Annotated in this window: 54 protein-coding genes (2 of these 54 running past the window's edge); 26 read left to right on the top strand and 28 right to left on the bottom strand. The window is 66.3% G+C overall.

The window, feature by feature from the left end:
• The 6 genes from traE to QZV97_RS01845 all read right to left on the bottom strand — a co-directional run.
• Window positions 1-188: the 5' end (the start) of a type IV conjugative transfer system protein TraE gene (traE, locus tag QZV97_RS01870; RefSeq protein WP_295637442.1), read on the bottom strand. It extends 379 nt beyond the left edge of the window; only the first 188 of its 567 coding nucleotides appear in the window; the start codon lies at window positions 186-188; the stop codon falls past the left edge of the window.
• Window positions 189-207: 19 nt separating this feature from the next.
• Window positions 208-507, bottom strand: a complete 300-nt coding sequence (gene traL, locus QZV97_RS01865) for a type IV conjugative transfer system protein TraL (RefSeq protein WP_112184186.1) — start codon at window positions 505-507, stop codon at window positions 208-210.
• A gap of 40 nt (window positions 508-547) precedes the next feature.
• Window positions 548-904, bottom strand: a complete 357-nt coding sequence (locus QZV97_RS01860) for a hypothetical protein (RefSeq protein ID WP_295637437.1) — start codon at window positions 902-904, stop codon at window positions 548-550.
• Between the two features lie 147 nt (window positions 905-1,051).
• The gene (locus QZV97_RS01855; RefSeq protein ID WP_295637435.1) at window positions 1,052-1,762 is read right to left on the bottom strand and encodes an OmpA family protein; all 711 of its coding nucleotides are present in this window, start codon (window positions 1,760-1,762) and stop codon (window positions 1,052-1,054) included.
• Entirely contained in the window at window positions 1,759-2,283 is a 525-nt protein-coding gene (locus QZV97_RS01850) for a lytic transglycosylase domain-containing protein (protein ID WP_295637432.1), read from the bottom strand. Before QZV97_RS01850 ends, QZV97_RS01855 begins: the two co-directional genes overlap by 4 nt.
• 148 nt (window positions 2,284-2,431) lie before the next feature.
• Complete coding sequence (locus tag QZV97_RS01845) at window positions 2,432-2,926, bottom strand: hypothetical protein (RefSeq protein WP_295637429.1); 495 nt, start codon at window positions 2,924-2,926, stop codon at window positions 2,432-2,434.
• A 326-nt stretch (window positions 2,927-3,252) separates the two neighbouring features.
• Here QZV97_RS01845 and QZV97_RS01840 point away from each other — a divergent pair, with 326 nt between their 5' ends.
• From QZV97_RS01840 to QZV97_RS01815, 6 genes are read left to right on the top strand one after another with little or no spacing between them, the layout of a single operon-like run.
• Entirely contained in the window at window positions 3,253-6,213 is a 2,961-nt protein-coding gene (locus QZV97_RS01840) for an SNF2-related protein (protein ID WP_366558875.1), read from the top strand.
• On the top strand, window positions 6,210-6,809 hold the full coding sequence (locus tag QZV97_RS01835) for a hypothetical protein (RefSeq protein WP_295637425.1): 600 nt from the start codon (window positions 6,210-6,212) through the stop codon (window positions 6,807-6,809). Before QZV97_RS01840 ends, QZV97_RS01835 begins: the two co-directional genes overlap by 4 nt.
• Window positions 6,799-7,752 carry a Kiwa anti-phage protein KwaB-like domain-containing protein gene (locus QZV97_RS01830; protein WP_295637422.1) on the top strand — a complete coding sequence of 318 codons (954 nt, stop codon included), beginning with the start codon at window positions 6,799-6,801 and terminating at the stop codon, window positions 7,750-7,752. Before QZV97_RS01835 ends, QZV97_RS01830 begins: the two co-directional genes overlap by 11 nt.
• Window positions 7,749-9,422 (top strand): site-specific DNA-methyltransferase, encoded by a 1,674-nt coding sequence (locus QZV97_RS01825; protein WP_295637419.1) that lies wholly within the window; start codon window positions 7,749-7,751, stop codon window positions 9,420-9,422. Before QZV97_RS01830 ends, QZV97_RS01825 begins: the two co-directional genes overlap by 4 nt.
• A 1-nt stretch (window position 9,423) precedes the next feature.
• Window positions 9,424-10,596 (top strand): PDDEXK nuclease domain-containing protein, encoded by a 1,173-nt coding sequence (locus QZV97_RS01820; RefSeq protein WP_295637416.1) that lies wholly within the window; start codon window positions 9,424-9,426, stop codon window positions 10,594-10,596.
• Window positions 10,593-13,382, top strand: coding sequence for a DEAD/DEAH box helicase family protein (locus QZV97_RS01815; RefSeq protein ID WP_295637413.1), 2,790 nt, complete (start codon window positions 10,593-10,595; stop codon window positions 13,380-13,382). Before QZV97_RS01820 ends, QZV97_RS01815 begins: the two co-directional genes overlap by 4 nt.
• Before the next feature lie 58 nt (window positions 13,383-13,440).
• On the opposite strand, the gene QZV97_RS01810 is transcribed toward QZV97_RS01815, so the two are convergent.
• From QZV97_RS01810 to mobH, 4 genes are all read right to left on the bottom strand, one after another.
• Entirely contained in the window at window positions 13,441-15,441 is a 2,001-nt protein-coding gene (locus tag QZV97_RS01810; protein ID WP_295637410.1) for an ATP-binding protein, read from the bottom strand.
• 160 nt (window positions 15,442-15,601) lie between these two features.
• Window positions 15,602-16,225 (bottom strand): DUF4400 domain-containing protein, encoded by a 624-nt coding sequence (locus QZV97_RS01805; RefSeq protein WP_295637407.1) that lies wholly within the window; start codon window positions 16,223-16,225, stop codon window positions 15,602-15,604.
• Entirely contained in the window at window positions 16,222-18,147 is a 1,926-nt protein-coding gene (traD, locus tag QZV97_RS01800; protein WP_295637404.1) for a conjugative transfer system coupling protein TraD, read from the bottom strand. Before traD ends, QZV97_RS01805 begins: the two co-directional genes overlap by 4 nt.
• Complete coding sequence (gene mobH / locus QZV97_RS01795; protein ID WP_295637401.1) at window positions 18,144-19,730, bottom strand: MobH family relaxase; 1,587 nt, start codon at window positions 19,728-19,730, stop codon at window positions 18,144-18,146. Before mobH ends, traD begins: the two co-directional genes overlap by 4 nt.
• Before the next feature lie 443 nt (window positions 19,731-20,173).
• Here mobH and umuD point away from each other — a divergent pair, with 443 nt between their 5' ends.
• Genes umuD through QZV97_RS01770 form a run of 5 tightly spaced genes read left to right on the top strand, consistent with a single transcriptional unit; the run spans window position 20,174 to window position 24,758 of the window.
• On the top strand, window positions 20,174-20,671 hold the full coding sequence (gene umuD / locus QZV97_RS01790; RefSeq protein WP_295637398.1) for a translesion error-prone DNA polymerase V autoproteolytic subunit: 498 nt from the start codon (window positions 20,174-20,176) through the stop codon (window positions 20,669-20,671).
• 36 nt (window positions 20,672-20,707) lie between these two features.
• Window positions 20,708-21,454 (top strand): DUF5131 family protein, encoded by a 747-nt coding sequence (locus QZV97_RS01785; protein ID WP_295637395.1) that lies wholly within the window; start codon window positions 20,708-20,710, stop codon window positions 21,452-21,454.
• Window positions 21,455-21,462: 8 nt separating this feature from the next.
• On the top strand, window positions 21,463-22,737 hold the full coding sequence (locus QZV97_RS01780) for a three-Cys-motif partner protein TcmP (protein ID WP_295637391.1): 1,275 nt from the start codon (window positions 21,463-21,465) through the stop codon (window positions 22,735-22,737).
• 38 nt (window positions 22,738-22,775) lie between these two features.
• Window positions 22,776-23,960, top strand: a complete 1,185-nt coding sequence (gene tcmP, locus QZV97_RS01775; protein ID WP_295637387.1) for a three-Cys-motif partner protein TcmP — start codon at window positions 22,776-22,778, stop codon at window positions 23,958-23,960.
• Window positions 23,961-23,981: 21 nt separating this feature from the next.
• Window positions 23,982-24,758, top strand: coding sequence for a hypothetical protein (locus QZV97_RS01770; protein ID WP_295637384.1), 777 nt, complete (start codon window positions 23,982-23,984; stop codon window positions 24,756-24,758).
• A gap of 6 nt (window positions 24,759-24,764) precedes the next feature.
• Here QZV97_RS01770 and QZV97_RS01765 read toward each other — a convergent pair whose 3' ends face one another.
• The 8 genes from QZV97_RS01765 to QZV97_RS01730 form a co-directional block, all read right to left on the bottom strand.
• The gene (locus QZV97_RS01765; RefSeq protein WP_295637381.1) at window positions 24,765-25,394 is read right to left on the bottom strand and encodes a FlhC family transcriptional regulator; all 630 of its coding nucleotides are present in this window, start codon (window positions 25,392-25,394) and stop codon (window positions 24,765-24,767) included.
• Between the two features lie 21 nt (window positions 25,395-25,415).
• The gene (locus tag QZV97_RS01760; RefSeq protein ID WP_295637378.1) at window positions 25,416-25,709 is read right to left on the bottom strand and encodes a hypothetical protein; all 294 of its coding nucleotides are present in this window, start codon (window positions 25,707-25,709) and stop codon (window positions 25,416-25,418) included.
• A 235-nt stretch (window positions 25,710-25,944) separates the two neighbouring features.
• Window positions 25,945-27,009, bottom strand: a complete 1,065-nt coding sequence (locus QZV97_RS01755; protein ID WP_295637376.1) for a DUF932 domain-containing protein — start codon at window positions 27,007-27,009, stop codon at window positions 25,945-25,947.
• Between the two features lie 206 nt (window positions 27,010-27,215).
• Window positions 27,216-28,232: a toprim domain-containing protein gene (locus QZV97_RS01750; protein WP_295637373.1), complete on the bottom strand. Its 1,017-nt coding sequence runs from the start codon at window positions 28,230-28,232 to the stop codon at window positions 27,216-27,218.
• A gap of 289 nt (window positions 28,233-28,521) precedes the next feature.
• The gene (locus QZV97_RS01745) at window positions 28,522-30,114 is read right to left on the bottom strand and encodes an ATP-binding protein (RefSeq protein WP_295637370.1); all 1,593 of its coding nucleotides are present in this window, start codon (window positions 30,112-30,114) and stop codon (window positions 28,522-28,524) included.
• A gap of 59 nt (window positions 30,115-30,173) precedes the next feature.
• Complete coding sequence (locus tag QZV97_RS01740; RefSeq protein ID WP_295637367.1) at window positions 30,174-30,500, bottom strand: hypothetical protein; 327 nt, start codon at window positions 30,498-30,500, stop codon at window positions 30,174-30,176.
• Window positions 30,501-30,509: 9 nt separating this feature from the next.
• Entirely contained in the window at window positions 30,510-30,653 is a 144-nt protein-coding gene (locus QZV97_RS01735; RefSeq protein WP_295637364.1) for a hypothetical protein, read from the bottom strand.
• A gap of 53 nt (window positions 30,654-30,706) precedes the next feature.
• Window positions 30,707-31,249, bottom strand: a complete 543-nt coding sequence (locus QZV97_RS01730; RefSeq protein WP_295637361.1) for a hypothetical protein — start codon at window positions 31,247-31,249, stop codon at window positions 30,707-30,709.
• 477 nt (window positions 31,250-31,726) lie between these two features.
• On the opposite strand from QZV97_RS01730, the gene QZV97_RS01725 reads away from it, so the two are divergent.
• Both QZV97_RS01725 and QZV97_RS01720 read left to right on the top strand, forming a co-directional pair.
• On the top strand, window positions 31,727-32,521 hold the full coding sequence (locus tag QZV97_RS01725) for a DUF1845 domain-containing protein (protein WP_295637358.1): 795 nt from the start codon (window positions 31,727-31,729) through the stop codon (window positions 32,519-32,521).
• 382 nt (window positions 32,522-32,903) lie between these two features.
• Window positions 32,904-33,179, top strand: a complete 276-nt coding sequence (locus QZV97_RS01720) for an AlpA family phage regulatory protein (RefSeq protein WP_295637355.1) — start codon at window positions 32,904-32,906, stop codon at window positions 33,177-33,179.
• Here the strand turns inward: QZV97_RS01720 and QZV97_RS01715 are convergent.
• The gene (locus QZV97_RS01715; protein ID WP_295637352.1) at window positions 33,176-33,598 is read right to left on the bottom strand and encodes an ACT domain-containing protein; all 423 of its coding nucleotides are present in this window, start codon (window positions 33,596-33,598) and stop codon (window positions 33,176-33,178) included. The two genes, QZV97_RS01720 and QZV97_RS01715, sit on opposite strands and share 4 nt — an antisense overlap.
• Before the next feature lie 246 nt (window positions 33,599-33,844).
• Here QZV97_RS01715 and QZV97_RS01710 point away from each other — a divergent pair, with 246 nt between their 5' ends.
• Both QZV97_RS01710 and QZV97_RS01705 read left to right on the top strand, forming a co-directional pair.
• Window positions 33,845-34,789, top strand: coding sequence for a fatty acid desaturase (locus QZV97_RS01710; RefSeq protein WP_295637349.1), 945 nt, complete (start codon window positions 33,845-33,847; stop codon window positions 34,787-34,789).
• The gene (locus QZV97_RS01705; protein WP_295637346.1) at window positions 34,786-36,054 is read left to right on the top strand and encodes a hypothetical protein; all 1,269 of its coding nucleotides are present in this window, start codon (window positions 34,786-34,788) and stop codon (window positions 36,052-36,054) included. The genes QZV97_RS01710 and QZV97_RS01705 overlap by 4 nt, the downstream gene beginning before the upstream one ends.
• Here QZV97_RS01705 and QZV97_RS01700 read toward each other — a convergent pair.
• Entirely contained in the window at window positions 36,025-36,978 is a 954-nt protein-coding gene (locus tag QZV97_RS01700; RefSeq protein ID WP_295637343.1) for an HTH-type transcriptional regulator ArgP, read from the bottom strand. The two genes, QZV97_RS01705 and QZV97_RS01700, sit on opposite strands and share 30 nt — an antisense overlap.
• A 326-nt stretch (window positions 36,979-37,304) precedes the next feature.
• Here QZV97_RS01700 and QZV97_RS01695 point away from each other — a divergent pair, with 326 nt between their 5' ends.
• Window positions 37,305-38,243: a site-specific integrase gene (locus QZV97_RS01695; protein ID WP_295637340.1), complete on the top strand. Its 939-nt coding sequence runs from the start codon at window positions 37,305-37,307 to the stop codon at window positions 38,241-38,243.
• 487 nt (window positions 38,244-38,730) lie between these two features.
• On the opposite strand, the gene QZV97_RS01690 is transcribed toward QZV97_RS01695, so the two are convergent.
• Both QZV97_RS01690 and cadR read right to left on the bottom strand, forming a co-directional pair.
• The gene (locus tag QZV97_RS01690; protein WP_295637335.1) at window positions 38,731-39,369 is read right to left on the bottom strand and encodes a thiol:disulfide interchange protein DsbA/DsbL; all 639 of its coding nucleotides are present in this window, start codon (window positions 39,367-39,369) and stop codon (window positions 38,731-38,733) included.
• Window positions 39,370-39,799: 430 nt separating this feature from the next.
• On the bottom strand, window positions 39,800-40,300 hold the full coding sequence (cadR, locus tag QZV97_RS01685) for a Cd(II)/Pb(II)-responsive transcriptional regulator (protein WP_295637331.1): 501 nt from the start codon (window positions 40,298-40,300) through the stop codon (window positions 39,800-39,802).
• 132 nt (window positions 40,301-40,432) lie between these two features.
• Between cadR and QZV97_RS01680 the strand changes: the two genes are divergently transcribed.
• From QZV97_RS01680 to QZV97_RS01655, 6 genes are all read left to right on the top strand, one after another.
• Window positions 40,433-40,663, top strand: a complete 231-nt coding sequence (locus tag QZV97_RS01680; RefSeq protein WP_295637328.1) for a hypothetical protein — start codon at window positions 40,433-40,435, stop codon at window positions 40,661-40,663.
• Window positions 40,664-40,983: 320 nt separating this feature from the next.
• On the top strand, window positions 40,984-41,550 hold the full coding sequence (locus tag QZV97_RS01675; RefSeq protein ID WP_295637304.1) for a TRAP transporter small permease subunit: 567 nt from the start codon (window positions 40,984-40,986) through the stop codon (window positions 41,548-41,550).
• A complete protein-coding gene (locus tag QZV97_RS01670; protein ID WP_295637299.1) occupies window positions 41,540-42,931 on the top strand; it encodes a TRAP transporter large permease subunit in 1,392 nt (463 codons plus the stop codon). Before QZV97_RS01675 ends, QZV97_RS01670 begins: the two co-directional genes overlap by 11 nt.
• 7 nt (window positions 42,932-42,938) lie before the next feature.
• A complete protein-coding gene (locus tag QZV97_RS01665; protein ID WP_295637296.1) occupies window positions 42,939-43,514 on the top strand; it encodes a TlpA disulfide reductase family protein in 576 nt (191 codons plus the stop codon).
• Window positions 43,511-45,661 (top strand): thioredoxin family protein, encoded by a 2,151-nt coding sequence (locus tag QZV97_RS01660; RefSeq protein WP_295637293.1) that lies wholly within the window; start codon window positions 43,511-43,513, stop codon window positions 45,659-45,661. The genes QZV97_RS01665 and QZV97_RS01660 overlap by 4 nt, the downstream gene beginning before the upstream one ends.
• Window positions 45,658-46,182 carry a DsbE family thiol:disulfide interchange protein gene (locus tag QZV97_RS01655; RefSeq protein ID WP_295637290.1) on the top strand — a complete coding sequence of 175 codons (525 nt, stop codon included), beginning with the start codon at window positions 45,658-45,660 and terminating at the stop codon, window positions 46,180-46,182. The genes QZV97_RS01660 and QZV97_RS01655 overlap by 4 nt, the downstream gene beginning before the upstream one ends.
• Before the next feature lie 129 nt (window positions 46,183-46,311).
• On the opposite strand, the gene QZV97_RS01650 is transcribed toward QZV97_RS01655, so the two are convergent.
• From QZV97_RS01650 to QZV97_RS01625, 6 genes are all read right to left on the bottom strand, one after another.
• Window positions 46,312-46,818, bottom strand: a complete 507-nt coding sequence (locus QZV97_RS01650) for a TlpA disulfide reductase family protein (protein WP_295637287.1) — start codon at window positions 46,816-46,818, stop codon at window positions 46,312-46,314.
• Window positions 46,819-46,956: 138 nt separating this feature from the next.
• Window positions 46,957-47,802 (bottom strand): undecaprenyl-diphosphate phosphatase, encoded by an 846-nt coding sequence (locus tag QZV97_RS01645; protein ID WP_295637285.1) that lies wholly within the window; start codon window positions 47,800-47,802, stop codon window positions 46,957-46,959.
• Window positions 47,803-47,820: 18 nt separating this feature from the next.
• Window positions 47,821-48,603, bottom strand: coding sequence for an AraC family transcriptional regulator (locus tag QZV97_RS01640; protein WP_295637281.1), 783 nt, complete (start codon window positions 48,601-48,603; stop codon window positions 47,821-47,823).
• Window positions 48,596-49,099, bottom strand: a complete 504-nt coding sequence (gene lspA / locus QZV97_RS01635) for a signal peptidase II (protein WP_295637277.1) — start codon at window positions 49,097-49,099, stop codon at window positions 48,596-48,598. Before lspA ends, QZV97_RS01640 begins: the two co-directional genes overlap by 8 nt.
• Entirely contained in the window at window positions 49,080-52,022 is a 2,943-nt protein-coding gene (locus tag QZV97_RS01630; RefSeq protein WP_295637274.1) for a heavy metal translocating P-type ATPase, read from the bottom strand. The genes lspA and QZV97_RS01630 overlap by 20 nt, the downstream gene beginning before the upstream one ends.
• Window positions 52,023-52,182: 160 nt before the next feature.
• Entirely contained in the window at window positions 52,183-52,803 is a 621-nt protein-coding gene (locus tag QZV97_RS01625; RefSeq protein WP_295637270.1) for a cation transporter, read from the bottom strand.
• A 211-nt stretch (window positions 52,804-53,014) separates the two neighbouring features.
• On the opposite strand from QZV97_RS01625, the gene QZV97_RS01620 reads away from it, so the two are divergent.
• From QZV97_RS01620 to QZV97_RS01615, 4 genes are all read left to right on the top strand, one after another.
• Window positions 53,015-53,830 (top strand): sterol desaturase family protein, encoded by an 816-nt coding sequence (locus QZV97_RS01620; protein ID WP_295637267.1) that lies wholly within the window; start codon window positions 53,015-53,017, stop codon window positions 53,828-53,830.
• A complete protein-coding gene (locus QZV97_RS20910; protein WP_366558874.1) occupies window positions 53,831-54,142 on the top strand; it encodes a DUF3703 domain-containing protein in 312 nt (103 codons plus the stop codon).
• On the top strand, window positions 54,109-54,225 hold the full coding sequence (locus QZV97_RS20905; RefSeq protein ID WP_366558873.1) for a DUF3703 domain-containing protein: 117 nt from the start codon (window positions 54,109-54,111) through the stop codon (window positions 54,223-54,225). Before QZV97_RS20910 ends, QZV97_RS20905 begins: the two co-directional genes overlap by 34 nt.
• A gap of 99 nt (window positions 54,226-54,324) precedes the next feature.
• Window positions 54,325-55,685, top strand: partial view of a heme lyase CcmF/NrfE family subunit gene (locus QZV97_RS01615; protein WP_295637264.1) — the 5' portion only. The gene runs 634 nt beyond the window's last position; 1,361 of the gene's 1,995 nt are visible here — the first part of the coding sequence; its start codon is at window positions 54,325-54,327; its stop codon lies off the right edge, out of view.

Below are 55,685 nucleotides of genomic sequence, written 5' to 3'. Positions count from 1 at the left end.
TCGCGCGTGACCCAGAACGACTTGTTGATCGACGGCGGCACGACCACCGTGCGCACGGCACCCAGCAGGTTCAGCACCACGGCCAGCGCCAGCAGATGGCCGGCCGCTAGCAGGCCGACGGCCGCGCCGAGCGTGCGGTTGCGGCACCGCAGTTCCTTCAGGTCGCCGCTGAGCCGTTCGAAGTCCATGGTGGGCGCGCTCCGGCTGTCAGCCGACCATGCGGCGGATGTGCGAGGGCGGGGTCGCGCGCATCGCGGTCAGCGGGCTGGTCGGCAGGTGCCAGTAGAGCCAGTGGATCGCGAAGGCCGGGTGCTTGTCGGCCTTGATGCGGGCGATCCAGCGCGAGGTGAACAGCCCGGCGGCGAAGCACAGCGCGAACGAGAGCTTCGAGCCCGACATGTAGCCCATGAACAGGCCCAGCAGCGCGGGCGCGGCGACGTCGACATCCCAGAAGCCGATCTTCCACTGGTCGTCGAGGCGCCGCGGGATGTAGGTGTCGGCGTGCATGGAGCCTCCGGGCGGTGCGTGCAGGGCGGGCCGCGGCGGCTCAAACAACCGCGCCCATGATCGCGCCGGCGATCACCAGGCCGACGGCGGCGAAGATCGCCAGGCCGACGTAGAACAGCACCGGCCCGAAGTTGCGCAGAGCCGCCAGCGAGATCAGCGCGACGACGAAGCCCACGAAGCCGACCAGCGCCTTGATGCCGGGGCCGAGGCTGGCGATGGCGGTGAGCGCGGAAGTCAGCGGGCCGGTGATGCCGGTGAAGGCGACCAGGTCCAGCGCATGGCCGGGGAAGGCGATGCCCAGGCCGAGTGCGATCAGGCACAGCAGGGCAGCGATGGTCCACGGCCGGCGTGCTGCGCGGCGGGTGAGCGGGGGAACGGCAAGGGTGGTGGTGGTCATGGAAACCTCATCGGTTGAGCGTGGAAAGAGGAACGCGGGTTGGCGGATGACGTGCTGGCTTGGGCGTGCGGGCGCCGGCCGGCGGTGCCCGGCAGCTGGACCAGCGCCACGCGGGCCGGACTGCGCCGCAGGAGCGCACCCTCGGGCTCACAACGCGCCTCCGTCACGTTCGAAGATGACCTCGACACGCCGGTTGGCTGCCCGGCCCGAAGCGCTGTCGTTGGCGGCGGCGTAGCAGCACGCACCTTGCGACTGCACGCGCACTTCGGCGGCAGCCAGCACGTGCGAGTGGCGCGCCGTCAGGTAGCGCTGCACCGCCTCGGCGCGGGCCTGCGCCAGAGCCTGATTCGATGCAGCGGGCCCGACGCTGTCGGTACGCCCTGCGATCAACACACGGCGAACTGGCAGCGGCTGTGCGGCCGCGAGGTCAAGTGCATCGCGGCCCGCGACATCGAGGTCCGAGCGACCGAAGCCGAAGTGCACGACAACGCGCAGCGGCGGCGGGTCTTCGATCACCTCGGACGGCGCAGCTTGAGGTGACGTGCGCGAAGCCGTCGGCGTCAGCGGCAACGCATCTTGCGCGATGGGCACGCGCGCAGGCGTCGGCACCACGGCGACGGGCGTTGACGCGGGCGCGGGGAGTGACTTGGCGCTTGGCCGGGGGCAGGCCGGCGGCTGGCACATCGCGAAGCGGGCGTCGCGACCGAAGCCGGACTGCGCGATGCGTGCTGCGCCCATGCCAGCCGCCGCAGTTGCCGGTGACATCGAGGGATTGGGTCCAGCCAGTTCCATCGAACCGCAGGCGGCCACGCCAAGCGCAATCCACGCCAGCAGCGAGCTAATGGCGGGGCGCTTCACGGCCTGACCCCCGCGGCCGCCGGCAGCTTGCGGAAGACCAGCCAGGCGTAGCGCGACCGGGCTTCGACGCACCGTGAGCCCTTCAGCTGCGAGCAGGCGGCGTTGTAGGCTCCAACCCCGTTCCACGTCGCGCCATGACGCGAGAACGTGTCCGCGAGCAGCCAGGCGCCGACCTGAATGTTGGTGCAGGGGTCGAACAGGTGCGCTTCTGCGATGCCGTGGCGGGCCAGCCGCGGCAGGTGCGAGCTGTTGATCTGCATGAGGCCGATGTCGTAGGAGCCGGTGCGCGCGACGTGGGACCGGTTGACTGCGCGCGGATTGAGGTTCGACTCGACGCGGGCGATCGCATAGAGCAGTTCGGCGGCGACGCCGTAGCGCTGCGCCGCCTGTTCCCAGCAGGCCCGCGCCGGCAGGGCTCCGAGCGCCACGAACCCGAGCGCAGCCCACTGCACGACACGCGCCAAAGCCGGCCGCGAGGCGGACGAGGCGCAAGGCAGCGGGGTGGGCAGAGTGGCGGACATCACAGCTCCGAAGACAGGTCGGCACGCTCGCTGGCCAGCAGGCCGCGAGGCAAGGCTGGCGATGCCAGCGAGGGTCGGGTTCGGGTGGGCCGGCTTCGGGGCCGGCACGGTGTTCAGCGAGTCGGCGCGTTCGCGCGCGAGGACCGCATCACCCGGGGCGTGGCAGTCGCCATCGGGACGAGCGATCGGCCATGTTCAGCCGGGCCTGGCGCAGCACGCGCGTGTCGGCGTCGTCGATCTGGCGGGCGAGGGCCACACAGGCGGTGGTCAGCTGGTCGAGCTGGAACTTGGGGTTCGGGTGCCGGTTGGCCGGCGAGCGCTGCACGGCCTGCAGCAGCTCGTACTGCGGACGCCACATCGACTCGCGCCGGCGCGGCGTGTTCGGTGCGCGCAACACGAGGTGGGTGCCGAGGAAGCCGAAGATGCGACCGGGCGCGTCGTCCGCCTCGAAGACCAGCGACACGCAGGCGCTGATCAGGTCCGGGAAGCGGAAGGTGGGCGACGTGTTGTCGTCACTGCGTAGCAGGCCATACAGCCACTCGTGCTCGTCGAGGAAAAGCCGCGTCTCGACGGTGTCTGCGTGCTCGCCGGGCGAACTGCCGTGGGCACCGGCGTCGGGGGCGTTGTGCGAAGCGGAGATCATGGGCGCATCCCTGGGTCATCGACTGAGGGCGGTGCTCTTTGGAGCGGGTGACCGGAAGGGTAGGCGGCACGTCCGCGCGGAGCGGCCCGGAATGCAGCCAATGAGAGGGGGGTTTCGGCACTGAAAGCCCGCACCCTGCAAGGCCGGTCGTTCTTCAGCGCGGCGCGACCCGCAATGCCGCACGGCTGATGTTTTATACAGTATGCTGCTTCGGTCCATTCAGTCGGCAGCAGACGCCGCGGCATGGTCGATCGACACCTCGATGTTGTTGACGATCTGGTGCTGACGGCCCAGCGCCGACAATCAAACTGGAAACACCTGACGCCATGACCTACAGCCCCCATCAACTCGCCTATTTCGCGCATCGGCTCACGCTGCGCGGCGCGGCGGGCTCGATGGATCGCATGGCGGGCGCGCTCTTCGACGCCCAGGTCGATCTGAATCCGCACCAGGTGGACGCTGCGCTTTTTGCCGCCGGCAACCCTTTGTCCAAGGGCGTGATCCTGGCTGACGAAGTGGGCCTTGGAAAGACCATCGAGGCGGGCCTGTTGCTGGCACAGCGGTGGGCCGAGCGCCGACGCCGGCTGCTGATCATTGCCCCCGCAAACCTGCGCAAGCAGTGGCACCAGGAACTGGCCGACAAGTTCGCCTTGCCGGCCGTGATCCTGGAGTCCCGCTCATTCCGCCTGGCCTTGAAGGAAGGTTGCACCAACCCGTTCGATGTCGCGGCAGGCCGTGATGGCAACGGCCCGGGCGCCGCGAGCATCGTCATCTGCTCCTACCAGTTCGCGGCAGGCAAGGCGCGCGAGCTGGCCGCGGTGCCTTGGGACCTGGTGGTCATTGACGAAGCGCACCGGCTGCGCAACGTCTACAAGCCTGAAAACAAGACTGCCAACCTGTTGCGCGATGCACTCGCGGCATCGCGCAAGGTTCTGCTCACGGCCACACCGCTGCAGAACACGCTGCTGGAACTGTACGGGCTCGTCAGCTTCATCGACGACCGCGTGTTCGGTGATCTGGACAGCTTCCGCCAACAGTTCGGCGCGTTGCGGGACGAAGCCAGCTTCGCAGCGCTGAAGCACCGCATCGGGCCGGTCTGCAAACGCACCCTGCGCCGGCAGGTCGAGGCCTATGTCAAGTACACGCGGCGCATTCCGCTGCTCGAGGAATTCAAGCCCGGCGCCGACGAGGTGCGCCTGTACGAACTGGTCTCCGAGTACCTGCAGCGTGACCGCCTCTACGCCCTGCCCAACGCTCAGCGGCAGCTCATCACCCTGGTGTTGCGCAAGCTGCTGGCATCCAGTTCATTCGCCATTGGCGGGGCGCTCGACACCCTCATCCGCCGGCTGCAGGAATCTCTGCACGACCAGCTGGCGGCACCGCAGTCCGAGACCCTGAGCGAAGCGCTCGACGCCGACTACGAAAGCCTGGACGAGACAGCCGACGAAACAGCAGCCTCTGAAGCGGCAGAAGATGCCGGCATCGCAGCCGAACGTGCCAAGACGGTTCAGGAGCGCGCCGCCGTCCAAGCCGAGATTGCCGATCTCGAAGGGTTTCGCGACCTGGCCTTGTCGATCACCGACAACGCCAAGGGCCAGGCCTTGCTGAAAGCGCTCGACGTGGCCTTCGGCCGGCTGAAAGAGCTGGGCGCAGCGCAGAAGGCCATCATCTTCACCGAGTCGCGCCGGACACAGGACTACCTGCTTGCCCTGTTGGGGCAAACCGAACACGCCGTCGGGGTGGTGCTCTTCAACGGCAGCAACAGCGACCCGCTGGCGCGCCGCCTGCATGCCGAGTGGGTGGAGCAGCACCGCGGCACCAGCCGCATCACCGGCTCGCGTGCAGCAGACACCCGCGCTGCACTGGTGGACCACTTCCGCGACAACGGCAAGATCATGATCGCCACCGAGGCGGGCGCCGAGGGCATCAACCTGCAGTTCTGCTCGCTGGTCATCAACTACGACCTGCCGTGGAACCCGCAACGCATCGAGCAACGCATCGGCCGCTGCCACCGCTACGGCCAGAAGCACGACGTGGTGGTGGTGAACTTCGTCAACCGCGACAACGAAGCCGACCGCCGTGTCTTCCAGCTGCTGGACCAGAAGTTCAAGCTCTTCGACGGCGTGTTCGGCGCCAGCGACGAGGTGCTCGGTGCGCTGGAGTCAGGCGTGGACTTCGAACGCCGCATCGCCGACATCTACCAGAACTGCCGCCACCCCAACGAGATTCACACCGCATTCGAGCAGTTGCAGCTGGACCTGGCCGGCGAGATCAGCGATGCGATGCTCGGCGCGCGGCGCGCGCTGCTGGAGAACTTCGACGAAGAGGTGCAGGAGCGCCTGAAGGTGGCCCAGGCCGACGCGACGGCGGCGTTGGGTCGCATGGAACGGCTGCTGATGCGCCTGACCCGCGGCATGCTCGGCAGCCACGCGCAGTTCGACCCGGAGGGCAACGGGTTCACCTTGCACGCCTTGCCGGGCCAGCCGGTGGGCGATGCAAGCCAGTCGGGCATCGCTGGCACCGAGGCAGCAATCCCGCTCGGGCGCTATGAATTGCCGCGCCGCAGCGAAGAAGCCCATGTCTACCGCCTGCAGCATCCGCTGGCACAGCACCTGATCGACCTTGCCAAGCGGGCCTCCCTGTTGCCGCGGCGCCTTCAGCTGGACTACGCGGCCTACAACGCCAAGGTGTCGGTGCTGGAATCGCTGCGTGGTGAGCAGGGGCACTGCGTGGTGCAGTGCCTGCGTGTGGAGTCCCTGGGCAGCGCCGAAGAGCACCTTCTGGTGGCCGCCACGGTTGGCGGCACGGTGCTGGAACCGGATGTCGCAGATCGGCTCCTGGCGCTGCCCGGCGCGGCCGAACCGTGCCTGTCCCAGGACTCCACCCTCACTGAAGCACTGACGGCCGAACTGTCGCGCCAGCAGGCCCAGGTCCTGGGGGCCGTGGAGGCGCGCAACCTGAAGCTCTTCACGGCCGAGACCGAAAAACTGGACGCCTGGGCCGACGACCAGCGCGCCAGCCTCGAGCAACAACTGGCTGACCTGCAGCGGCGCATCAAGGAGGTGCGCACGCGCAGCAAGGGCGCGGCGACGCTGGCGGAAAAGCTGGCCGTGCAGCGTGAGCAGCGCGACCTGGAGGCGGCCCGCGACAGGCGCCGCCGTGAACTGTTTGCGCGGCAGGACGAAATCCAGGCCAAACGCGACGGGCTCATCGACGCACTGGAACTGCAGCTCGAGCAACAGGTGAGCACCCAGACACTGCTGCGCTGCGAGTGGGCCATGCAATGAGCACGCCGGATCCGTCGCTGCGGCTGCGCCCCTGGGTGGCGTTGGTGGTGTTCATCAGTGCCTATGCGCCGCTGCTGCTGATCTTGGCCATCAAAGACCTGGACGTCAGCGGCAACCTGCCGGTGCCCAAGAACCCCTGGTGGTTCGGCGGGCTTCTGGTGATGGCGGTCTTGAGTTGCGTGGTGGTATTGCGAACCATGAGCAGCGTTCGCGAGGGCCTGCAGGTGCAGGTGAGCAAGGCCGCCAACAAGTCGGGCGAGATGTTCGGCTACACCATTCCCTATGTGCTTTCCGTGGTGCGCATCGACCTCGCCGACTGGCCCACCGTGGCCAGCCTGTTGATCTTCATGGGCATGATGTTCGTGATTGCCTACCGCACGCAGACGGTGCTGGTCAACCCCGTGCTGGCGATGGCGGGCTACATGCTGATCGACGCCACCTTCAAACGCGGCACCACGGAATTGCAGGCGATGGTGATCACGCGCATTCCGTTGAAAATAGGTGGCACATACACGTTCGAGCGGCTGGCCCATTACCTTTATGTGGCGGCCGAGCCCGAAACCGCAGGTGAGGCAGGGAGTGAGCATGAGCGGTAAAGAAGCCCAACGGCTCAAGAAGCTGAAGGCGACAGACCTGGCGCCTTGGGCCACCAGCTTCTGGGTGGTGCACCGCAAGCCGGCGCAGGCCCCGTTTGTCTACAACGTGCTGCGGGTCAGCATCGACAAGAAGCTGGAGCGGCGGCTGAAGCGCTACGTGAAGGCGCAGGTGCAGGACCGGGAGTTCCGCCTGGAGCCCTACGATTTCAGCAACGCCGACCCCGGCGAATCACTGCTGACCCTGGATGCCGACACCACCGACTTCACGAAGGTTCGTGACGCCATCGGCCAGGGCTTCGACAACCCGCGCGCCAAGAGCCACGCCGAGTTGCTGGGCTCGTTTGCCTACGTGGTGCTGTTCGAGAAGGACGGCGAACACCTCTACGCGTGGAGCAAGATCAACACGCTGAACAGCCCGCGCAAGGCTGTCAGGACCAAGACGCTGTACTTCCAGGATCAGAAGCTCGTCGATGTCGAAGACGAAGAGGTCTTCATGATCGACCCGCGCTTCGATTTCTTCGTCTTCGCGGGCACCACCTTCATCGCCAGCAAGTCGGCCTTCGAGTCGTCGATGAACTTCCGCGAGGGCATGAAGGCCAAGAGCCGCGAACTGTTGGAAGAGTTCGCGTCGATGGCATTTCTGAGCGACGTGGAACCCATCCGGGCCTACGTAGGCGAGAACCAGCACCACCTGCGCAAGCTGGCGGCGATCAAGAACGCCGGCTATTACAGCAGCCCCACCTACATCGAGCGCCTGATGCGCGTGTGTCGCGATGAGGGCTGGAACCTCAAGATCGAAGGCGGCAAGATCGTCGTCGAAGAAGAAACCATGGACCTGTTGCTGAAACTGCTGAACAACGACCGCCTGCGCTCGCCCATCAACGACGAGGTGTTCGATTCATCGGCCAAGAAGGCCGTCTCCCAGCCGGGCGCCGGCGCATGAGCCAAAAGCAGCGGCTGGAACTGACCTGGATCGGCAAGGACGCGCGCCCGAAGCTGGAGCCGCGTGTTCTGCTCGAAGACCCGGCCCGCAGCCACCACGCTGCGCAGCGGGTGACCGACCACGACATCTTCGACAACCGCCTGATCTTCGGCGACAACCTGCTGGCGCTCAAAGCCTTGGAGCAGGAGTTCGCTGGCCAGGTGAAGTGCGTATTCATCGACCCTCCGTACAACACCGGAAGTGCTTTCACGCACTATGACGACGGCTTGGAGCACTCGATATGGCTCGGCCTCATGCGTGATCGGTTGGAGATCATCAAGCGACTCATGTCGGATGATGGTTCACTATGGATCACTATTGACGACAACGAAGCGCACTACTTGCGAGTCCTGTGCGACGAAGTCTTCGGTCGCAAGACCTTTGTTGCCAATTGCGTTTGGCAGAAGCGTTATGCGCGCGACAACAACTCCGCATTCGGAAACGCGCACGACCATATCCTTGTCTACGCGCGTGATGTCGAACGATTCAAGGCAACTCGAAATCGCCTCGACCTAGATGCCAAGACAAAGGCACCGTACCGCAACCCGAACAACGATCCAAGAGGAGCATGGCAATCGATCTCGTTCACAGGTGCTGGCTTTCGCCCGAACCAGATGTACAAGATCGTCGGCCCGAGCGGGCGGGAGCACTTTCCGCCCGAGGGGCGACACTGGGCAACTCTAGAAGCAGAGTACCTGCGCCTGCGAAAGGAGGGTCGTTTCTGGTTTGGCCAAGATGGCGATGGCGTGCCGCGCTTTATTCGCTACCTGTCTGAGGTCGACGGCTTGGTGCCGTCGACATGGTGGCCGCACGAGGAGGTTGGCCACAACGACGAGGCAAAGAAAGAGATTCACGAGATTTTCGGCCGCGAGAATGCATTCGATACGCCAAAGCCGGAGAGGCTGATTCACCGAATTCTTCATATCGCCAGCAACCCCGGCGATTTGGTTCTCGACTCCTTTGCCGGCTCCGGCACAACCGGCGCCGTCGCCCACAAGATGGGCCGCCGCTGGATCATGGTGGAACTGGGCGAGCACTGCCACACCCACATCATCCCGCGGCTGAAGAAGGTGATCGACGGCGATGACGCGGGCGGCGTCACCGAGAGCACCGGCTGGAAGGGCGGCGGAGGTTTCCGTTACTACCGCCTGGCGCCAAGCCTGTTGCAGCAGGATCGCTTCGGCCAGTGGGTGATCAACCGCGAATACAACGCCGAGATGCTGGCAGCGGCCGTGGCCAAGCTCGAGGGCTTCACCTACGCGCCGAGCGCCGATGCCTACTGGCAGCACGGCCACAGCACCGAGACCGATTTCATCTACGTCACGACGCAGACACTCAGTGCCGAGGCCTTGCAGGCCTTGTCCGATGAGGTCGGCCCGAAGCGCACGCTGCTGGTGTGTTGCGGCGCATTCCGCTTGAGTGCCGAGGCCATCGCCAACCGCTTCCCGAACCTGACGGTGAAGAAGATTCCGAAGATGGTGCTGCAGAAGTGCGAGTGGGGGCACGACGACTACAGCCTGAACGTCGAGAACCTGCCGCAGGCTCGCCAGGAAGCCGGCCGGCCTGCCGGCGCACGGGCCGGCAAGGTGGATGCGCGGCAGACCGGCCTGTTCGACCCGGCCGACAGCTGACATGCCGCAAGCCCCAGGCGACCCGAAGGCAAACAAGGCAACGCCGGCCCTGTATGGCCGCGTGCTCGAGATTCTGGATGCCGCCCGTACGGGCATCGCGCGCACCGTCAACACCACGCAGGTGCTGGCCAATTGGCTGGTGGGCCGTGAGATCGTCGAGGAGGAGCAGCGTGGCCAGCGCCGCGCGGGCTACGGTGCCCGCTTGCTGGCCCAGCTGTCGTTGCGTTTGACGCGCAACTACGGACGCGGCTATTCCGTAGACAACCTCGAAGCCTTTCGGCAGTTCTACCTGGCCTACCCGCAACTCATTTCCGAGACAGTGCTTCGGAAATCGGCACTGCCGGCCATTTCCGAGACGGTGTCTCGGAAATCGGCTGCCACGAGCGGGACAGCACCGCCGCGGCCGGGCCGCTTGCACCCCGATCTTTCATGGAGCCACTACCGCTGCCTGCTGCGCGTGGGCAATCAGGGCGCGCGCGACTTCTACGAGATCGAAGCCGTCAAGCAGGGCTGGTCGGTGCGTGAACTGTCGCGGCAGGCGGGCAGCCTGTTGTTCGAACGCTTGGCCAAGAGCCGCGACAAGGCCGGTGTGATGCGACTGGCAAGCCGCGGGCACGAAGTGACAAAGCCCCTGGATGTGCTGCGAGACCCGCTGGTGATGGAGTTCCTGGGGTTGCCGGAGTCGCACCGGCTCGTCGAGTCGCAGCTCGAGCAGGCGCTGATCGAGAACCTGCAGCACTTTCTGCTGGAGCTGGGCACGGGCTTCGCATTCGTCGCGCGGCAGCAGCGCATCACGCTGGACGGCGACCACTTCTTCATCGACCTGGTTTTCTATCACGCAGTGCTGAAGTGCTACGTGCTGGTGGACCTGAAGGTGGGCAAGCTGACACACGCCGACCTGGGGCAGATCCAGTTCTACGTCAACTACTACGACCGCGAGCGCCGCACCGAGGGCGACAACCCGACCGTCGGCCTGGTGCTGTGCCCCGACAAGAACGACGCCGTCGTGAAGTACACCCTGGGTGAACAGCAGGAGCGCAACATCTTCGCCACCCGCTACCAACTGCACCTGCCGACCGAGAAGCAGCTGCAGCAGGAACTGAAGCGCGAGCTGCGGCAGTTGTTGCCCGCGGCAGCGCCCGCCAAGAAGAAGCCGAGGGAAGGGAAAGAATGAGTCTGGAGCAAACCCTGCGAGCGGTGGCCGGCCGCCTGAGCCTGCGTGAGCCCCAGGCCGAGAGCCTGCGCCGGCTGGCCGCGGCCCTGGATGCTGTGCCGGCGTTGCGTGACCACAAGGCGCGCGACGCCAGCGACCTGGCCGCGATGGTCGAAGCGCTGAAGGGCCAGTTTCCGAACCTGAGCGACTTCGAGCGCGACTTCCCGTCACTGTGTTTCGCGCTGGCCACGGGCGTGGGCAAGACGCGGCTGATGGGCGCGTTCATCAGCTACCTGAATGCCGCCTATGGCTACAAGCACTTCTTCGTGCTTGCGCCCAACCTGACGATCTACGACAAGCTGATCCGCGACTTCACGCCGGGCACACCGAAGTACGTGTTCAAGGGCATCGCCGAGTTCTCGGTCGCGGCGCCGGAGGTGATCACCGGCGAAACCTACGAGCAGCGCGGCGACCTGGTCTCGCAGGCCATCGACGCGCCGGTGCAGATCAACATCTTCAACATCTCGAAGATCAACACCGAGGTGCGCGGCGGCCGGGCGCCGCGCATCAAGCGCTTGTCAGAGTACTTGGGCCAAAGCTACTTCGACTACCTGGCGAGCCTGCCCGACCTGGTGCTGCTGATGGACGAGTCGCACCGCTACCGCGCCAGTGCCGGTGTGCGCGCGTTGAACGAGCTGAAGCCACTGCTGGCCATGGAGTTGACGGCCACGCCGTTCACCGAAAGCGGGTCGGGCAACAAGGGCCCTGTGCCGTTCAAGAACGTGGTGATGGACTACCCGCTGGCGCAGGCCATTGAAGACGGCTTCGTCAAGGAGCCGGCTGTTGTGACGCAGCAGAACTTCGACGCCGCAGCGCACAGCGCCGAGCAGTTGGAGCGCATCAAGTTGATGGACGGTGTTCGGGTGCACGAAGAGACCAAGGTGCACCTGCTGACCTACGCCCAGCAGAAGGGCGCTTCTGGTGAAGTGAAGCCGGTGAAGCCCTTCATGCTGGTGATAGCGCGCGACACCACGCATGCCGCCGCGCTGAGCAAGCTGCTTTCGGTCGAGCTGTTCGACGGGCGCTACGCCGGCAAGGTGATCCAGGTGGACAGCGGCACCACCAGCGGCGCCGAGGGCGACGAGATCGTGCAAAGGCTGCTGGCTGTGGAGAGCTACGACGAGCCGACCGAGATCGTCATCCACGTCAACATGCTCAAGGAAGGCTGGGACGTCACCAACCTCTACACCATCGTGCCGTTGCGGGCGGCCAATGCGCGCACGCTGATCGAGCAGTCCATCGGCCGTGGCCTGCGGCTGCCGTATGGGCGCAAGACCGGTGTCGAGGCCGTGGACCGGCTGAACATCATTGCGCACGACAAGTTCCAGGAGGTGGTGGACGAGGCCGGGCGCGGCGATTCGCCGATCCGGCTGAAGCAGCTCAAGCTGGCGCCGCCAGACGGTGCAGGGACCGGCCTGCGCAGCGTGGCGGTCACGCCAACACTGCACACGATGCTGGGCATCACCGCGCCGGTGGCCCCGGCCGCCGGCACGCCTTACGTTGCGCCGCCGGCTGCGACGGTGCTGTACACCGGCGAACAGGCACAGGTGGCGGCCATCGCGATGGATGTCATCAACGACATGAGCCGGTTGGCAAACTCGCCTGGCGTGCCCGGCGCGCCGGCAGATGCGGCAGCGGCCGGTGGGGTGACGGCCCCCACCACGGCGTCTTTGACCCTGCCAGAGGTGCAGGCCGAACTGGTGCGGCGCGTTCAAGCGCGGGTGACACCGGCCCAGGGCCAGCTGCTGCCGCCCGCCGGCCCCAGTGTCGAAGAAATCGTCAAGCAGACAGCGGACTTGGTGGCGCAGCACACCATCGACATTCCGCGCATCCTCGTCAAACCCAAGGGCGCGGTGAGCAGCGGCTACCGGGTGTTCAGCCTGGACGTGAGCCGCATGAACTTCCAGCCGCAGGACCAGCAGTTGGTGGGGCGTGGGCTGCAGACGGGCAAGGAGCTGCTGTACGGACAATCGTCGTTCGTCGCCGAACGACGGCCCGAGGATTACATCGTCCGCGAGCTGATCGGCTTCGACGACATCGCTTACGACCAACACGGCGAGCTGTTGTACGAGCTGGCAGCCCAGGCGGTGGCGCACTTCCGCAGCTACCTGGGCGACGACGAGAAGCTGCACAACGTGCTGGCCAACCAGGGCAGGGCCATCGCGGACAACATCCACGCGCAGATGACGTTGCACTACTTCGAGGACCCGGGTGAGTCGGAAGTGGTGGTCAGCCAGGGCTTTACGCCGCTGAAGCCCGGCGCCGTGACTGCCGACGGTGACGTGCTGCCGCTGCACCAGGCGCCACCGGACAAGAGCCGGATTGCGACCTTGGTCTACGGTGGCTTCACCAAGTGCGCCTACAGCTACCAGAAGTTCCAGTCCGACACCGAGAGGGTGCTGGCAGTCATCCTCGAACGTGACGCGCGCAAGTGGCTGCGCCCTGTAGCCGGCCAGTTCAACATCTACTACCGGCGAGGTGCGGACCAGCCGGAATACGTGCCGGACTTCGTGGCGGCGACCGACGGTCTGAACCTGCTCATCGAGACCAAGAAGGCCGCCGACATGCAGACCGACGAAGTGCAGGCAAAGGCAAGAGCGGCGGCCGCATGGTGCGAGCATGCATCCGCGTTCGCCGCGGCGAACGGGTCAGAGGGCTGGAAGTACCTGCTCATTCCTCACGACGCCGTGACGGTCAGCGCCACCTTGTCTGCGTTGACCGCGACCTATTGGTTCAGGACGGGGTGACCATGCTTACACCCGCAGCGGCAGCCCTGGCTGACCGGATGAGCCAGGGTGCGTTGCGTCAGTGTTTGTGCAGTCCGAGCTTCTCGAACAGCACTCGGTTTCGGCGCTTGGCATCACGCAGCAGCTTGTCGTAGGAAATGACCTCTATCCAGCCATTTCCTTCAGGCAACGTGTAGAAGAAGCCCTCGTTGTCGGCGGTACGGTGGTACCGCATCTGGACCCGCTTACGCAAGGTGGGGGTCAGATCTGCGATCAAGTAGCCCGTGTAGCGAATGCGTTCAGGATTGATTGGACGACCGTCGATGTCTCGAACGCCGCCCTGCTCGATCTCGACGAAGCGCTGGATGATCTGGTCAGCCGGATCCTTGTCGTAGTCGTCGCGGCCGGGTCGTTTGAACTCGATGATCACGACCCCGCCGCCCGCCAAGTTGTCCGGCTCGGCGATGCCAATCGGGGTGTCGTAGAAGAAGGCAAAGATGTCCGGCTCCTTGCCAGAGGAGCCTTCCAGACCAGGCACTTTGTTGAGCTTCTTGTCGGAGGTGAGGATGGTGTGAAAGCACAACCGCTCGTCAATCATCCACAGGTTCTGCTGGTCGAGAAAGACATCGCGTGAAGTGGCGCCCATCGGGAAGATCATCTTGTGCAGAACCTTCTCGAACGGATAAGTCCCATCGTTCTGTACGCGCTTGAGGCTGTGGTCGACCAAATCCAGAATGGTCCGGCGATGTGCGACGTAGTCTGCCAACTTGGCTTTGCCAACGTCGTTCATGTCCTCCATGAGTCGGCGTATGCGCTCTTGGTACTGCTCGAAGGACTCCTTTTCGATCAGGGCGGCGACGTGCCGCTCTTCCTTGCGCATGGCGTCTTCCACGTCGCGGCGGATGTGCAGCAGCGCCTGATCGAGTTGATCGTCCTTTAGGCCGGGCTGAACGCGCTGCTCGATCAGGTGCCGGTAGCGTTCGTGGGTCAACACACGGTACTCCGGCGCCTGCTCGACAAATCGCTCGACCTGAGCCAGCTTCTCTTCGTTCGTCGATTTCAGATCGCTGGCCAGCAACGGGCGGAGTGTCTCAGCGATGCCGCGGTTCAGCGCCACGCGCGAGACGAGGGTGTCGTCGAGGTCGGCTTCATCGTCGGCTTGGAAAGCGATCCTTGTTCGCTCTGTGTTCGCATGATCGTCAAGGTAGATGCCAGTGACCAGAACAATGAGCGTGTAGGGTTCCTGATCATCGTCAAGAAGGCGTTCCGGCAACTCGGGCAGAAGATCTCGCAGCTTTCCAGTGGTGACCTCTCGGCCATTCGCACAGAGGTGCAAGTCATGCCGGGCCCGACCGTCACGGTGGCGATATGCCTGCAGTGCGAACTCATGGCCGAGCACGTCGAAGAACCGCTCTTCAACATGCGGTTGAACCGTCGACTGAAACAGTTGGCCAAGGTCAATAGGTGCGTGACCGGGGGACTCGAGAACCATGGTCGGGCAGGATCGTGCGGCAAACCGGATCAGGAAGTGGGCGACGATTCGATTGGCAATGACGACGGGATCGCTCGGCCAGCCAATTCGATAACGGGCAGCCATGCATCGCACCGAGACTGTGGTTCCCAGGGAGCCTTCAGTCGGCTGCAGATCGTCGGCGCCCTTGAGCTCATCGTCGATAGAGAAGTCGAACACCCTCAACAACCGCTCTTGGCCGCGTTGGAAGACGCTGTGCACATGGACGGCGGCGAACACCTTCAGGAACGAGAACCGGCCGACACCCTTGCCCCCCAGCTTGACCTTGGAGAGCGTATGAGCCTCCTTGAACGAGGCCAGGTTCTGATCGTGGAACCCCGCACCATCATCCGTGATGTCGAAGCCGTCGATCAGTAACGTGTCATCGCCACCCTGATGAGCCAGATCGCGACCGGCGACGAGCCGGATGCGGATGGCGTGCTTGAAGAAGCCATCGCCGTGCTCTTCGATCGCGTCGATGGCGTTCGAGATGCCTTCGAACAGCGGCATCATGGCCTTGGCCGGCGTAAGTTCCAGCCTCTCCACCAGCCCTTTGATGTTTGCGAGCATGGCCTCCCCTCTCTGCGGCTGCGATTCTCGCAGGGACGGTAGCACGGAGACGCCGATGGCTTCTGCAGTGTCACTCGGGGCGTGGTCCGAGCGATCTCGCAACCGTGATGCCGCCCGCGCTTTCGGAGAGTGCAACATCGCAGCGCGCGGCGAAGCCAACCTACGCTCTTCGATGAAAGCTCGCCAGCGCGAGTCCGAACAACAGGCTGGCTGCCAGTGGCACCAGAGGAAGCGCTGCCGGATGCAGCGTGATCGGCACGACGAACGCGACCATGGCGCCGCACGCCACGACGATTGCGGCGCAGATGGCGAGAGCGAACACCTCGGGATCGTGGTGCCGGAATTCCTTCGCTTTCACGGCGCGAACGATGTAGCCGTCGACCAGCGTCGCCGCTGTGAAGGCCAGTAGCCAGGGCAGCCACTCGGCCAGCAGCGCCAGCCGAAACATGGCAAGCAGCAGAAGCGCATCGATCGCGCGGAAGTAAGCGTTGTCGAACAGCCGCCGATTCACCGACGCCATCTCGTGCGCAACGGCGCTGTTGACAGCGCTGGTCGATGGTGAGCTCGCCGGCGATGGAAGCGGCGCAGCATCTCTCGCCGTGCCCTGCATCGTGAGTGCCCGCGCGAGCATCCGCGCGGCGGAGTCCTTGCCCCAGTAGGACGCGGTGGCTGCATATTCCATGCGCAATTGCGCCAAGAACCGCTCGGGGGGATGCGCCGAAGGCAGCCAGAGCACCAGTACCAGCAAGCCCAGCAATGACACGATGGCCACCGCACGGATCATGTCGTCAACTCCGCCGGCCGGCGAGCACTCGATGTCGTGCTGGGGCAATCCGCATCCAGGATCGGAAACCGCCCTTTGATGATCCGCCCGCCCGACACCGACGCGAAGTACTGCAGGTTCGGCAGCTTGCCCAGCACGTCGGCCGGCACCATCTCCTCGAAGCTCTCGGTGAGCTGCGTCGAGTAGCTCGACGAGAAGTCGCCCAGGTGCGCGTCGGCGCCGCTGCTCAGGCCCACGCGCACGGTGTGGATGGCGGTCTTGCCGAAGGTCTCGACCACGAAGTCCTGCGTCGGCCGGTCCTTCGAGCGCAGCGCGATCAGGTTGTTGAGGTTACCCAGCGCCATGCGCGCGGCGTCCTCGCTGCCCAGGCGCTTGGCCAGGTCGGCCAGCGTTTGCATGGCGCAGGTGGTGAAGATGCCGCCCTCAGCGCCCTTGTTGAGGATCTCGATCAACGGCTGGTTGATGACGTTCGAGACCTCGTCGACAAACAGCGAGATGCGTCGGTAGCCGCCGAGGTTGTATCGCATGCCGGCACGCGCGGCCAAGTCGGCGAGGGCCAGCGCGCCGATGGCCGTAGCCACCGACGGGTCGGGCAGCGAGTCCAGGCACATGTAGAGCACGTGGCCGGCGCGCTCGATCTTCTCGAAGTTCATGATCGGGCGCGTGTCGTCGGCGTCGAACGGATCCGGCGACAGGCTCGGGCCCAGGTCGCCCGAGGTGAGCATGGACAGCACGGGCAGCAGGTTGGCGGTGATCTTCTGGTAGTGCTCGCGGTTGTGGCGGAAGGTGCGCACCTGCGCATCCAGCACCTTGTTGCGCTGCGACTGCGCGACGTGGTGCTCGTAGTAGGCGACGAAGGCCAGCAGGTCGGCGCTGGCTGCTTCGGAAGGGCGCTTGAGGTTGCCGCGGTGCGCGTCGTGCAGCAGCTTCTTCATCTCGGGCAGCTCGCGCCAGTTGGCGCCCAAGGTGCGCTCGTAGTGGCGGCGCAGCGTGCCTTCGAGCACCGGCTCGATGCCACCTTCGATGTACTTGGTCAGCTTCACGAGGTTTGGCCGCTCCTCGAGCTCGATCAGGCCCTGCACGACGACGTTGACCGCGTCCCAGCCGAAGGCCGAGAAAGCGCCGGCCGTGTCGGGCGGCATGATCGACTGGATGCGCGACGCTATCTCCGTCGGCTTCTGCCAGTTGAAGGTGAAGTCCAGCCGCACGCCGGTCTCGGGGAAGGCGGGGTGGAACTCCAGGAAGGTGTCGGGCGCACGCCAGTCTTCGCAGGCGCGCTGCGTCACGCGCTTCAGGCGCCGGCTGTTCTTCGGGTCGATGACGATGACCACGTCACCGCGCCGCACCGCCTGCGTGATGAGGTTGGCCAGCGCCACGCCTTTGCCCGACTGCGTGGTGCCGACGAGCAGCGTGCCGCCCTCGAAGTTCTGCAAGGGCCGGTGCAGCGGCACTTCCTTCGGCTCGACGCCATGGATGTAAGGCAGGCCGATCTCCGCGTCGGGCTGCGGGTGGCTGTCGTAGCCCAGACAGGCCAGCAGGCGCGGCGAGACGGTGAACTGTCGGTAGTCCACCTTTGCCAGCTCGTACAGGCGCTGGGCGTGGACAGGGCGCCAGTCGAAGCCGAAGCCGAGGAACACCTGGTCGGGCTGCTGGCACCAGCGCGCCAGCTCGGCCGTGGTGATGGTCTGCACGCCGCGACCACCGAGGGAGGCGCGCAGCACCAGCGTGCGCAGGGCTTGGGCACCTCGGAAGATGCCCCAGACGAAGCAGCAGAGGGCCAGGGGCAGCGCCAGTCGGCGCGGCACATGCCCAAGGACGCCGACCGTTGCGAAAAATGCTGTTGCCAGCAGCCAGGTTGCCGCGGCGTAGGCTTCGTAGGCCGGCCGCCAGGGCATTTCGTACTGGCGGACCAGCATGCTCATGCCTGCGGCGATTCCGGGATCGCAAAAGTGGCGAGGTCGAGGCCGGCGACGAAGCGCGGATCGAGGATCAAGCCCACGGTGGTGACGCCGCCGAAGTCCCTCGATGTAGTCGGTGGCCGATTGGCATCGGCGCGGACCAGCATGCGCAGGTCGCCCAGCGCCCGCATCACGAGTGCAGGCTGCAACCCGCGGCGTTCCAGTTCGATGAGGGGAACGAAGATGCCGTTCGCCACCGTACACGCGGCCGCGGTGCGCGCGTCGCTGTTCAGCGTGGCCACGATCGAGCCCAGCGCGTCGCGCACGGCGGGGTTCAAGCGCATGGGGGCCTTCAGCGCGATCGACGCGGCCGCGGCTTCTTCGACTGCGGGCGAGACTCTCGCCGGTGCGTTCGACGGCGGCGACACGGCTGCTGCAGTGTCTGGGGCGACGGCTTCGAGCAGCGACAACTGGCCCCGCGGTGATGGCGGCGGTGCCGGCGCAGCCGCGGCGGCCATCGCTCTTGTCGGCTCGAGACTCGTCACCAGCGTGCCGTCGAGCGCATGTGGGCTGGCCTCCGGGCCGGACCAGAGGATTGCCGCAGAGGTCAGCTTGATGGCGTCCAGCGGGCCCTTGGCGCCGGGCGGCTGGATCAACCACGTGTTGTGAGAACTGTCGCGAGGCTCTGCCACGCCTGCAGCGAGCAGTAGATCGAGGACGGTGTCGGCTGATTTCGGTATGCCGGGCAACTGATCCGCTTCGAGCAAGGCCTGCGCGTCGGCAGCGCATTGCGGCCACAGCAGGAACAGACCGTCGCTGCTGTACCAGACGCGCGACTTCTCTCGGTTCGGCACCCAGGCCGAATCGGCGGCAGCCAAACGGCGCAGCGCATCCACCAGATAGCGTTCGAGGTGCGAGCCGAACTGCGGCGAGCCGTAGCGGTCCGCGCTGGCCTTCAGATTTCGGTCGATGACCAGGGCAAGCGAGCGGCGGACCAGGCTGTCGAGCACATTGGGCTCGCGATACATCGGCAGGCCGCCGACGCTGGCAAGCAGGTGCGGAACGATGACCGTGTTGCCGGCGCTGAGGTTCTGCAGCACGGCGGACTGCACGACGTGAGGCAGCGCGAACAGCCCAAGGCTGCGGGCCTCCGGTGCTTGAGCGCGCCAACGCACGAAGTAGCGCTCGACACGGCGCTCTGCGAGCCAGGTGGCCAAGGGCGTGAGGTAGGCAGGCCATTCGTTGCCCTCAGCATCGACGACGATCAATGACGCCAAGGCCCGGTGCAGTTCGCAGCACAAGCCACCAATGAAGGTGGCGTGGCGCCAGCGGGGTTCGAGCTGACGACGCGTGCTGATGGTCGATTGGCCGGAGAAGATGTGCGCGTCCGTGCCCTGGAGGGCATAGAAGGCCACCTCAAGCCCCAGTTGCAGCAGGCCACCGGGCTGACGGAAGTAGTTGTCGGGTGTGGCGGGGAGCAGGTGAACGTAGCCGGCATAGGCTTCGATCAGTGCCAACGCGTCGCGCGCGAAGGTCTCCTGGTCCACGCCGAAGCACAGTCGGATGCGGGCGAGCAGGTTGTCGTGTTCGGCGAGGATGTCGCCCACGGCTGAACAGTCGAACCCCGGATCCGCCGATGGATAGGGATGTCCGGATGACTCGGCGCGTGGCGATGGGGCGAGGCCATGCATGCTCGGACTTTCAAGTCGTATGGCAGAGCAACGCGACCGTAAATGGCAGGCAAGGTCGGGGTGTTTCGTTGTCGGCCGGCTGGATCTCGCATTGGGCGCGGAACGGTTTAGCCAGCAGGTCGATCACTGAGGGAAGCTGCTCTCGAGCCGATAAGGCGCGTAGGGTTTGCACCCGCACACCGACGGCCGACACGCCTGGCCAATCGGGGACTAACCGTCTTCCGGTAGCTCGTGCAGCGTGCTAATCTTGATTCCGTCACGAAATCATGCAGTCACAACCCTCCAAACCTCGCCATGGCGGAACACGACAGGGCGCCGGACGCAAGGCTGCCTATGGCGAGCCCACGAAGACTGTGCGCGTGCCCTTCAGCCTCATGCCCGTAGTCGAAAGGTATCTGGATGCGATGAAGCGCACGCCTGTTGGCGTTGCCCGGGCAGCCGGCCTGAGGCCCATCGCGACGCTTCGCGCAGCAACCGCCGTTCCCACCCTCGGCCGCCGAGTGCGAGCCGGCAGGCCCACTTCAGGCGACGACTACCCAGAGGATTTGATTGATCTCGGCAAGCATCTGGTGCGCGACCCGAGCAACACCTTCGTCATGAAAGTCCACGGCTGGTCCATGCGCGATGCCGGCATCGCCGATGGAGACGAATTGGTGATTGATCGCGGCGTCGCCGCCGAGGACGGACGCATCGTCATCGCCGACATCGACGGTGAGCTGACCGTCAAGCGCTTGCGGCGGACGGCCACCGGCTGGATGCTGCAAGCCAGCAACCCTGAATTCGCCGATGTCCACGTCGGCGGCGAGAACGATCTGCACATCTGGGGTGTCGTGACGCGCGTGCTGCGCGCGGTCTAGACGCCTGCACAAACCTTTGAGAAATGGGAGGCCCTCATGTCGCAAGCCAGCCGAATCGAGTGGACCGAGGCAACTTGGAATCCGACTGTGGGTTGCACCAAGATTTCGCCCGGCTGCAAGCACTGCTACGCCGAGTCGATGGCCAAGCGGCTTAAGGCCATGGGCACACCGGGCTACGAGAACGGCTTCAAGCTCACCATCCTGCCGGATCGACTGTCGGAGCCGCTGATGAGGAAGAAGCCGACGGTGTACTTCGTGAACTCGATGTCCGACCTCTTCCACAAAGGTGTGGATGACGCGTATATCGCCCAGGTCTTCGACGTGATCAGGCAGTGCCCGCAGCACACCTTCCAGGTGTTGACCAAGCGAGCCGACCGCCTGGCCGCATTCTTCCGAACCCGCGACGTGCCCACGAATGCTTGGATCGGCGTTTCCGTCGAAGACCGCAAGTACGGCGTGCCGCGTATCGAAGGCTTGCGTAACGTCGATGCACGCATCCGTTTCCTGTCTGTCGAGCCACTGCTCGAAGACGTTGGCGAACTCGACCTTACCGACATTCACTGGGTCATCGTTGGTGGTGAGTCCGGCCCCAAGGCACGTCCGATGAAACTGGAATGGGTTGAAAATATCCGCCAGCAGTGCGAGGACCAGGGCGTGCAGTTCTTCTTCAAGCAATGGGGTGGCTGGGGGGCCGACGGCAAGCGCCGCTCCAAGAAAGCCAACGGCCGATTGCTTGGCGGCCGGACTTGGGACGACATGCCAGCACTGTCCGCTCACGTCTGAAGGGCTGCATGACGCTGAAACAGTACAACTGGACGAACGGTCCCGACCTCATCCAGCAACACAGCGTCGCAAAGCACCGCATCCTTGAAGCCTACCTCGCAGCGTACTTCCGCACCCTCGTCAGCTCGCCCAACCAGGATGTCCTGCGTCTGACACTTGTCGACGGGTTTGCCGGCGGCGGTCTGTACGTCCACAACGACACGCGCGAGCCTGTCAAGGGATCGCCGTTCATCTTCCTCGAAGCCACGCGCGAGGCGGAGTTCCTCATCAACAAGGATCGGCGCAAGCCGGTCCAACTCCAGGTTGACTACTTCTTCACCGAGGCAGACCGCCACGCCTACCTGCACCTCGACAAGGTGCTGCGGGAAGCTGGACACGGCGACAGGATCGGCAACGGCATCTACATCGACCACGCACGGTTCCAGGACAAGGCCGACGCGATCATTGGGTTCATCAAGAAGAAGAGCCCCAAGAATGGCCGCTCGATCTTCGCGCTCGATCAGTACGGGTACAAGGAGGTGCCGACGCAGCTCCTGCGCAAGATCTTCGATGCGCTACCCAGCGCGGAGGTGATCCTGACGTTCGGGGTCGACTCGTTCATGAACTTCGCCAGCGATGGCGAACAGGTCAAAGACCTTCTCGACGGGCTCGGCCTGCCCGACATCTTCCGCGGGCGTTCGGTCGAGGAGATCAAGGCGTCCGACCGCGACTGGCGGCTCTTCCTGCAGAGCACGCTTTACCGTCGACTCGTCGAGAACTGCGGCGCCCGGCACTTCACGCCCTTCTTCATCCGCAATCGCGGCGGCCACGGCGACTACTGGCTGATCCACATGTCCCAGCACCACCGCGCCCGTGACGTGATGACGGAGGTGCACTGGGCCAACAGCAACTACTTCATCCACTACGGTGGCGCGGGCCTCGACATGTTCCAGATGGTCGGCTACGACCCTGCACATGATGCCGCCTACCTTGGGCAGTCGCTTCTTGGATTCGAGTTCGACGATGTCGCGCGGCGCGCGAGCATCACGGCATTGAACGAACACATCCCACGACGTGTGTACGCCGACGACAGTGGGATCAGCTTCGGCGAGTTGTTCGCCACTACCTGCAACGGTTCACCGGCGTCGGCGCAGATCTATCGCGAGTCGATTGGCAAGCTGCTCGACGAGAAGGCTGTCGAGATCGTCGGCGTCGACGGTACCAAGCGCCGGTCCTCTGCGCAGATCAAGGACAGCGACCAGATCTTGTCGCCACCACAGCGCCCGCTCTTCATGACTGGCTGAGCTGTCTTCGAGCACCGTCTTTGCAGGAGTCGCCGAACTTGACTTCGATCATTCCGAGCGCCTACGAAGGGCGCGAGCAGGCTCTGGTGAAGCATGCGCTTCTCACGAGCTACCTGGAAAAGCTCGTGCTGATCATCGGCATGAGCGCCAAGAAAGCCGGGCGCGCGGAGATCTGCTACGTGGACTGCTTTGCAGGCCCATGGGGTGCACCGAACGACGATCTGGAGGGCACGTCGATCTCGTTGTCGCTGAAGACGCTGGCCGCTTGCAAGCAGAAGCTGGTAACGCTCGGTGTCGACGCCACGATGCGCGCGTTGTTTGTCGAAAAGGACAAGAGCGCGTTCGGTCGACTCTCGACCTTCCTGCAAGCGAAGGCGCCGCCCGCCGTCCATCATGCATGTCTGCATGGCGACTTCGTGGATCTGCGCGGCGACATCCTGAGTTGGTGCGGGTCAGACGCCTTCACGTTTTTCTTCGTCGATCCTAAGGGCTGGAAGGACATCGTGATCGAGACGATGAGGCCTTTGCTTCAGCGGCCACGGTCCGAGTTTCTGATCAACTTCGCCTACAACTTCATCAACCGCACGGCATCGATACCCGTTTGGCAGGACGCGATGACGAAGCTGCTGGGATCGACGGTGAACCTTGATGGCCTTGAGCCCTCGGAGCGTGAAGCGGCGCTGGTCGATGCGTATCGAACGAGTCTCAAGGCTTGCGTTCCGGCCGGTCGTCATGGGTACCGCGCTCGCTCGGCCTACGTCACGGTGCTCGATCCCCTGCATCGGCGGACCAAGTACCACCTCGTGTACATAACAAGCCATCCCACCGGCATTGTCGAGTTCATGGACATCTCTGAGCGCGTGGAGCTCGTCCAGCGTCGGGTTCGCGCCGCCAAGCAGATTGAGGTCCGCCAGCAGAAGACCGGCGTCGCGGACTTGTTCGGCCCGGAGCCGCAACTCGACCCATCGGATTGCCGCTGCAGCCTTGACGATGTTGATGCCTTCTGGCGCCGATATCTTGCAAGGGGCGAACGGCGCGTCGGCCCGGCTGAGTTCGCAGACATCCTCGAGATGACGAACTGGATGCCGGGTGAACTACAGAGCTCGCTCGTGCGCCTCGTGAAGGCGGGCGCGGTTCGCAATCTAGACGCCGATGCTTCCAAGAGGCGATCGAAGCCGCTGCACTTCGACAAGGCCGAGCGTCTTCAGCTAACCGAGCGCTGACCACGAACCTTCGACACAGCCATGCCATCAGCACGAACACTTGCATCGCTCGCCCAACTGCTTGCGATATTTCCCAGCCAGACCGCAGTCGTGCTGCTATCAAAGCACGGCCTGCGAATCAGCATCGAAACTGGCTCAGAGTTACTCGACATCAACAACGCGCTTCGTGATCAAGCGCAGCTGGTCGGCTGTCTCTCGGTTCTGGCCGAGGTCGTGCGGACGAACGGCGATCTGTCGAGCCAAGTCAAACCTCGCTATCGATTCACGGAGCGCTTCGACGACTTGCAGCGTTGTCTACTGCTCGATGGGTTTCTGGTGCGCGAGCGAGAGTTGGTTCCAGTCGACCCGTCCATCTCGGATTCGGCGCCGGTCGAAGACGACCTCGTCGCTGGAGTCAAAGCCAGCGCCCTCGACCCTGACGGTGACATCGTCGGCAAGCTGAGCGATTCGGCAGAGTCCTTTCGCCGCAATCCACCCGACTACAACGCCTGCCTAGCAAACGCTCGCGTTGCGCTGGAAGCGATCGCCCGCGAAATAGCCCTCCGGGAGTTCAGCTCTGATCCAACGGCGTACGACTCGGCCAAATGGGGATCGATAGTGGCCCACCTTCGGAAGCAGAGTTTCTTCACCGTGGAGGAGGAGCGTGGGCTGGTTGGCGTGTACGCGTTCCTGAGCCCTGGTGCACACCGACCGGTGGGTCTAACCGAGGAAGAGGCTTGCAGACTGGGACGATCCATGGCGCTGAGCATGTGTTGGTACCTGGTACGGCGGTACGCTGAGCACCAATCGGCGAAGTAACTACTGTCAGCGGGTTTGCTGTGGATTCAACAAGCGGCGCAGGCCAAACTCGAGTTCGGACAGATCCGGCAACGGCCGCACCGGAAACGACGCCTGCACCCGCTGATCCGTGCCGTAGCGCTGCACGAGCTTGCAGAACGGGCACTCGTCGTTCGACCGCGGCGCCGAGCCGTAGGCCGCGAGGTACTCGCTGTGGCAGGTGGGACAAGCGACGAGCGAGAAGCTCTGCACGCTGGTCAGCCACAGCCCGTCGGTGTGCGCGGCGAGGTCGAAGGCGCGGTCGAAGCTGATGCGCTGCGGTGGTTCGCAGATGCTGCCGTAGTGGCGGTAGGCGGCAACGAGCGCTTCGGCCGCCGCGAAGCCACCGTCGCGCAGGCGCCGGTAAAGCGCCACCACGATCGAGGCCTCCGCGCGGTAGAGCAGGTTCGCGCCGTGGTACCACTCGGGGGAATCGGGTGGTCGGCCGCGCGGCACGCTTTCGCGGTCGGGGAACAGCAGGCGCAGCAGCTCGCGTGGTGGCAGGCCGGTGAGGTGGCCGATCGTGCGCACGCGGGCGCCGAGGGCGGCGCAGTCCTTGGCCAGTTGCAGCGCACGCAACTGCCGGTCGACCCGCAACGGAGGACGGGGCTCGCCCATGGCGTTCGCCAGAGGCGGCGGTCAGGCGGCGAGATGCTGGGCGGTGTGCACCGCGGCGAGCGGCCGGGCCAGCGGCAGCGGCGCTTCGAGCAGCGCCAGCAGGTCGCGGCGCGCGGGGAAGAGCGTGGCGTCGCCGACGTTGGCGACGATGGCCATGATCTGCTGGACGCCGAGGCCGGCGATGCGGTCCGCCTGCGCGGCATCGAGCGCGTACTTGCAGCAGGTGGCGGGGCGGTCCTGCAGGACGCCGTCGCGAATGGTGAGCAGCAAGGTCAGGTTGGTGAGCTGGACGTCGGAGAGCTGCGCCTGGTTCATGGTGCTGTCCTCGGGTAGGCCCTGGCCGGGCACGGTGGATGGGTGGGATTGGGATGTGTCGGGTGGCGGTCGGGTGTCGATCGGTGTGCGCCACAGCATAGGGTTCGGCAGTGAGATTGCGACGGCATGCGGCCCCGTCGGGGCCGCATTGCCATGCACAACCGCCCGGACTCTCGGGCGAATCCGTGCAGCCCGGACCCGCGATGGGCCCGGGCTGCTCCGGCACCTGCCGCGTTCAGGCGGCTTCGGCGAGGCTCTTCCACTCGTTCTGCGGCAGCTCGATGAGCCGTCCGCCCAGGGCCTCGAACTCGGTCGCACGGTCGTAGTCCTCGACCTCCTGCGAGTAGTGCGTCACTGCGTTGACCAGGCCGTAGCCGGTCAGGTCGGCGTCGGCGATCAGGTGCCGCAGCACGCCGGCACGCTCCTGCTCGTTGAGCGCGTAGCGGTTGGCCAGCACCTCGACGGTCTTCACCGGGTCACCGGTCAGCGGGATGCGCAGCGTCTTCTGAAGCTTCTGCGCGGCCTGCAGGAAGGTCGCCTCGGACATCGCCGCCTCGACCACGTCGCGCACCTTCAGGAAGAAGGCCTTGTCGTCCGCCTGCAGCGTGTCGTCCTTGAACACCGTGATGGTGTCCGCGACGTTGCCGATGCTGCGGCCGACGTGGGTCTTGTGCAGCGAGAAGTCGGGCACGATCAGCCCGTTGAGGCAGCGCAGCCGATAGATCAGCGGCTGCACCGAGAGCGTGCCGTGGCCGACCTCGGAGTTGCTCACCACCACGCCGGCCTGCACGACATCGCCGGGCGACATCTCGTGCTTCAGCTGCGGCGTGACGACCTTAAGGTACATGCGCGTCTCGGTCAGCTCGACCGACTCGAAGCGCACCTCGGGCAGGCGCTGCAGGATCGGCAGCACACTTTCGGCGAGGTCGTAGTTGTCGAGCCGGCGGTAGCGGTCCGACAGCACGGCGCGGACGTTGCCGTCCAGTGTGCGCAGCATGCGGCGGTCGTCTTCGCTCTGCAGCCAGGTGTTGACGTTGCGGTCCAGCAGCACGGGCTGCTCGCTGCGCATGCGTTCGAAGTACGCATACGGGATCTTCAACTTGTCCGCGAGCTGGCGGCGCGCGAGCGGCGTCACGCCGTAGCGCGCCGGGCCGCCGGTTTCTTCAACGACGAGGCGCGTCTGGCCCGTGTCGTCGGTGTCGTGGCGCATCAGCGCCGACGGGACCACCAGGTCCTTCTTCGAGTTCAGCTGGCGTTCGAGTTCCTGCGCCAGGCTCACGAGGGTGCGTCCGTTCTTCATCACAAGCTCCGATCGGAATGCGGGGCGCCGTGCCCCCTCGGGGCTGGGCCCCGCGGGGTGGGTGATGGATCCGGCACGGGGCCGGATCCTCGATGGCGCGGGTTCATCCGCGCCGACTGCATGCAGTTCAAGGTCTGCCTTCGCCCTGCGTCATCGACGCAGGGCCCGGTGTGGCAGCGACCGGTGGGGTTCATGTCGTTGGTCCGCTATGCGACCTGGGCTTCGGCGGCCGTGCTGCGCATGCGCCACACGTCGGCCCAGTCGTGGCCGGGCTGGCGTGGTAGGAACACGCGGACTTGGCGAGCATCGTTGCCCGGCGCGCTGCGGGTCAGTCGGCGCGCCAGGGCGTAGGCGCAGGCCTGGCCTTCGAAGCCGCCGTCGGCGTCGTTGTCGGCATAGATGCAGACCTGACGTACGCCCTCGGGTAGCCAGAGCTTCTCGAGGTTGCCGGCGCTGACGGCGGCCCATGCCGGCTTGCCGGTCGCGAGGTGCACCGCCAGTGCGGTCTCGATGCCTTCGGCCACGGCGAGCTCACGCGCCGGTTCGCACAGCCGGACGGCGGCGCCGTTGATGCCGGCCGAGAGCACCTTGCGCGCGTCCGGCACCGGCGCCTTCTCGCCGTCCTTCAGGTAGGTACGGTGCAGCGTCACCGCGTAGCCGTCCGGGCCCTGGATGCAGGCCAGCATGGCAGGGTAGTCGGCTACCTTGCAGGAGCGGCCGGCGGCGTTCTTCTCGTAGTAGCCCAGCGCCGGGTGACGGCGCAGGACACCCGGCGCTTGGCGCAGGTGCAGCCCACGGCGGCGCAGGTAGCAATCGACCTCGTCGCCGGGCTGGACGGGCAGGGCTTCGTCCCACAGGCGTTGCGCCAGGCGGCGCATGCGCTGTGCGGACGGTTCGGCCGCCGCCGGTGGGGCACTCGGCGCAGGGGCCGGCGCGCCGACGCAGGACTCGACCTGCCGCAACGCGGTCGCGAAATCCAAGCCGAGCGCGGCCTGCAGCAGCTTGAAGCCGCCCCCCGCGCCGCAGTGGCGGCAGTGGTAGTTGCCTTCGCCGAACTTGTCGGTGTACTGGAAGCGGTCGGTGCCGCCGCATGAGGGGCAGGGGCCGTTGCGCTTGCCGAGGATGCGATCGTCGACGCCCAGGCTGCGCAGGATCTCGGTCCAGCGGCCGTGTGCGCGGCGCTTGGCCTCGTCGATGCGATGCTCGAAGACGGTGTCATTCATGGTGGCCTCCGCGGCCACCGCGGCGGCCTTCGGAAACGGGCATGGCTTGTTGTCGGTTCATGACTTCTCCTTGATGGGTGAACCCGCCACGCCGGGCCTGCGCCCGGTTGAGGACGAGGCTCCGCGGCCATGGCGGGCGGGCCGGCGCTGGGCGCCGGAGGGACTTCGGGGCCGGCTTCGGAGAAACGCGCTCCAGGTGTGCCTGCGACCTGCGGGAAAGCCTCTCCGCAGCGCGCACGTGAGGTGCTGCGCTGGGGAGAGGAGGCCCGAAGGCCTCCAACCCATCAACTCAATCGGCCAGTTCGACGGCATGGCCGTCCGATCCGGTGCCGACGCTCAGGCGGAACTGCCTGCCATGCAGCACCGGGTAGCGTTCGAGCTTCAGCTCTCGCAGCAGCGAGTCGAGCGTGTCCTTCGGGTCGACGGAGCGCAGCCGACGGATAAGGTCGGCCAGCGCATCGCGGTCGGCGTCCAGGTCGGATTCCAGGAACTGCTCGTTCTCGTCGGTGAAGTCGGAGACCTGGCGCACCGGCTCGCCGGACCATTCACCATCCGGGATGTAGAGCACCCCGTCGTGGTGAACGCCGGCATCGGTGATGTCCACGCTGTCGCTGCCCACGCCGATGCGAACGGCGGCGCACAGCACCACATCCGGCCAGATCCAGCGGCCTTCCAGCGTGCGGCGAACACGTTCGCCGAACGGTCCGACGGTGACCGGCTCGTCGTCCAGCCAGCGCACATGGGCTTGCACCCAATGCTCGTGATGCAGGCCGCCCAGGTTGAAGAGCAGGCACCCCGTGGCACGCGCGAACATCCAGCGGCCTGCGTTGTTCTCGTCGAACGAGTCGATCGAGCACAGCTTGACCGAGCCGGCCTCGATTGCCGCCCGTTCCGGTGCGACGGCCACCGTCTGCAGGTAGTCTCGGTCACCCGAGCCCTCCTGGTAGGGGTAGCCGCAGATCTCGTCGAACACTGGGGCCGGCAGGACATCGATGTCGTTGAGCAAGTCCAGGTGGCCCCAGCCTCGAAGGGCCGGGTAGAACCTGGCGACGAACACCTCGGCGGGCAGGGCGTGCTTGGCATCCTCGAGCACGCGGCGCCATTCGGCGCGCACTGCGGTGTCGATGCGCTTGCGCTGCCGGTCTTCGTCGATCAGCTTGTCGCGATCGGGCAGCCGTGCCATGAACTGGCGCGCATCGAGGTGCAGCACATTCGCGCGCTCCGACCGGTGGTAGATCGGACGCAGCACGCAGAAGCCCTGCAGGTAGACCAGGGTGTCGTGGCTGTGCTCGCCATCGCGCGTGCCGCACAGGTGCAGGTCGCCAACGGGTGTCGCGGTGAGTACCAAGTGCTGGGGGGCATGCGGGCGTTCGAGCGGCTTGCCGTTGAAGTACACCGGCACGGGGAAACCCGCGCACAGCGTGGCGATGCGCGGCGCCAGATCGGGCAGGTCGACGCCGTGCAGTTCGATCTGCGTGCCCTCGCGGCGCGCATCCGCCTGCTCGATGACGTCGATCGGCGTTCGAGCGAGCGCCGCTTCGGTGTCGAAGTCCGCGCACTGACCGCGCGACCGCACGATGCAGCGCGACGCGGCGTAGAGGCACTTCGAGAACCCGACGCCGAACGGGTTCTCGGCGTCGCAGGTGGTTTCATCCCAGCCCGACTCGTTGAAGGTCAGCAGCTTCTGAAAGTCGTCGATGCCGCGGCCGTTGTCGCGGACGGTCAGCGTCCTGGTCTCGGCGTCGTGGTCGACGGTGATGGACGTGGCGCCTGCGCGCCGGGCGTTCTGGAGCAGTTCCGACACGAGGGTGAATCGGTCGGTGAAGGCGAAGCGCTGGTTGCGCAGCGCGCCTTCCTCGTTGATGCGGACTTGAATCTGCATGGTGTTTCTCCGGTGTGGCGGGTGCCCCCGAAGGGACGCCCGCCTTTGGGGTAGACGAGTCAAACGCGTGGCGAGTCGAACTCGATCGGCGCGGTGAAGAGCTGGCCGGCATGCAAAGCCTCCAGCAGCGGGTGGTCGAGGAACTCGAACAGCAGCAGTTGCTGCACGTGCAGCGCGCGGCCGCGACTGTCGAGCCGCTCGACCTGGAAGCCGAGCGGATGCCACTGCAGCCGGTAGGCAAGGCGGTCGGCGCCGGCGATCACGAAGGTGCGGCCGGGCCGGCCGGTGACGATCTCGCTCTCCTTGACGAGGTACTCGAGATCCTCGGGTGCACGGACGGGCAGCAGCAGCGCCGCGACACGCCCGGTCTGGGAAACGATGTGCATGGCGGCTCCTCAGCGGACCGGCATGGCGCCGGGCAGGCGATGGCCTTCGGCGCGCGAGGGCGGCGTAGGCAAATCGGTGGCGTCCAGGTGGGCGCCGAGTGCGTGCAATGCGAGAACGGCCAGCACGCCGGCCGCGCGATAGAAGCGGGACATGGTGTGTTCCTTGAGGTGTTGGTTGCCGCGGTGTGGCGGCAGCCGGGAAGGGCTCAGGCGAAGAGGTCGCCCTGCAGGGCGACCGCGCGGACCTGTTGGTTGATCCACTGCGGATTGCGGGCAAGTTGCAGCTCGACCCACTCCGGGTTGCGGGCGACGGCTTCGCGCACCCACTCGGGGTAGCGCGTCAGCGTGGCTTCCAGCCAGCGCTTCACGCCGTGGCGGATGCGGCTGCGGACTTCTTCAGCGTCGACGAGGCCGCAGTAGGCAATCGGCGACAGCGGGCTGCAGCCGACGACGCGCAGGCAGTTCACGAACGAGAACGGCCGCGAGTCCTTCTCGCGCTCGGTGAACACCCAGCGCAACGTGTCGAGCTTGGCTTCGAGGGGCGTCTCGGGGTCGGACAGCGCCTCGACTTCCTGCAGCAGGCGCCAGTGCAGGAACACGACGTCCTGCTCGGTCCAGTCGATGGCCTCTGCGCCGGCTTGGGCGGTGTCGTCGTCCTCGGTCGGGACGTCGGCAAACGGATCACAGTAGGCGCCGGCCGTGAACAGGGGCGCGCGGGAACGTTCGAGCGATGCTCGGGGGTGTGGCATGTTGGCCTCCATGTGGAACGCGGAGGCCATGACCGCCCACGGGGCGATGGCCCCACGGGGTGACGAATGCCGGCTGGGAGCCGGCGGCTGACTTCAAAGGGCTGGCTGGACGCGGCGTGTACCGCGTGATCGGATGCCAGCAACCGATCGAAGCGCGCGTTGCAGCCGTTGGCCGCACGAGGCCCGGGCAATCAACGGCTCGAAAGCGCGCTCAGGGTGCGAAGCGGTCGCAGCGTTCGAGACGCCCGCATGCGCACGAGGATCAACGGGGCTTGCCGAGTTGGACGCAGGGCCAGCTACTGCGTGTGCGAAAGGTAGCGAAGCGAACGCCGTCGGTCAACGGGGGTGGCGCCGAGTGGCGCAGGCTGATGGCGAAACCACCGCCGCCGCGCGGCCGTTTCGCGTGGCGATGGGTGCCGGCCGCGGCAAACACTGGCCTCCAGCGCGTACTCAGTGTGATTGTTGCGGGAGAGGCCCATGCACAACGATGTCCTGCCGACGACCACCAGCCTGCAGATCGTGCGGGTGGACCAGGGGGGCGTGAACGAGCGCATCCTCGCGCGCGAGGCCAAGGTCGACTACCGGCGGGTCGAGGCGGCGAGCGTGAAGATGCCGGCCTGCTTCACCAGCGCCGAGGGAAAGCGCCTGTTCGTGCGCATGTTCGCGACGCTGCAGCTCAACGCCCACTTCATCTCCGTGATCGCGCGCACGCGCCTGGACCCCGAGGACGTTGCGCGCGTCGAGACGGCGCTGCGCGAGCGCCTGGATGCCGTTTCCGCCGCGCTGGACCGCGCCATCGACGGCGCCGAAGCGCTCTTCAAGGCGCATGGGATCACGCGGGTGGCGACCTACGACACCCGAGCGCTGGAGATCGAGGTGGGCGTGCTGTCGTCAAGCGGCCGGCGCTACCTGGAGCTGCTCGGCAAGCTCGACCAGCTGATGCCCTTGCTGCAGACGCTGGAGATCCACGAGGTCATCACCACGCGCGAGGTCGACAAGCAACGTGCGCTGGTGAAGCGCCAGGTGCGCGGCGTCGCCACCGCGGCACGCAACTTCGCGTCGGGACTGCGCCGGCGCATGAACGCACCGGAGGTCGAGATCGAGGGGCAGGGTGAATCAGTCGAAGAGACGGCAACCGATGGCGCGAGTGTCCTGACCGACGAGGACGCGCCGACCGCCGCCTTGCCGCCTGCCGAGCCGGTGGCCGAGGCTGGCGCATCTGGCGATGGCGAGAACGATGAAACCCCGGCGCCGCGAGTCGCCACTGCGTAGCGCCCGCACAAGGCCGCCGTTTCGCAGGCGCGTGCTTCGCTCGACGTGCGTTCACTGATCGCCGGCGCTACGGTCTCACGCAGGCGCATGGCGGCTCCACGGGTCGCAGCGCTTCTCCCATCGAAGGTCGATGGCGTCGCAGTCGACACCTGCCTTGATTCGGCTTGAGGCGACCAGCGGCAGCGCTGGCATCCCGCCATCAGCAACCACTTTTTCAGGGCCGGGCATCAGCGCCGGTTCGCATGAACCGCCAGCTGGGAACGCACTGGCGGTAAACCTGGAGTCTTCGCGTTCCTGTCCGCAGCGATCCGACCGTGACCCTTCGCTGCCGCAACGAGCTGGTCATGCCTTCCGGCGGAGCCGTCCGCCGCGGAGACCGAACATGCCCATGCGAACCTCCTTGCCCGGCAGCGCCGCCGCTGCCACGCCCTTGCGCGCGACCGAGTCCGGCGCGGCCACCAACCCCTCACCCTGCTTGCCCGACACGGGCTTCCTGCGCCAACGTCAGGTGCTCGCGTTCGTGCCGATCTCGAAGTCCACGCTGTGGCGGCAGGTCCGTGCGCGCTCGTTTCCGAGCCCGGTGAAGCTGTCGGCAGGGGTTACCGCCTGGCGCGCCGAAGATGTACGGCGCTGGATTACCGAGCAGGGCCGCAGCTAGGCGGCGGGCCGCGCCGGGGGGCGCGGCGGTGCCGAAATCGACGCCAGCACCTTCAGTGCCTGCTGCGAGTGACGCGTCGGCACGAACAGGTGATCGTGGTGGTAGCCCGCGACGACGTTGCAGGGGATGTCGGCGTCGGCCAGCCGGCCGGCCAGCGTCGCAATGAATCCCACGGCGTCGAGGGCCGAGTGCACCGTGAGGGTGATGAGGTGCGACTCGAAGACGTAGGGCACGGCCGAGACGTCCGCCTGGGCTTTCTCGACGATCGCGGTGACTCCCTCGGCCTCGCGAAAAGTGCAGATCGGCTCCAGGCCGGGTGGGATGCGGAAGTCCGGAAAACTGCAGTAGACGAAGGTCTCGGGGTGCAACTGCGGGGCCATCTCGCGCCGCAGGGTGTCGAGGTCGCGTTCGCCACTCATCCGGGGCTCTCCTTGCGTGTGTGGGAAGGCTGATTTCTGTAACTGATTATGAGGACTCGGCGAGGCTTCTCGCGGTTCGACAGCGCGGTTTAGCGAAGCTCACCCAGGGCCAAAGTTGCTAAACGCCGCCTCAGCGACGCGACGCGCTGCTAGCGTCGATACCCGGGCCTTTGCAAAGGCGTTTCCACTGGCGCGAAGCCGGTGGGGCGCGCGATGCGTTGCCGCCCGGGGAAGGAGTTTCCGGACATGTTGACGCATTCGGAAGTCCTCGGGGACCAGTCGGCACTGCGCGCGCAGTTGCGTCGTGACGGCGACGCGCACCGCGAGTTGCTGCGGCTGAACTGGGCGCGGCCACTCGGCGACATTGCCTTCGATTGGGCGACTATCCTGGCCGCGACGGCGGCGGTGGCGTGGATCGGGCTCGAGACGCTGCCGCTGGCGCTGTTCATCGTTGCGAACCGGCAGCGAGCCTTGGGCAACATCCTGCACGATGCCGGGCATCGCAACCTCTGCCGAACGCTGCGCGTGAACGATGCCGTCGCAGGGCTGCTCGTCGCGCCTTTGGTGTTCGCGTCGCTCGAGAGCTATCGGGCGGACCACTTCAAGCACCACATGCGGCTCGGCGCCGCAGGGGGTGATCCCGACCTGATCGGTCCGCCGGAAGCGCTGCCGCGGCATTGGCTGTCGAGCTATCTGCGCCAGGTCTTCTCGCTGCGGGCCTGGTGGGGCAACTTCCTCGGGCACCTCGGGGCCGTGGGCGTGCCATGGTCGGCCCGGGTCGGAGTCGCGGCCTGGTGGTTCGGGGCGCTGACGCTGCTGGTCGAGTTCACGGGCGCGCAGTTCACGCTGACGTTCGTCGGGTTGTGGCTGCTGGCGCGGGCGACGGTCTTTCACCTGATCACGACACTGCGCGAGATGTGCGACCACTTCGGCCTGCGGCCGGGCGGCATCCTGAGCTTCACACGCGACATGGCCGTGCGCGGCCCCGCGCGCTGGCTGATCCACCCGCGCAACAACGGCTACCACCTGACCCATCACCTGCTGCCGGCCGTTCCCTACTACCACCTGCCGCGAGCGCATGCGCTCTTCCGGCGCCTGCCCGGGTACCGGGCGCTTGGGACGGTCTGCGACGCGTACGTCGCCGGTCCTACCGCGGTCGTGCGGTCCTGGGAGCGGGGGGCCAGATCATGACGACGCGGGTGCTCGGCACGCTGCAGGTGGCAGCCCTGCTGGTGTCGGCGAGCTACGGCATCGGCTTCCTGTTTGGGTCGGGCGAGATGGCGCTGTCGCACGGCATGGCGGGTGGTCTGTACGGTGTCGCGACCGCGCTGGGCATGCTGGCGCTTGCGACCTTCGCGGGCAGGTTGTGGAAGCTCGGTGTACCGGTCTGGGAACTGTTCGGGCAGGCCTTCGGCCAGCCGATCCAGCGCGCCGTCGCGTTTCTGTCCCTGGTCTGGATGAGCGGTGTCCTGGCGGCCCAGATCGCGGGTGGCGTCGCCATTGCGCGAGTGATCGGCCTGCCGGGGTACTTGTCCCAGGCGCTGGTGCTGGCGCTGATCCTCGGCGCATCCAGGCTCGACCTGCGTGTGGCATCGCGCCTGTTCGCTGCCTGCCTGCTGACGAGCGCGCTGGTGCTGCTCTACGCGCTGGCTGACGCTGGCGGGCTGGCGCTGTACGCGCAGGCGGCGCCACGGTTCGTGAGCGACCTCGGCGGGTTCAGCACGTCCCGGCTGGTGTCCATCGTGCTGGCGGTCGGGCTGCTCGTGTGCCTGGGCGCGGACTACCACCAGTTCGTGCTGGCCGCGCGCCGTCCGCTGGTCGCCGCCGCAGGCTGCGCATTCGCGGGCGTGGTCCTGATCGCCGTCGCCTTCCTGCCGCCGGCCCTGGTGCTGGCGATGCGGGGCTCGGGCGAACTGGACGGGCTGACGGACGCGAAACAGGTGATCCCGTTTGCGCTGGGGCGCGCGGCGGATGGGCTGTGGCCGGGATCGCAGGCACTGCTGCTTGCCGCGCTGTCGACGGCAGCGCTTGGTTCGGGCGCGGCGATCGTGCGTGCCATGGCCAGCGCGATGGCGGCTGCGGCGCCCGGCGCACGCGATACGAACCACGTGGGCTGGTCGATCGCCGCGCTCGCCGCCGGAGGCCTGCTGGCCGCGCGCGGGCAGGGCATCGTCGAGACCATGGTGTCGGTGAACGTGGTCTATCTCGCCAGTGTCGCGTGGCTGTTCGTGCTGCTGTTGCGCGGAGCGACCCTTCCAGCGGGCCAGGCAGGCCTCGTGATGGGATCTGGATTGGCCGCGTCGGGTGCTGTCTACCTGGCAGGGTGGACGGGCTGGGTCAAGGGCGACGCCGACACCGTGTCGCTGATCGGAGGACTCGGTGTGTCGGCCGTTGTGGGCCTGATCTGCGCGATGGGTGGGCCCAGGTCAATCGGCGTCGGTGGCCTTCGGCGCTGAAGCTGCCGCCTCGGGCGGCTCCTGCGCCGCGCGCGGCAGCAGTTGGGCGTGTGCATGGCCGACGACGAGGTTCGTGATCTCGCGCGACAGAGGTGGCTCCAGTTCCCAGTGATGCCAGTGCAGGTTGACGAGCACCGGTTCATCGGGTGCGAGGTCGACGAGTTCGCCGCGCCCGGCTGTCGCGGCGGCCTGCAGGCTCGGCACCAACCCATAGCCGATCCCGGCTGCAACACCCTCCATCAGGATCATCGGCGAGGGCAGGTAGTGGCGCGGGTAGCGCTCGACGGCGAAGCCGAAGCGCCGCTTCAGGAAGTCGTCGTGCAGTGAATCCTTTCGGTTGAACAGGATCGCCGGCGCGACGAGCACCGCCTGGACGTTCAGTCCGTTCGGAAAGTATTCCGCTGCGAAGGCCGGCGTGGCGTAGCAGCGGTACTCCATCGCGCCCAAGCATTCGGCCAGAAAGCCGCCGGCGGGTTTGGCGTCGGTGGACACGCAGCCGATGACCTCGCCACGCGCCAGGCGCCCCGACGTGTGATCCTGGTCGTCGGTGACGATCTCCAGCGCCACCTGCCGGCGCAGCAGCAGTTCCCACAAGGCGCGCGGAAACCAGGTCGCGAGCGAGTCGGCGTTGACCGCGATGGCCAGCGGCACGGGCACATGCGGGCCAGCCTGCGGCTTCAGCTCATTCAGCGTCGCGCCTTCAAGCAGGCGCAGCGCCTTGACGTGGCGCAGCAGAACCTCGCCCGCGGCAGTCGGCACGACGGGCTTCTCGCGAACCAGCAGCACCGTTGTCAACGACTCCTCGAGGGCCTTGATGCGCTGTGACACCGCCCCGCGCGTGATGTTGAGCAATGCCGCGGCGCGCTCGAAGCTGTGCGCTTCGGCCACCGTCGCGAAGGTTTCCAACTGATCGCGATCGAGCATTCTTCTTGCCCCCTGTTCAGCGTTTCTGCGCGCCGACGAAACTCCCTAAACGCCGATCGGCCGCGACGCGTTCAACCTAGCATTTCGATACCGACGTTCCCATGGAGTGGCTCGTTGATATTGGCGCAGGAAACGGCGTGATGTGCGCGCTCGGGTTGCACCCGGTAACTAAACCGCCAATAGCTTGCCATTGGAGATCGATGGACAGCGGTCGCCGTTGAATGAGCCAGTGCCGATACCTCTGGCCTGGCCGCGTGGTTTTGGCTGTCCGCGCGGGGATCTCTTGGGAACGATGGACATGTTCGACAGCAGTCGGAGGGCATGCCATGGAAGACGATGAACCAGGTTCCACGGGGGCCGCCGCGACACAGGCGGTGGCCATGCTGCGCGCGGTGATCGACGGCCGCACCTACGATTCGGTGGCCACGGATTTCGGGATCACGCGCACCGCCGTGGAGCGGCGCGTCAAGGCGGTGGCGATCCGCCTGTGCAGGGAGGTGGGCATCGAAGGCATGAACGACGGTGCCACCGCTTTCGTGCGGCGCCTGCGCGAGCGGCGCGAAGCCATCCTGCATGCCCTGGAACGTTTCGAGCCGGCCGCGGGCCACGCTCCGAAAGGGGATCGGGTCGTGAGCGCGGACGAGATCGCCCGGGCGGTATTGCGCATCCGCGGCCGCAGCGCCCAGCCTGCGCGCGACGTGGCCTTGTTCTACACGTTGTTCGTCACCGGTGCGCGCCCGCTCGAAATCGTGCGGCTGCGTGTCCGCGACTACCTGCAGGCCGATGGTGAGGTACGCCGAGAGTCGGAACTGCCGGCGAGCGCCAGCATCTCCGGGAAATCAAGACCGCTCTACTTCGCCAGCCGGAAGTTGGACGACGCGCTGGACGCCTATCTCGCGGAACGAGTGGCTCGGGGCCATGGCATCGCGGACGGCGGCGCCTACCGAGGTCTCGATCCGGACGGACCCTTGTTCCTGAGTGCAACGGGCGAGGGCTTCCGCATCACGCAGTACGGCGCCGAGGGTCGGCGGCGCTGCCTCTGCCGCCCGATCCTCGAGACCTACCGCAAGCTGTTCCGCTACGCGGAGCTGGAGTGGGCGACGCCACTGTCGATCCGCCGCACGGTGGTGGCGCGCCTGTACGACCGCGGCGCCGACGAGGAGCAGGTCGGTCTGGTGTTGGGCATCAGCGAGCGCAGCGCGGTGCGCGAGCAGTTCCCGCGAGCCCGACCCACCATGGCGAGCCTGGTGCAGGAACTGGTCTGAGCGTCGGCGGGCGCTGCTGCTTATCGGCGGTTGGACGGGTTGCGGCCGACGTACACGACGAAGGCCTTGCTGACGAGCTGACGAAGCCAACCGGAGCGATCTGACGGACATCGACGGGACCCCTGTCGAGCCCGTCGAAGGTCCACAAGATGCTACTTAGGGAGGGCTGAGATAGCGGCCGTCAATCTGGCGCTAGTGAGGATCCGAAGTTGTGTGTTCCGTGGTGACGACGCTGCGGCCAGCTGACTCGTTCCACGGCAAGTGGGCTTGAGCGACGGCGGCCCAGATGCCGACGACGATGGCGGCGGTCGCTCGTAGAAGGGATATGACATAGATGGAACCAGTTCGTCTCACGCGTTCCTGTGATGCTCTCGACCGCTCCCGCTCCCGCTCCCGCTCCCGCTCCGGATCAAGCCGATCAGCGCGCGCTCCTCATTCGGGGCTGTCGCGCCTTGCCCTTGACCGAGGTCGCCGCTGACAACGCGCTCTAAGCGCTCTGCTTCGCAAGACCGATGAGGTGTTCGGCAACGGCCAACGACTTTTCATTGGAACCGGCCATCAAGCCGGAAGTGAGCCATCGGCCATTGACACCGATCGACGGCGTTCCTTGGAACTTGTACCCCGTAGCCAGCAAGGTGGCCTCCTTTGCCTTGGTGGCAGCCGAGAAGGAGTTCAGCGCGCCTACCAAGACTGCAGGGTCGACTCCATTCTTGGCTCCGAAGTCGGCGACATCTTCGGGCGTTTGAAAGCGCCGGCGCTCGAGATGCATGGCGGTGAACACCTTGCCGTGCAGTTGCTGCACTAGGCCGAGCGTTTCGATAGCGAAGAACAGCTTCTGGTGCATCACCATGGGGCCTTCCCGGAACGCCACTGGGATGCGTCGGAACCGCACGTCGGCAGGCAACTTCTTCTGCCAAGCGTCGATCGTCGGCTCGAATGCATGGCAGTGTTCGCAGCCGTAGGCGAAGAACTCGAGCACCTCGACCTGCTTAGGGTCAAGAGTGGGTTGGCGCGGCAACACGGCAACGTAGTGCTTGCGTTCGACCGGCCGCTCCCGCGCGGCAGCAAGTGCAGGCGGGGCGGCAAGCGAAACGGCAGTGATTTTGGAGAACTGGCGGCGGTCCATGGTGAACGCTGGAGGTGACGGTCACCTCAAATTCTTGGGCATGAAGTTGCTACAGAGTCAAGCGCCGGCCAAGTGCGGTGTGACTGCGGGAGTGAGCTCAGTACGGCGCCGACTGTCGCCGGCGTTTTGCGACGCAATCCTCGAGACCTACTGCAAGCTGTTTCGCTAAGCCGAGCTCGAGTGGGCGACACCGCCGTCGATCCGCCGATCCGCCGCACGGTGGTCGCTTGCATCTACGACGCGGCGCCGACGAGGAACAGGTCGGCCCGATGCTCGGCATCAGCCAGTGCGGTGCGTGAACAGGTTCCGCGTGCCAAGCCGAGCATGGCAAGCCTGGTGAACGAACTGGGCTACGGAGCGGCACTCGAGTCCGCGCGGCCGCAAGTCTGCACGACTGGCCGTGGCAGTTGGCGGGGCAACGCACTTCGATTCAAGGTGAGGTGACGAGTCGCCCACGAGGCCGCTTCTCTCGGGCCGAGCTGGGCGGCCGGGACGATCCATGCGATGCTTGGCGCTCCGTGGGTTGGAGTGCGGTCGTGACGGTCTTCGCGAGGCCTTCGAGAATCCCGCAGTCTTTCGCCTGTCGGGAGAGGCCGCACTGGCCGCGGAGTTGCTTGAGGCCGTGCTCCAGTGCCTTCAGCTCCCGGACGCGGTAAGCGACGTGCGCGATGTGCGCTTCAAGCAATCCATTGACGTCGTCGCAGTCCGCTTGTGGTGCGTCTTTGAAGCGCAGCAGCACGCGGATCTCGTCCAGCGTCATGTCCAGGGACCTGCATTGCCGGATGAATGCCAGACGCTCGAGATGCTCGGGCGCGTAGACGCGGTAGTTTCCTGAGGACCGTGCCGGGGACGGCAACAGTTCCTCCCGCTCGTAGAAGCGGATGGTCTCCACGCCGGTCGCCGTCGCTTGAGCCAGTTCGCCGATCTTCATGCTTGCTCCTCAGCCATTTCGGTGTTGACTCTAAACCCATTGCAGGGTTTCCAATACTGAAGGGGATTGGCGGGCGCGTAAGGCGCGGTTGCGAGGAGATATCGGATATCGCGCCCGCGAGGGGGTCACACCATGAAGCTGGGCACGCCACAACCGTGGCTCACCATGATGATGCTCTGCATCTGGGTGGCGATCGTGCTCGCCGGCGTTGTCGCATACCGGCTGTTCCGCTGGTGGCGCAAGCAGCATCCGCTGCCGAAGCCCCCGCCGGAACGCTCGTACAGCGAGTCGCTTCAGCAACGACTGGCCGCTGCGCGCCGCGCAGGCGACGCGACGTCGCGCAGACGCAGCCGGAGGCCATGATGGCGCTGAAGAAGACGCTCGCGCTGTCCCGACTGACCGTCTGGGCGCCGGCACCATCATTGGTGGTGCCATCCATTCTGTCATCGGGCCCGCGCTGAGGCCAAGGCAGGTGCGAGGCAGGCGGTCATCTCCGCGGTCTCTGCCGTCTTGTACTCGGAGCTGGCCTCGGCGCCGCCCAGCACTGGCCGCAGAGCACAAACTCGTGCGCGCCTTGTTCGTGAGCCGTTTCGGTGTTGACTCTAAACCCACTGCAGGGTTTCCAATGCGGGGATGAGCAGATTGATCCGACCTAGTCCCGGACACGATGGCTTTGATGCCTCATGAGGCACTGGCTGGTTGCGGCCGGTTGGATCGATCGCACGACGCGCCTGGTCGCGTCCGCGGTGGCTTGGGGGCTGCTCATCAACGCGTTGCTCATCGCGGGCAACGCCATCATGCGCAAGCTCTTCGCCATCGGCTGGCCCGTGCTGTTCGATCTGCAATGGCACTTCTTCGCGGCGGCGGTGATGTTGATGGCTGCGTACACGCTGCAGGTCGACCAGCACGTCCGAGTGGACGTGCTGTCTTCTTGGCTGGGCGAGCGCCGCCGCTTGTGGGTCGACCTGATCGGCTTGCTGGGAGTCCTGCTGCCGGTCTGCGCCGTGGTCATCTGGCTAACGCTGCCGCCGGCCCTCCATGCCCTCGTTGCCAGTGAAACCCGCGCCAGCCGGGACAACCTGTCCGATCTGCCTGCCTGGGTGATCAAGGGCTTCTTCCCGGCGGGATTCCTGCTTCTGGCGCTGCAGGGTCTGGCCGAAGCGATCCGCTGTGTCGCGGCGTTGTCGGGTTTCGCCGCGCGACCGACGCGCGCGGGTCTGCTCGCGGAGGACGAAAGCCGTGTCGGCTGAGGTGCTTGCACCGGCGATGTTCGCGGCGTTCGCCGTCGCGCTGCTGCTGGGGTTTCCGGTTGCGTTCTCGGTTGCCGCGGTGGCGGCGGTCTTCGGTGTGCTGGGTATCGCAGGGGGTCACTTCCAGCCGGCCTTCCTGCTGGCCGGCACGCTGCGCATCGAAGGCTTCTTCCACAACGACAACCTGCTCGCGATCCCCTTGTTCGTCTTCATGGGGTTGTTGCTCGAGCGCACGGGGCTTGCCGCCGACATGCTGCGCGCGCTCGACGAACTGCTCGCCGCCGTGCGTGGCGGGATGGCATACACCGTGGTCCTGGTCGGCGCCAGCCTGTCGGCCCTCACGGGGTTCGTCTCGGCGGCCGTCATCGGCCTCGGGCTGATCGCGCTGCCCGCCATGCTGCGCCAAGGCTACGACGCGCGCCTGGCGACCGGCGTAGTGGCTGCGTCAGGGACGCTCGCGCAGATCCTGCCGCCGAGCCTGGTTCTGATCGTGCTCGCCGAGCAGCTCGAAGTGCCGCTGATGGACATTTTTCGTGGTGCGATGTTGCCAAGCGCCTTGCTGGTGCTGATGTACCTGCTGTACATCTTCTTCGCCGCGCGCTGGTGGCCGTCGCGAGTGCCCCCGCTGCCGAGCCGGGAACTCCTGCGCCCCATCGGTCAGCGCGGGAGGGCGGCACTGGTCGCTGCCGGCTTTCCGATCGGTCTCATTCTTCTCGTGCTCGCATCGGTGTACTTCGGCTGGGCCACGCCCAGCGAGGGAGGCGCCGTGGGCGTGACCGGTGCCTTCGTGTTGGGGCTCGTGCGTCGCAAGCTGGATCTGGCGCGGCTGCGACAAGCCATGATGGCGGCCGGCGTGCTGTGTTCGGGGTTGCTGTTCCTGCTGTTCGGCGCGTCGTTCTTCACGCTCGTTTTCCGAGGCATCGACGGCCAAGTGTGGATCGAGTCGATGTTCCAGCACCTGCCGGCGGGACAGCTCGGATTCCTCGTCTTCATCAACATCGCGATCTTCTTCATCGCGTTCTTCCTCGACTTCTTCGAGATCGCGTTCATTGTCCTGCCGCTTATCGCTCCCGTCGCTCTCAAGCTGGGCATCGACATGACCTGGCTCGCAGTGCTGCTCGCGGTGAACCTGCAGACGTCGTTCATGCACCCGCCGTTCGGCATCGCGCTCTACAACCTGCGCAGCGTGACGCCGGTGGCCGTGCCGACGTCGCAGATCTACCGGGGCGCGATTCCCTTCTTGCTCCTGCAGCTGGCCCTCGTGGCGCTGCTGATCGCCTTCCCTTCTATCGTGCTGAAGACGCCGACCGCCCCGGTGAACATTGACAACGTCGAGATCCCAATGCCGCCGAAGGACGATGGAGCCCTCGAGCGCAAGTGATGGACGCATGGCCGTGACAACCAGACGCCAACGGTGGGCCGTGCTCGCGGTTGTGGTCGCCGCGCTGGCCGCAGGCGCCGTCCTCCGCGGACTCCTAGACGGACCGGGCAGCGCCGCCATCGGCCAGAAGCGGTTCGTCTTGCACGCTCAACCGAAGCAGACGCCCCCCGTTTCGTTCGTCGACAGCAACGGTGCTCCGATGCAACTCGACCACCTCCGGGGCAAGGTGTTGCTGCTGAACATCTGGGCGACCTGGTGTGCGCCTTGCAGGGAAGAGATGCCCTCGCTCGATCGCTTGCAAGCCCGGCTCGGCGGGCCCGATTTCGAGGTGGTGGCGTTGTCCATCGACAATGACGCCAAGGGCCTTGCCCAGGTCAAGGCGTTCTATTCGCAGGTCGGCATCCGTCACCTGCGCATTTTCCAGGATCCGACCGCGAGCGCCGGCTTCAATCTCGGAACGGCCGGCGTGCCGACGACCCTGTTGATCGATCGGCAAGGTCGCGAACTCGGGCGTCTCGCCGGCGCGGCCGAGTGGGACAGCGAGGATGCGATCAAGCTTGTCCGCAGGACCATTTCTCCATGACACATCGATCTCTGCTTCACGCGATCCCCGCGATCGCCCTCGGTTTCTGCGCAACCATCGCTCAAGCTCAGCTGTTCAAAAGTGCTGCGGATACCTCGAGCGTCGTCACCACCGAGCGCACGCGCGCGGAACTGCTGGCGCACGCTCCGGATGGGCTAGGACCGGACAAGCAGGTCTGGCTGGGACTGCGGCTGACGCATCAACGCGGGTGGAAGTCGTACTGGCTTAACCCCGGCGACGCCGGCCTGCCGACGCGCCTGGAGTGGAGCCTTCCCCGCGGCGTGACGGCCGGCGAGATTCGCTGGCCGGTGCCGAGCAAGTTCCTGTTGGGCCCGCTCGTCAACTACGGCTATGCGGGCAGCGTGCTGCTTCCGGCCCCGGTGAGCTTCTCACCCGAGTTCTCGCTCGACGACTACGCGCGTTCCGACCTCGAGGTGAAGCTGAAGGCCCAATGGCTCGTGTGCAGCGATGTTTGCATACCCGAAGAGGGTGAGTTCAGTTTGCGCATCGCCGCCCGCAGCAGCCATGCATCGAACGCCGGCGCGTTCGAGGCAAGCCGGGCCGCGCAACCGCGTGAGCACACGGGCAGCAGCCGCATCGACATCGATAGCACTTCGCTCGTCGTCCGTGTCACCGGGCTGGCCGCTTCGCTCGTCGGGCAGAAGCTCGACTTCTTTCCGGAGACAGCGGGCGTCATCGATGCCTCGGCACCCTGGTCCCAGAAGTGGGACGGCGGCGACTGGACGGCGCGGGTGCCGTTGTCGCCGCAACGCCTGGAGAGTCCGCAGACCTTGCCGATCGTGCTGACCAGCCCTCAAGGCGCTTGGCGCACGGAGCCCAGGGTCTCCGGTGTCTGGCCCGCGGTGACGCCGAACGCGGGCAGCACCGCAGCACCTGCGCTTGGCGAAGCCGAGGTCGCGCCGCAGCCCGGGGGGCCGCGCCTGACCTTCGGCCTGGCGCTCCTCGGAGCGTTCCTGGGGGGGCTCATCCTCAACCTGATGCCTTGCGTGTTTCCCGTGCTCGCGATCAAGGTGTTCGGCTTCGCCCGGCATGGCCAGGATGCAACGGGACGGCGCTTTGATGGCGTGGCCTATGCGGCGGGCGTCATCTTGTCCTTCGTCGCACTCGGTGGTCTGCTCGTCGCGCTGCGCGCGGCCGGCGAGCAGGTCGGCTGGGGCTTCCAACTCCAGAGCCCGCCTACGGTAGCCGCGTTGGCAGTGCTGTTCACGATCATCGGCTTGAACCTGGCGGGCGTGGTCACCTTCGGGCGCTTGCTGCCGGCGTCATGGCTGGCGTATCAGGCCCGTCACCGGTCGGTCAACGCGTTCCTCTCCGGCGTCCTGGCCGTGGCAGTCGCGTCGCCGTGCACGGCGCCGTTCATGGGGGCGGCACTGGGCTTCGCAGTTGCCATGCCCACCCCGCAAGCTCTCGCCACTTTCGCCGCTCTGGGGTTCGGGATGGCGATGCCCTATCTAGTTGCCAGTTGGACGCCGGCGGCGGCAAGGCTGCTGCCCCGGCCAGGCGCCTGGATGGACACGTTCCAGCGGCTGCTGGCATTCCCGATGTTCGCCACCGTCGTGTGGCTGCTCTGGGTGCTGGGCAAGCAGACCGGCGTCGATGCGCTGATCGCCACCTTGGCGCTGCTGGTCGCGACGAGCCTACTGGCGTGGGCGGCAAGTCTGCGCGGCACCGCGCGCGCGAGCGTCGGGCTGCTCGCCGTGGCAGCCCTCGCATCGACGGCGACGCTGGCGTTTCGCGAGATCCAGGCAGGCGTGGTCGTTCCGCAGGTAGACGCTCAAGTCGCTGGCTGGGAAGCCTGGAACGCCGGCAAGGTCGACTCGATCCTGGCCACGGGCAGGCCGGTGTTCGTCGACTTCACGGCGGCGTGGTGCGTCACCTGCCAGTACAACAAGAAGATGACGCTTTCCGACCCGGCCGTACTGGCGTCGTTTCAGGCGCGGAACGTCGCGCTGTTGCGCGCCGACTGGACCCGGCGCGACGCGAGCATCACGGCGGCGCTGGCCAGCTTCGGCAGGACCGGCGTGCCGTTGTACGTGCTGTACTCGCCTGGCAAGCCTCCGCAGGTGCTGTCCGAGCTGCTGACCAGCGCCGAGCTGACCTCCGCCCTCTCGGGCCTGCCGCAATGAAGCGGTACCTCGTTCCGCTGTTCACTTTCGTGGTGATGGCCGGCTTCCTCGCCGTGGGTCTGCAGCGCAATCCGCGTGAGGTGCCTTCGCCGCTCGTCGACAAGCCGGCACCGGCGTTCGACCTGCCGCAGTTGCACGACCCGGCGGCGAGGCTCACGGCCGAGCAGATGAAGGGTCGGGTCTGGGTGCTCAATGTCTTCGCGTCGTGGTGCACGCCCTGCCTGGCGGAGCACCCGTATGTGACGCAGCTGGCCAGGCAGCCCGGCATCACGGTGATCGGGCTCAACTACAAGGACCGGCCGGAGGATGCCAAGGGCTGGCTGCGCAAGCACGGCGACCCCTACGCGAAGATCGCTGTCGATGCCGAAGGCCGCGTCGGCATCGACTACGGCGTCTACGGCGTGCCTGAAACCTATCTGATCGACAAGCAAGGCGTCATCCGCCACAAGCAGATCGGACCGATCACGCCGCAGACGCTGACGGAGACGATCCTGCCGACGCTGAGCAAGCTCAACCAGTGAAGTGGATCGCGCGCCGAGCGTTCATGTCCGACGTCGACGGGAGGCAGTGACAGGCTGCTGGCAGCTCCGGTCGGCCCCACTGGCGAAGACGCAGCGAGGACCGCACGACGCGCGTTCATTAGCCGCTGCCTATCTGCGAGCAACACCAAGGGCCGCCCGAATCTCCTTTTCGATCTTTTCACGATCGTCCTGGCGAAAGCCAACGTGAACGGCGCGGACCTTGCCGTCGGTCCCGATCAGGTAGGACGTTGGCATGCCCTTCGGCTGGTACGACTGCGCGACCTTGTTTTCCGGGTCGTATGCGATGAGGAACTTGGCGGGCGTCGACCTCAGGAACCTGTCGGCATCCTCGCGTTTGCGGTCGAGCGAAATCGCGACGATCGTCAAGCCCGACGAACGGTACTTGGAATGCATTTCGTTCATGAACGGGAACGACAACTTGCACGGTACGCACCATGAGGCCCAAAAGTCGACGTACACGACTTGACCCTTCAGGTCGGCCAGACGGACCGGCTTGTCGTCGGTGGGCAGCTCGAAGGCGGGCGCGCTGCTTCCGACTTCCTGCGCCCCGGCGCCGGACGCAGCCATCAGCGCACAGAAACCAAGTGCAATTACAAACGTACGCGTCACTGACATTCGGCCTCCTGGCGGCGAAAGAGTTTGTTGGTAAAGCGTTCTGCCCTGCGTGCCGGACGCACAACATGCGCTGCGCGACGGCCCGCTGCTGCGAGCAACACCATGCCCGTCTGGAACTCGTGCTGGCAAGCGTCCACATCAGGCAGGCCAGGACATCCAGCCGGTGCCCGAGCTCAGCAGGATCAGCGCACCGAAGGCAATCCGGTACCAGCCGAAGGGGCTGAAGTCGTGCGTCGAGACATAACGGATGAGCCAGCGGATGCACGTGAGCGCACTGACAAAGGCCACCACGGTACCCGTGGCGAACAGCGGCGCGTCCTCGATCCTCAGCGCGCCGCGGTGCTGCCATGTCGAGTAGGCAGCCGCCGCGAACAGGGTGGGGATGCCGAGGTAGAAGCTGAACTCGGTGGCCACGTGCCTCGGCAGCCCGAGCATCATCGAACCGATGATCGTCGCTCCCGATCGGCTGGTGCCCGGAACCAGTGCCGCACATTGGACTAGACCGATGCGCAGCGCGTCTTTCGGAGTCAGATCGTCCACCGTGCCGATATCCGGGCGGCGACAGGTGCCCGGAGAACGCTTTCGCTGCGAACGCTCGACCAGCAGGATCACCACGCCTCCGAGCAGGAACGCGACGGCGACTGTGGTGGGGTTGAACAGGTGGGCCTTGATGAACGAACCGGACAGCAGACCGAGCATCGCCGCGGGCACGAAGGCCACCAACAAGTTCAGCGCGAACCGTTGACGCGCCGGATCGGAGGTGAGGCCGAGAACTGTGGCCGCCAACGGCGTCCGGTAGTGCCAGACGACCGCGAGCATGGCGCCGGCCTGAATCGTGATCTCGAACACCTGCGCGGCATGGTGATCAAAGCGCAGCAACGACGACGCGAGGATCAGATGACCGGTCGAAGAGATTGGAAGGAACTCGGTCAGACCTTCCACGATGCCGAGCACGATCGCCTTGGCCAACAGCATCACATCCATGTTCAGTTCGAGCGATGCTCAGGAGGTTTCGACAAGTGCCAGCCCGTGCGGCGTGAGCGGCGGCGTGACGTGGTCCGCGCAAACGATGCGTGCCCCGCGCAATGGCGCCGGGCGCACGCCAAACGTGGCGACGAAGGTGCGTGTCAGATGGGCGCTGTCGGCGAAGCCGGCCAAGTGCGCTGCTTCGGTGAGTGTTGACCCATCGGAGAGGGTGCGCACGGCACGTTGCAGGCGCAGCCAACGTATGTAGGCGCGAAACGTGAGGCCGGAAGCTTCGGCGAACCAGTGCATGAAACGCGAGGACGACAGGCCCACCGCTTCGGCTGCGTCCTCGACGCGCACTGACGTGTCGAGCGCCTGCTCGAGCCAAGCGAGGATGGTCGCCCAGCGCGGATCGTCGTCGGTGCGAGAGTCCGGCGGCTGGTGCACGCCGGCCAAGTCCTCGCCTTCCAACCAGCGGTCAAGCGCGTCTTCCAGGACGTCGACCTGCAGGGCGGTCAGCGACGCCGCGCCTGCGGGGAGGCTCCGGGCAGGCTCGTGCCCCAGCACGGTCGGATCGAGGAACACCATGCGCAAGGGCTGGGCGGCCACGAGCCGATGCGGTACGGAGGCGGGCAGGAAGTGCCCCGGGGCGTCCAGCACACCCCACGCGCCTTCCAGCCTCAAGGTGCCGTGCGAACACCATGCCAGCTGCGTCGCCCGGTGCCGGTGCAGCCGGCCGGGCTCCACCGGGCCGGCGTAGACGGCCCAACCTCGGCCCATGACCAACAACGGCCGGCTGGATGCGTCGAGTTCATCCATTCGCTTCGCGCAGCCGCTTCCTGCCGAAGACCTCGTGGACCACGATCAACACCGCGCCGATGCTGATGCCGACGTCCGCAATGTTGAACGCCGGCCAGTGATGCGGACCCCAGTGCACGTCGATCCAATCCACCACGGCGCCGCGCACGAGGCGGTCGACCATGTTCGCCAAAGCGCCGCCAAGGATGAGTCCGAAGCTCGTCCGCTCCATCATCGACATCCCGGGGCGCCGGATCATGACGACCAGGAAGACCGACGCAGCCAGGGCGATCGCGATGAAGAAGTAGCGCTGCCAGCCGCCCGCATCGTGCAGGAAGCTGAACGCCGCGCCGCGGTTGAGCACGTGCACGATGTTGAGAATCGGCAGCCACTCGTGAGCCGTGCCGTACTCGACCCACGCGACGATCGCGGCCTTCGTCGCCACGTCGGCTGCCAGAACCAGGCCCGCCAGCGCGAAGCCCAGGCGCACGCCGCGCTCAGTCGGCATGACGGCCATCGGTGGGTGCCGTACGGCCCAGCAGGCGCAGCCCGTTGAAGACGACGACCAGACTCGCGCCCATGTCCGCGAGGATGGCCAGCCACAGGCTCGCATGGCCCGTGAACGCGAGCACCATGAACAATGCCTTGGTGCCGATGGCGAACGCGATGTTGGCCTTCAGGATGCCGCCGACCCGGCGCGACAGCGTGATGAACTCGGGCAGCTTGCGCAGGTCGTCCTGCATCAGCGCCACGTCGGCAGTCTCGATCGCGGTGTCGGTGCCGGCAGCGCCCATGGCGAACCCGATGTTCGACTTCGCCAGCGCCGGTGCGTCGTTGACGCCGTCGCCGACCATGCCCACGGCGCCCCGGGCCGCCAACTTCTCGATGGCGTCCAGCTTGTCGTGCGGCAGCAGGTCACCGCGCGCGTCCGTGATGCCGACCTGCGCCGCCACGGCCTGCGCCGTCTTGCTGTTGTCGCCGGTCAGCATCACCGGCTCGACGCCGAGACGCTTCAGCTCGGCCACCGCCAGCTTGCTGCTGTCGCGCACCGTGTCGGCCACCGCCAGCACGGCCAGCGCCTGCTGGCCCGTGGCAAGGACCACGGCGGTCTTGGCCTGCGCTTCGAACTGCTCCAGCAGCGCGCGCACCGGCTCGCTCGCAACGCCCAGTTCGGTAGCCAGCCGCTGGTTTCCGATGTAGTAGGTCTGGCCGTCGATGTCGCCCTTGACGCCACGCCCGGCCAAGGCTTCGAAGCGCTGCACGGTGGCGTGCGGCCGGTCGCCGTAGCCGTTGACGATGGCGGTCGCAACCGGGTGCTCCGACAATGCGTCGAGGCTCGCTGCGACCCGCAGAACCTCTTCGCGTGACATCGAGGCCACGGGCACCGTCTCGGTCAGTGCCGGTCGGCCGTGTGTCAATGTGCCGGTCTTGTCCAGCGCCACCGCGCGCAGCATGCGCCCCTGTTCCAGGTACAGGCCACCCTTGACGAGGATGCCGCGCCGTGCCGCTGCGGCCAGGCCGCTGACCACGGTGACCGGCGTCGAGATCACCAGCGCGCAGGGGCACGCGATCACCAGCATCACCAGCGCCTTGTAGACCCAATCGAACCAGGCGCCGCCGAAGAACAGCGGCGGGATCACGGCGATGCCGATCGCCAGCGCGAAGACGACGGGTGTGTAGACGCTGGCGAAGCGGTCCACGAAGCGCTGCGTCGGCGCGCGCTGGCCCTGCGCGTCCTGCACCGAGCGGGCGATGCGGTCAAGCGTGGTCTCGCCCTTGCGCGAGCGCACTTCGAACTCGAGCGTGCCGCGCTCGTTGATCGTGCCGGCAAAGACCGTGTCGCCCGGGTTCTTCTCCACCGGCATGCTTTCGCCGGTGATGGGCGCCTGGTTGACCGCCGAGGCACCGGAGACGACCACGCCGTCGAGCGCGATGCGTTCGCCGGGCCGCACGCGGACCAGGGCGCCGAGCGGCACTGTCTCCGCCTTGACCTCGTCCCAGCGTCCGTCGGCCTGTTTCACGAGTGCCGTTTCCGGCGCCAGGTCCATCAGCTTGCGGATCGCGTTGCGGGCGCGGTCCAGGCTCAGCGCCTCGATCATTTCGGCGATGCCGAACAGCCAGATCACCACCGCGGCCTCCGGCCATTGGCCGATCAGCGCGGCGCCGATGACGGCGACCGTCATCAGCAGGTTCATGTTGAGCGACCGCGTGCGCAGCGCGATCCAGCCCTTCTTTAGCGTCTCGATCCCGCCCAGAGCGATGGCCGCGAGCGAGGCGCCCACCACCGGCAGCGACGATTCGCCCATGCCGGAGAACGCCATCACTTCGGCTCCGATCGCCAGCACGCCCGCGGCCGCCATGCGCAGCCACTGGCTCTTCGAGATGCCGCTACCGAACTCGCGGGTCACCGCCGGCACGGGCTGGCTGCTGTCCCGCAGGACCGGCGCCATGCCAAGGCGCTCGATCGCCGCGGTGATCGGCGACACGTCGTGCAGCGAGTGGCTGACGGTCAGCGTGCGGCTCATCAGGTCGAACTGCAGCGCTGCGACGCCGGGCAGGCCCTCGAGGGCCTTGCGCAGCAGCGCCTCCTCCGTGGGGCAGTCCATCTTCTCGATCAGGTAGGTCGCCTGTCCCTGGGGGCTCGCCCCGGCCTCGCGCTCAACGGTAGCTTTCATGCCGATCTCGCGCAGCGCATCGAGCACGGGTGCCGGATCGCCCAGGCGGTGCTGCACGGCCAGGCGGCGGTTCATCAGGTCGAAGTCGAGTCGGTCGATCGCGTCGACCTTGCCCAGGCGCTTGCGGATCAGCGCTTCCTCCGTCGGGCAGTCCATGTTCGTAATCAGGAACTGTGTGGTGTTGCCGCTCTCCGCCTGCGCCAGCGATATCTCGGGCTTGCCGCAGGGGCCGCAGCTGGCGTCCGCGTCGGGTCTCGCGGGTGGTGCCGCCTTCATCGCGTCGCCAAGGTGCGCCGGCATCCCGATCGCCTGCAACTCCTGCAGGATCGGATCAACTGACGGCAAGGTGTGCACGACCGACAGCCGGTGCGCGCGCAGGTCGAATGCCAGCGAGTTCACCCCGTCCAGCGGCTCGAGACGGGCACGGATGGCCGCCTCTTCGTTGCGGCAGTCCATGTCGGGGATGGTGAAGACGTCGGTCGACGGCACGCTCTTGCTGCCGCTACAGGCCGAAGAACACGCGGATCCGCATGCGGCGCCGTCCGCGCCTGGGCCGTCAGCTTCCAACGACGCAGACATGCCGATCTCGGTCAAGGCTTGAAGCAGTGGTTGGGGATCGGGCAACTGGTGTTCGACCAGAAGTCGCCGAGCGGGCAGGTCGAACGAGAGCGACCCGACCTGGGAAACTTGGGACAACCGGGACCGGATCGCCGCTTCCTCGTTGCGGCAGTCCATGTTGGCGATGCGGAAGGCCGACCTTTGCAAAGTCAGCGGGGACGTGGGATCGCGATCGTCGGCGCGTGGTGGCGCACCTGTGTCATGAGGGTGGTTGGTTTGCACGTTTCACCTTTGCTATACGCCGATTTGACGGCCTGTAGTGGGTACGGGGTCAAGCGCGACTCGGGTTGCCGGGTCCGTGCGAGGGTCAGGTCGTTTCGGAGTTCGCCTTTTCCGCGGCCTCGCGGGCCTCGGCCAGGATCTCTCGGCCGCCGTTGCCGGCGATGCCGGCCACCATCAGGCCGAGGACGAGGTCCGGCAGGTTCGAGCCCCACCACATCACGAGCGCGCCCGATAGCACGATCGCCAGGTTCACGATCGAATCGTTATTGGTAAAGATGGCAGATGCCTTGAAGTTCACGTCTTCCGCGCGGTGACGCTTGAGCAGGCGCAGGCAGACTATGTTCAGCGCGGCGTTGATGGCAGCCATGGCCATCATGGCGGGGCCCACCGGCGCTTCGCCGCCAAAAAAGCGGCGCAGCACCTCCACTGCCAGCATCGCTGCCAGCCCGATGAGGAGCCATCCTGACAGGCGGGCGGCCCGCACCTTGATCGACGCCGCGCGGCCGACCGCGTAGAGGCTGACCCCGTAGACCGACGCGTCAGCCAGGTTGTCGAGCGCGGCGCCGATCACTGCGGTGGACGCCGCCCAGAGGCCCACAACCGCGCCAACCAGGCATTGGCCGACATTGATCAGCAGCACCAGCCACAGGATGCGGCGATCAGCGGCCTGGCTGGCGTCGAGGTCGTGTGTTTCGTCGTCGCTCATTCGGTTCCCTCAATCGCCTGCAGACGGCAGACCATATCCCAGTGCGTATTGAAAACCCTGCAACCAGTACAGAGTCAAGCTCTCGACTTTCTCGGCCAACAGCACGTTTGTTCAAGCGCGCCCGTGAGCGCTTCGCAACACTGAGGTCAACAAGTACGGAGTTGCGATGACAGTACCTTCTCTGGTCCGGTACGGGACCTTTCCGGCAGTGATGGCGTTGGTGATCAGCGGCGTCGCGTGGGCGCCGTCCCGGAGCATGCCTCTGGCGTGGCTGGCTGGGCTGGTGGCCTGCGGGCTGGCGGCCGTGGCACTGCTCGAGCGCTGGTTCCCGTTCAATCCGCGCTGGCAGGCGCCGGACCGCGACTTTCCGGCCGACGTTGCCCACGCAGTTGTCAATCTCCTGGTCATGCACGCGGCGGTGCTCGGCTTCGTCTTCTTGCGCGGCTGGGTGGGCTGGGAGGGCGTGTGGTGGCCCAGCGACTGGCCCTTCCTCGCACAGGTGTTCTTGGCAGGGGTGCCGCTGGACCTGTCGCTGTACGCCGTGCACCGAATGAGCCACCGTTACGACTTTCTGTGGCGGCTGCACAGCATCCACCACTCATCGCGGCGGCTCTATTGGCTGAACGGGGAGCGTCGGCATCCGGTCCACGCGGTGCTGATGGCCGGTCCCGGGCTGGTGGCGCTCGGCGTGCTCGGCACGCCCGCGGACGTAGTGGGCGGGTGGTTCGTGATCCTCGCCGTCCACTTAGCGTTCCAGCATGCGAATCTCGATTACCGGTTGGGGCCGCTACGCTACCTCGTCGGTGTCGCGGAAGTCCACCGCTGGCACCACCGGGAGCGCTTTGCGGATGCCCAGGTGAACTTCGGCGAGTTCTGGATGTTGTGGGATCACTGGTTCGGCACGTTCCATCGACCCAGTGCGCTGCTCGGGCCGATCGGCATCGAGGGCGACCCGGTCCCACACCGCTACCGTGAACAACTCGTGTACCCGTTCCTCCCGGACCCACCCCACGCGGACCGTGCATGAATGAGGAGACAGTCGATGCCGTCCTTCAACCAGACAATCCGCCCGTACGTCAGCGCCGAGCTGACCGAGGCTTGGTGCGCCCTGCGCAGAGGCGAGCGCGCGAGCAGTTTCCTTCATCTTGAACGGGCCTATGTTCTGGGCCAATCATCGACACTCCATCACGTCCGCGTTCATCTAAGCATGCTGGCTTGGGCGCTGCGCACCCGCGTTCCTCGCGAAGTGGCCGCGGCCAGTTGCTCCGCATCGTCGGTGCGGCGACGAGATCGCCGTTCGATTTGGTGCCCACCGGCAACACCGCCGGCTCCAACGTGAGCCCGGCCAAGCCCCTACCCATTCCGGCTGATCTGGCGGAGTCGATCGCAAGCGCGCGGCAAATCGCTCAACGAAAGGTCTGACCCCAGCGCACAGAACTGGTCGTCGCGGCGCTTGACTCTGTACCCACTTTAGGCCCGAGACTCCTCCGCGTTGACTTCCAACGCGCAGGGCACGCCCAAATGATTCCAGAGATCGGCCACTTCGCATTGATCCTGGCGCTCGCGGTGGTGATGCTCGCGCAAAGCGTGCTGCCACTTGCGGGCTCGTTCAACGGCCAAGCCTCCTGGGTAGCGCTGGCGCGGCCCGCGGCGCTGGTGCAGTTTGCGCTCGTGCTGCTGGCCTACGGCGCGCTGACTTCGGCCTTCATCGACAACGACTTCTCGGTTCAACTGGTCGCGGAGAACTCGAACACTGCGCTGCCCCTGCCGCTTCGCGTGGCAGCGACCTGGGGCAACCACGAGGGTTCGATCCTGCTGTGGACGTTGATCCTGGCAGGCTGGACGGTGGCGGTGGCGCTGTTCTCCCGCCAATTGCCCACGGTCATGGTGGCCCGCGTGATCGCGGTGATGGGGCTCGTCTCAACCGGCTTTCTGCTGTTCACGCTGTTCACGAGCAACCCGTTCGAGCGGCTGCTGCCCGCGGCCGAGAACGGGCGTGACCTCAACCCGCTGCTTCAGGACCCAGGGATGATCTTCCACCCGCCGTTGCTCTACATGGGCTACGTCGGTTTCTCGGTCGCTTTCGCCTTCGCCATCGCCGCGCTCATCTCCGGGCGACTCGACAGCACGTGGGCCCGATGGTCCCGCCCGTGGACTACAGTGGCGTGGGTCTTTCTCACGTTGGGCATCGCGCTGGGCAGCGCCTGGGCCTACTACGAACTCGGCTGGGGCGGCTGGTGGTTCTGGGATCCTGTGGAGAACGCGTCGTTCATGCCGTGGCTCGTCGGCACGGCGCTCATCCACTCGCTGGCGGTCACGGAAAAGCGCGGCGGCTTCAAGATGTGGACGGTGCTGCTGGCGATTCTGGCTTTCGCGTTGAGCCTGCTGGGCACCTTCCTCGTTCGCTCCGGCGTGCTGACCTCGGTGCACGCCTTTGCCACCGACCCGACGCGCGGTGTCTTCATTCTCGGCTTTCTCGTGCTCGTCGTCGGCGGCTCGCTCGCCCTGTTTGCCTGGCGCGGCCCACGCGTGGGCATCGGCGGCGCCTTCGAGCCGGTCTCACGCGAAGGCATGCTCCTGGCCAACAACCTGCTGCTGATGGTGGCGACCGCGGCGGTGATGCTCGGCACGCTGTACCCGCTGGCGCTTGATGCGCTCAACCTGGGCAAGATCTCGGTCGGTCCGGCGTACTACAACGCCGTGTTCGTACCGTTGATGGTGCCGGCGCTGTTCCTGATGGGCGTCGGCCCGATCTCGCGCTGGAAGAAAGCGACGCTGCCTGAGTTGGCGGTGCAACTGCGCTGGGCGGCAGCGGCGGCGTTTGTCGCCGCAGTGATCGCGCCTTTCGTGCTCGGCAAGTTCACGCCGCTGATCGGCTTCTT

Origin of the sequence: uncultured Methylibium sp. (genome assembly GCF_902826655.1) — a bacterium.
In the GTDB taxonomy this organism is placed as follows: Bacteria; Pseudomonadota; Gammaproteobacteria; order Burkholderiales; family Burkholderiaceae_C; genus Methylibium.
The sequence above is the reverse complement of the archived record's forward strand: the minus strand, read 5'-3'. Positions and strand labels throughout refer to the sequence as shown.

Excerpts from the sequence above, each read along its gene's own strand:
- QZV97_RS01730 (WP_295637361.1), bottom strand. The coding sequence starts at position 31,249 with ATGCCACACCCCCGAGCATCGCTCGAACGTTCCCGCGCGCCCCTGTTC.
- QZV97_RS01690 (WP_295637335.1), bottom strand. The coding sequence starts at position 39,369 with ATGGACCGCCGCCAGTTCTCCAAAATCACTGCCGTTTCGCTTGCCGCC.
- QZV97_RS01725 (WP_295637358.1), top strand. The coding sequence starts at position 31,727 with ATGCACAACGATGTCCTGCCGACGACCACCAGCCTGCAGATCGTGCGG.
- QZV97_RS01705 (WP_295637346.1), top strand. The coding sequence starts at position 34,786 with ATGACGACGCGGGTGCTCGGCACGCTGCAGGTGGCAGCCCTGCTGGTG.
- QZV97_RS01765 (WP_295637381.1), bottom strand. The coding sequence starts at position 25,394 with ATGGGCGAGCCCCGTCCTCCGTTGCGGGTCGACCGGCAGTTGCGTGCG.
- traD (WP_295637404.1), bottom strand. The coding sequence starts at position 18,147 with ATGAGCATGCTGGTCCGCCAGTACGAAATGCCCTGGCGGCCGGCCTAC.
- QZV97_RS01835 (WP_295637425.1), top strand. The coding sequence starts at position 6,210 with ATGAGCACGCCGGATCCGTCGCTGCGGCTGCGCCCCTGGGTGGCGTTG.
- QZV97_RS01715 (WP_295637352.1), bottom strand. The coding sequence starts at position 33,598 with ATGAGTGGCGAACGCGACCTCGACACCCTGCGGCGCGAGATGGCCCCG.
- QZV97_RS01805 (WP_295637407.1), bottom strand. The coding sequence starts at position 16,225 with ATGATCCGTGCGGTGGCCATCGTGTCATTGCTGGGCTTGCTGGTACTG.
- QZV97_RS01665 (WP_295637296.1), top strand. The coding sequence starts at position 42,939 with ATGGCCGTGACAACCAGACGCCAACGGTGGGCCGTGCTCGCGGTTGTG.
- QZV97_RS01655 (WP_295637290.1), top strand. The coding sequence starts at position 45,658 with ATGAAGCGGTACCTCGTTCCGCTGTTCACTTTCGTGGTGATGGCCGGC.
- QZV97_RS01760 (WP_295637378.1), bottom strand. The coding sequence starts at position 25,709 with ATGAACCAGGCGCAGCTCTCCGACGTCCAGCTCACCAACCTGACCTTG.
- QZV97_RS01810 (WP_295637410.1), bottom strand. The coding sequence starts at position 15,441 with ATGCTCGCAAACATCAAAGGGCTGGTGGAGAGGCTGGAACTTACGCCG.
- QZV97_RS01740 (WP_295637367.1), bottom strand. The coding sequence starts at position 30,500 with ATGCACATCGTTTCCCAGACCGGGCGTGTCGCGGCGCTGCTGCTGCCC.
- QZV97_RS01750 (WP_295637373.1), bottom strand. The coding sequence starts at position 28,232 with ATGAATGACACCGTCTTCGAGCATCGCATCGACGAGGCCAAGCGCCGC.
- QZV97_RS01675 (WP_295637304.1), top strand. The coding sequence starts at position 40,984 with ATGAGGCACTGGCTGGTTGCGGCCGGTTGGATCGATCGCACGACGCGC.
- QZV97_RS20910 (WP_366558874.1), top strand. The coding sequence starts at position 53,831 with ATGAGGAGACAGTCGATGCCGTCCTTCAACCAGACAATCCGCCCGTAC.
- QZV97_RS01830 (WP_295637422.1), top strand. The coding sequence starts at position 6,799 with ATGAGCGGTAAAGAAGCCCAACGGCTCAAGAAGCTGAAGGCGACAGAC.
- QZV97_RS01710 (WP_295637349.1), top strand. The coding sequence starts at position 33,845 with ATGTTGACGCATTCGGAAGTCCTCGGGGACCAGTCGGCACTGCGCGCG.
- QZV97_RS01845 (WP_295637429.1), bottom strand. The coding sequence starts at position 2,926 with ATGATCTCCGCTTCGCACAACGCCCCCGACGCCGGTGCCCACGGCAGT.
- cadR (WP_295637331.1), bottom strand. The coding sequence starts at position 40,300 with ATGAAGATCGGCGAACTGGCTCAAGCGACGGCGACCGGCGTGGAGACC.
- QZV97_RS01770 (WP_295637384.1), top strand. The coding sequence starts at position 23,982 with ATGCCATCAGCACGAACACTTGCATCGCTCGCCCAACTGCTTGCGATA.
- QZV97_RS01825 (WP_295637419.1), top strand. The coding sequence starts at position 7,749 with ATGAGCCAAAAGCAGCGGCTGGAACTGACCTGGATCGGCAAGGACGCG.
- QZV97_RS01640 (WP_295637281.1), bottom strand. The coding sequence starts at position 48,603 with ATGGATGAACTCGACGCATCCAGCCGGCCGTTGTTGGTCATGGGCCGA.
- QZV97_RS01840 (WP_366558875.1), top strand. The coding sequence starts at position 3,253 with ATGACCTACAGCCCCCATCAACTCGCCTATTTCGCGCATCGGCTCACG.
- QZV97_RS01720 (WP_295637355.1), top strand. The coding sequence starts at position 32,904 with ATGCCCATGCGAACCTCCTTGCCCGGCAGCGCCGCCGCTGCCACGCCC.
- QZV97_RS01645 (WP_295637285.1), bottom strand. The coding sequence starts at position 47,802 with ATGGATGTGATGCTGTTGGCCAAGGCGATCGTGCTCGGCATCGTGGAA.
- QZV97_RS01660 (WP_295637293.1), top strand. The coding sequence starts at position 43,511 with ATGACACATCGATCTCTGCTTCACGCGATCCCCGCGATCGCCCTCGGT.
- QZV97_RS01785 (WP_295637395.1), top strand. The coding sequence starts at position 20,708 with ATGTCGCAAGCCAGCCGAATCGAGTGGACCGAGGCAACTTGGAATCCG.
- QZV97_RS01625 (WP_295637270.1), bottom strand. The coding sequence starts at position 52,803 with ATGAGCGACGACGAAACACACGACCTCGACGCCAGCCAGGCCGCTGAT.
- traL (WP_112184186.1), bottom strand. The coding sequence starts at position 507 with ATGCACGCCGACACCTACATCCCGCGGCGCCTCGACGACCAGTGGAAG.
- QZV97_RS01780 (WP_295637391.1), top strand. The coding sequence starts at position 21,463 with ATGACGCTGAAACAGTACAACTGGACGAACGGTCCCGACCTCATCCAG.
- QZV97_RS01820 (WP_295637416.1), top strand. The coding sequence starts at position 9,424 with ATGCCGCAAGCCCCAGGCGACCCGAAGGCAAACAAGGCAACGCCGGCC.
- QZV97_RS01680 (WP_295637328.1), top strand. The coding sequence starts at position 40,433 with ATGAAGCTGGGCACGCCACAACCGTGGCTCACCATGATGATGCTCTGC.
- QZV97_RS01755 (WP_295637376.1), bottom strand. The coding sequence starts at position 27,009 with ATGAAGAACGGACGCACCCTCGTGAGCCTGGCGCAGGAACTCGAACGC.
- QZV97_RS01860 (WP_295637437.1), bottom strand. The coding sequence starts at position 904 with ATGACCACCACCACCCTTGCCGTTCCCCCGCTCACCCGCCGCGCAGCA.
- QZV97_RS01700 (WP_295637343.1), bottom strand. The coding sequence starts at position 36,978 with ATGCTCGATCGCGATCAGTTGGAAACCTTCGCGACGGTGGCCGAAGCG.
- QZV97_RS01650 (WP_295637287.1), bottom strand. The coding sequence starts at position 46,818 with ATGTCAGTGACGCGTACGTTTGTAATTGCACTTGGTTTCTGTGCGCTG.
- QZV97_RS01695 (WP_295637340.1), top strand. The coding sequence starts at position 37,305 with ATGGAAGACGATGAACCAGGTTCCACGGGGGCCGCCGCGACACAGGCG.
- QZV97_RS01620 (WP_295637267.1), top strand. The coding sequence starts at position 53,015 with ATGGCGTTGGTGATCAGCGGCGTCGCGTGGGCGCCGTCCCGGAGCATG.
- QZV97_RS01815 (WP_295637413.1), top strand. The coding sequence starts at position 10,593 with ATGAGTCTGGAGCAAACCCTGCGAGCGGTGGCCGGCCGCCTGAGCCTG.
- QZV97_RS01850 (WP_295637432.1), bottom strand. The coding sequence starts at position 2,283 with ATGTCCGCCACTCTGCCCACCCCGCTGCCTTGCGCCTCGTCCGCCTCG.
- lspA (WP_295637277.1), bottom strand. The coding sequence starts at position 49,099 with ATGGCCGTCATGCCGACTGAGCGCGGCGTGCGCCTGGGCTTCGCGCTG.
- QZV97_RS01745 (WP_295637370.1), bottom strand. The coding sequence starts at position 30,114 with ATGCAGATTCAAGTCCGCATCAACGAGGAAGGCGCGCTGCGCAACCAG.
- QZV97_RS01735 (WP_295637364.1), bottom strand. The coding sequence starts at position 30,653 with ATGTCCCGCTTCTATCGCGCGGCCGGCGTGCTGGCCGTTCTCGCATTG.